The 43,169-nt window shown below is 59.8% G+C and carries 49 protein-coding genes, 5 tRNA genes and 1 pseudogene; 39 read left to right on the forward strand and 16 right to left on the reverse strand.

Translation table 11 applies throughout. The features are described from left to right. From BFP99_RS20245 to BFP99_RS20305, 13 genes are all read left to right on the forward strand, one after another. A partial coding sequence (locus tag BFP99_RS20245) for a FimV/HubP family polar landmark protein (RefSeq protein WP_305118799.1) occupies positions 1-1,388 on the forward strand: 1,388 nt, incomplete at its 5' end. A 140-nt stretch (positions 1,389-1,528) separates the two neighbouring features. Continuing rightward, positions 1,529-2,353, forward strand: a complete 825-nt coding sequence (truA, locus tag BFP99_RS20250) for a tRNA pseudouridine(38-40) synthase TruA (protein ID WP_027604074.1) — start codon at positions 1,529-1,531, stop codon at positions 2,351-2,353. A 64-nt stretch (positions 2,354-2,417) separates the two neighbouring features. Then, positions 2,418-3,050: a phosphoribosylanthranilate isomerase gene (locus tag BFP99_RS20255; protein WP_065927243.1), complete on the forward strand. Its 633-nt coding sequence runs from the start codon at positions 2,418-2,420 to the stop codon at positions 3,048-3,050. 243 nt (positions 3,051-3,293) lie between these two features. Next, on the forward strand, positions 3,294-4,214 hold the full coding sequence (gene accD / locus BFP99_RS20260; protein ID WP_027604076.1) for an acetyl-CoA carboxylase, carboxyltransferase subunit beta: 921 nt from the start codon (positions 3,294-3,296) through the stop codon (positions 4,212-4,214). Continuing rightward, a complete protein-coding gene (gene folC / locus BFP99_RS20265) occupies positions 4,211-5,518 on the forward strand; it encodes a bifunctional tetrahydrofolate synthase/dihydrofolate synthase (protein ID WP_065948010.1) in 1,308 nt (435 codons plus the stop codon). The genes accD and folC overlap by 4 nt, the downstream gene beginning before the upstream one ends. Then, positions 5,502-6,161, forward strand: a complete 660-nt coding sequence (locus tag BFP99_RS20270; protein ID WP_065927245.1) for an SPOR domain-containing protein — start codon at positions 5,502-5,504, stop codon at positions 6,159-6,161. Before folC ends, BFP99_RS20270 begins: the two co-directional genes overlap by 17 nt. Before the next feature lie 161 nt (positions 6,162-6,322). Further along, positions 6,323-6,880 (forward strand): CvpA family protein, encoded by a 558-nt coding sequence (locus BFP99_RS20275; protein WP_003192538.1) that lies wholly within the window; start codon positions 6,323-6,325, stop codon positions 6,878-6,880. A 41-nt stretch (positions 6,881-6,921) separates the two neighbouring features. After that, the gene (purF, locus tag BFP99_RS20280) at positions 6,922-8,427 is read left to right on the forward strand and encodes an amidophosphoribosyltransferase (RefSeq protein ID WP_027604079.1); all 1,506 of its coding nucleotides are present in this window, start codon (positions 6,922-6,924) and stop codon (positions 8,425-8,427) included. A 65-nt stretch (positions 8,428-8,492) separates the two neighbouring features. Next, the gene (locus BFP99_RS20285) at positions 8,493-9,704 is read left to right on the forward strand and encodes an O-succinylhomoserine sulfhydrylase (RefSeq protein ID WP_065927246.1); all 1,212 of its coding nucleotides are present in this window, start codon (positions 8,493-8,495) and stop codon (positions 9,702-9,704) included. Between the two features lie 11 nt (positions 9,705-9,715). Beyond that, on the forward strand, positions 9,716-10,480 hold the full coding sequence (locus tag BFP99_RS20290; protein WP_027604081.1) for an SDR family oxidoreductase: 765 nt from the start codon (positions 9,716-9,718) through the stop codon (positions 10,478-10,480). Between the two features lie 107 nt (positions 10,481-10,587). Further along, a tRNA-Val gene (locus BFP99_RS20295) sits at positions 10,588-10,663 on the forward strand. 55 nt (positions 10,664-10,718) lie between these two features. Further along, positions 10,719-10,795: transfer RNA gene (locus tag BFP99_RS20300), tRNA-Asp, on the forward strand. Positions 10,796-10,899: 104 nt separating this feature from the next. Next, positions 10,900-10,976, forward strand: a tRNA-Asp gene (locus tag BFP99_RS20305). Between the two features lie 157 nt (positions 10,977-11,133). On the opposite strand, the gene BFP99_RS20310 is transcribed toward BFP99_RS20305, so the two are convergent. Further along, on the reverse strand, positions 11,134-12,417 hold the full coding sequence (locus BFP99_RS20310) for an NAD(P)/FAD-dependent oxidoreductase (protein ID WP_065927247.1): 1,284 nt from the start codon (positions 12,415-12,417) through the stop codon (positions 11,134-11,136). 184 nt (positions 12,418-12,601) lie between these two features. Here BFP99_RS20310 and BFP99_RS20315 point away from each other — a divergent pair. Continuing rightward, positions 12,602-12,678: transfer RNA gene (locus tag BFP99_RS20315), tRNA-Val, on the forward strand. A 164-nt stretch (positions 12,679-12,842) separates the two neighbouring features. Further along, complete coding sequence (locus BFP99_RS20320; RefSeq protein WP_065948011.1) at positions 12,843-13,283, forward strand: hypothetical protein; 441 nt, start codon at positions 12,843-12,845, stop codon at positions 13,281-13,283. Positions 13,284-13,313: 30 nt separating this feature from the next. Here the strand turns inward: BFP99_RS20320 and BFP99_RS20325 are convergent, their stop codons facing one another. Then, positions 13,314-14,744, reverse strand: coding sequence for a DHA2 family efflux MFS transporter permease subunit (locus BFP99_RS20325; RefSeq protein ID WP_083221226.1), 1,431 nt, complete (start codon positions 14,742-14,744; stop codon positions 13,314-13,316). Positions 14,745-15,092: 348 nt separating this feature from the next. Between BFP99_RS20325 and BFP99_RS20330 the strand changes: the two genes are divergently transcribed. The 5 genes from BFP99_RS20330 (at position 15,093) to BFP99_RS20350 (ending at position 18,689) form a co-directional block, all read left to right on the forward strand. Further along, positions 15,093-15,809 carry a DUF969 domain-containing protein gene (locus BFP99_RS20330; RefSeq protein WP_065927249.1) on the forward strand — a complete coding sequence of 239 codons (717 nt, stop codon included), beginning with the start codon at positions 15,093-15,095 and terminating at the stop codon, positions 15,807-15,809. After that, positions 15,806-16,756 carry a DUF979 domain-containing protein gene (locus tag BFP99_RS20335; protein WP_065948012.1) on the forward strand — a complete coding sequence of 317 codons (951 nt, stop codon included), beginning with the start codon at positions 15,806-15,808 and terminating at the stop codon, positions 16,754-16,756. The genes BFP99_RS20330 and BFP99_RS20335 overlap by 4 nt, the downstream gene beginning before the upstream one ends. A 7-nt stretch (positions 16,757-16,763) precedes the next feature. After that, entirely contained in the window at positions 16,764-17,369 is a 606-nt protein-coding gene (pcp, locus tag BFP99_RS20340) for a pyroglutamyl-peptidase I (RefSeq protein ID WP_065927251.1), read from the forward strand. A 62-nt stretch (positions 17,370-17,431) separates the two neighbouring features. After that, positions 17,432-17,878, forward strand: a complete 447-nt coding sequence (locus BFP99_RS20345) for an anti-virulence regulator CigR family protein (RefSeq protein WP_065927252.1) — start codon at positions 17,432-17,434, stop codon at positions 17,876-17,878. Between the two features lie 133 nt (positions 17,879-18,011). Continuing rightward, positions 18,012-18,689 (forward strand): HAD-IA family hydrolase, encoded by a 678-nt coding sequence (locus BFP99_RS20350; protein WP_065948013.1) that lies wholly within the window; start codon positions 18,012-18,014, stop codon positions 18,687-18,689. Positions 18,690-18,708: 19 nt separating this feature from the next. On the opposite strand, the gene BFP99_RS20355 is transcribed toward BFP99_RS20350, so the two are convergent. The 3 genes from BFP99_RS20355 to csrA all read right to left on the reverse strand — a co-directional run bounded on the left by BFP99_RS20355 (position 18,709) and on the right by csrA (position 19,759). After that, on the reverse strand, positions 18,709-19,005 hold the full coding sequence (locus BFP99_RS20355; protein WP_027604093.1) for a hypothetical protein: 297 nt from the start codon (positions 19,003-19,005) through the stop codon (positions 18,709-18,711). A 101-nt stretch (positions 19,006-19,106) separates the two neighbouring features. After that, a complete protein-coding gene (locus tag BFP99_RS20360; RefSeq protein ID WP_027604094.1) occupies positions 19,107-19,352 on the reverse strand; it encodes a hypothetical protein in 246 nt (81 codons plus the stop codon). A 212-nt stretch (positions 19,353-19,564) separates the two neighbouring features. Further along, positions 19,565-19,759, reverse strand: a complete 195-nt coding sequence (gene csrA / locus BFP99_RS20365; RefSeq protein WP_027604095.1) for a carbon storage regulator CsrA — start codon at positions 19,757-19,759, stop codon at positions 19,565-19,567. A gap of 262 nt (positions 19,760-20,021) precedes the next feature. Between csrA and BFP99_RS20370 the strand changes: the two genes are divergently transcribed. Then, complete coding sequence (locus tag BFP99_RS20370; RefSeq protein WP_065927254.1) at positions 20,022-20,387, forward strand: penicillin-binding protein activator LpoB; 366 nt, start codon at positions 20,022-20,024, stop codon at positions 20,385-20,387. Between the two features lie 30 nt (positions 20,388-20,417). On the opposite strand, the gene BFP99_RS20375 is transcribed toward BFP99_RS20370, so the two are convergent. The 3 genes from BFP99_RS20375 to BFP99_RS20385 form a co-directional block, all read right to left on the reverse strand. Beyond that, complete coding sequence (locus BFP99_RS20375) at positions 20,418-21,107, reverse strand: endonuclease (protein WP_027604097.1); 690 nt, start codon at positions 21,105-21,107, stop codon at positions 20,418-20,420. A gap of 4 nt (positions 21,108-21,111) precedes the next feature. Further along, positions 21,112-21,363 (reverse strand): DUF1654 domain-containing protein, encoded by a 252-nt coding sequence (locus tag BFP99_RS20380; protein ID WP_174562738.1) that lies wholly within the window; start codon positions 21,361-21,363, stop codon positions 21,112-21,114. Between the two features lie 191 nt (positions 21,364-21,554). Next, on the reverse strand, positions 21,555-22,643 hold the full coding sequence (locus BFP99_RS20385; RefSeq protein WP_010209102.1) for an asparaginase: 1,089 nt from the start codon (positions 22,641-22,643) through the stop codon (positions 21,555-21,557). A gap of 555 nt (positions 22,644-23,198) precedes the next feature. Here BFP99_RS20385 and BFP99_RS20390 point away from each other — a divergent pair. The 7 genes from BFP99_RS20390 to BFP99_RS20420 are packed head-to-tail and all read left to right on the forward strand — an operon-like array spanning position 23,199 to position 30,166. Further along, positions 23,199-24,158, forward strand: coding sequence for a sugar ABC transporter substrate-binding protein (locus BFP99_RS20390; protein WP_027604099.1), 960 nt, complete (start codon positions 23,199-23,201; stop codon positions 24,156-24,158). Positions 24,159-24,215: 57 nt separating this feature from the next. Then, entirely contained in the window at positions 24,216-25,769 is a 1,554-nt protein-coding gene (locus BFP99_RS20395) for a sugar ABC transporter ATP-binding protein (RefSeq protein ID WP_065948014.1), read from the forward strand. Then, the gene (locus BFP99_RS20400; protein ID WP_065948015.1) at positions 25,766-26,743 is read left to right on the forward strand and encodes an ABC transporter permease; all 978 of its coding nucleotides are present in this window, start codon (positions 25,766-25,768) and stop codon (positions 26,741-26,743) included. The genes BFP99_RS20395 and BFP99_RS20400 overlap by 4 nt, the downstream gene beginning before the upstream one ends. A gap of 3 nt (positions 26,744-26,746) precedes the next feature. Next, a complete protein-coding gene (locus BFP99_RS20405; protein WP_065927258.1) occupies positions 26,747-27,769 on the forward strand; it encodes a LacI family DNA-binding transcriptional regulator in 1,023 nt (340 codons plus the stop codon). Between the two features lie 23 nt (positions 27,770-27,792). Next, the gene (gene rbsK, locus BFP99_RS20410; RefSeq protein ID WP_065927259.1) at positions 27,793-28,710 is read left to right on the forward strand and encodes a ribokinase; all 918 of its coding nucleotides are present in this window, start codon (positions 27,793-27,795) and stop codon (positions 28,708-28,710) included. Beyond that, positions 28,707-29,111: a D-ribose pyranase gene (rbsD, locus tag BFP99_RS20415; RefSeq protein ID WP_065927260.1), complete on the forward strand. Its 405-nt coding sequence runs from the start codon at positions 28,707-28,709 to the stop codon at positions 29,109-29,111. The genes rbsK and rbsD overlap by 4 nt, the downstream gene beginning before the upstream one ends. Before the next feature lie 26 nt (positions 29,112-29,137). Further along, on the forward strand, positions 29,138-30,166 hold the full coding sequence (locus tag BFP99_RS20420; protein ID WP_065948016.1) for a nucleoside hydrolase: 1,029 nt from the start codon (positions 29,138-29,140) through the stop codon (positions 30,164-30,166). A 26-nt stretch (positions 30,167-30,192) separates the two neighbouring features. On the opposite strand, the gene BFP99_RS20425 is transcribed toward BFP99_RS20420, so the two are convergent. Beyond that, on the reverse strand, positions 30,193-30,405 hold the full coding sequence (locus BFP99_RS20425; RefSeq protein ID WP_065948017.1) for a hypothetical protein: 213 nt from the start codon (positions 30,403-30,405) through the stop codon (positions 30,193-30,195). 154 nt (positions 30,406-30,559) lie between these two features. Between BFP99_RS20425 and BFP99_RS20430 the strand changes: the two genes are divergently transcribed. Both BFP99_RS20430 and BFP99_RS20435 read left to right on the forward strand, forming a co-directional pair. Beyond that, positions 30,560-30,865, forward strand: coding sequence for a hypothetical protein (locus BFP99_RS20430; RefSeq protein ID WP_065927262.1), 306 nt, complete (start codon positions 30,560-30,562; stop codon positions 30,863-30,865). Positions 30,866-31,007: 142 nt separating this feature from the next. Beyond that, positions 31,008-31,328 (forward strand): I78 family peptidase inhibitor, encoded by a 321-nt coding sequence (locus BFP99_RS20435; protein WP_027604108.1) that lies wholly within the window; start codon positions 31,008-31,010, stop codon positions 31,326-31,328. Between the two features lie 73 nt (positions 31,329-31,401). Here the strand turns inward: BFP99_RS20435 and BFP99_RS20440 are convergent, their stop codons facing one another. Together BFP99_RS20440 and BFP99_RS20445 are read right to left on the reverse strand one after the other, a co-directional pair. Further along, positions 31,402-31,614, reverse strand: a complete 213-nt coding sequence (locus BFP99_RS20440; protein ID WP_003234260.1) for a cold-shock protein — start codon at positions 31,612-31,614, stop codon at positions 31,402-31,404. 289 nt (positions 31,615-31,903) lie between these two features. Further along, entirely contained in the window at positions 31,904-32,218 is a 315-nt protein-coding gene (locus BFP99_RS20445; protein WP_027604109.1) for a hypothetical protein, read from the reverse strand. Positions 32,219-32,585: 367 nt separating this feature from the next. Here BFP99_RS20445 and thrS point away from each other — a divergent pair, with 367 nt between their 5' ends. The 9 genes from thrS (at position 32,586) to BFP99_RS20490 (ending at position 40,041) form a co-directional block, all read left to right on the forward strand. Beyond that, positions 32,586-34,508, forward strand: a complete 1,923-nt coding sequence (thrS, locus tag BFP99_RS20450) for a threonine--tRNA ligase (RefSeq protein WP_048719014.1) — start codon at positions 32,586-32,588, stop codon at positions 34,506-34,508. After that, complete coding sequence (infC, locus tag BFP99_RS20455; RefSeq protein ID WP_015884933.1) at positions 34,508-35,059, forward strand: translation initiation factor IF-3; 552 nt, start codon at positions 34,508-34,510, stop codon at positions 35,057-35,059. Before thrS ends, infC begins: the two co-directional genes overlap by 1 nt. 60 nt (positions 35,060-35,119) lie before the next feature. Beyond that, positions 35,120-35,314, forward strand: a complete 195-nt coding sequence (gene rpmI, locus BFP99_RS20460; protein WP_002553160.1) for a 50S ribosomal protein L35 — start codon at positions 35,120-35,122, stop codon at positions 35,312-35,314. Positions 35,315-35,343: 29 nt separating this feature from the next. After that, positions 35,344-35,700, forward strand: a complete 357-nt coding sequence (gene rplT, locus BFP99_RS20465; protein WP_003174975.1) for a 50S ribosomal protein L20 — start codon at positions 35,344-35,346, stop codon at positions 35,698-35,700. A 109-nt stretch (positions 35,701-35,809) separates the two neighbouring features. Then, a complete protein-coding gene (gene pheS, locus BFP99_RS20470; protein WP_065927263.1) occupies positions 35,810-36,826 on the forward strand; it encodes a phenylalanine--tRNA ligase subunit alpha in 1,017 nt (338 codons plus the stop codon). A gap of 26 nt (positions 36,827-36,852) precedes the next feature. Continuing rightward, positions 36,853-39,231, forward strand: coding sequence for a phenylalanine--tRNA ligase subunit beta (gene pheT / locus BFP99_RS20475; protein ID WP_065948018.1), 2,379 nt, complete (start codon positions 36,853-36,855; stop codon positions 39,229-39,231). A 3-nt stretch (positions 39,232-39,234) separates the two neighbouring features. Beyond that, a complete protein-coding gene (gene ihfA, locus BFP99_RS20480; protein WP_002553164.1) occupies positions 39,235-39,537 on the forward strand; it encodes an integration host factor subunit alpha in 303 nt (100 codons plus the stop codon). Then, positions 39,518-39,874: a MerR family transcriptional regulator gene (locus BFP99_RS20485; RefSeq protein WP_003174972.1), complete on the forward strand. Its 357-nt coding sequence runs from the start codon at positions 39,518-39,520 to the stop codon at positions 39,872-39,874. Before ihfA ends, BFP99_RS20485 begins: the two co-directional genes overlap by 20 nt. A gap of 90 nt (positions 39,875-39,964) precedes the next feature. After that, positions 39,965-40,041: transfer RNA gene (locus tag BFP99_RS20490), tRNA-Pro, on the forward strand. A 69-nt stretch (positions 40,042-40,110) separates the two neighbouring features. On the opposite strand, the gene BFP99_RS20495 is transcribed toward BFP99_RS20490, so the two are convergent. From BFP99_RS20495 to BFP99_RS33705, 5 genes and pseudogenes are all read right to left on the reverse strand, one after another. Then, a complete protein-coding gene (locus tag BFP99_RS20495; protein ID WP_256098191.1) occupies positions 40,111-41,292 on the reverse strand; it encodes a tyrosine-type recombinase/integrase in 1,182 nt (393 codons plus the stop codon). Continuing rightward, the gene (locus BFP99_RS33700; protein ID WP_256097776.1) at positions 41,178-41,579 is read right to left on the reverse strand and encodes a hypothetical protein; all 402 of its coding nucleotides are present in this window, start codon (positions 41,577-41,579) and stop codon (positions 41,178-41,180) included. Before BFP99_RS33700 ends, BFP99_RS20495 begins: the two co-directional genes overlap by 115 nt. 265 nt (positions 41,580-41,844) lie before the next feature. Next, a complete protein-coding gene (locus tag BFP99_RS20500) occupies positions 41,845-42,246 on the reverse strand; it encodes a hypothetical protein (protein WP_256097777.1) in 402 nt (133 codons plus the stop codon). Next, complete coding sequence (locus BFP99_RS20505; protein ID WP_065948020.1) at positions 42,243-42,476, reverse strand: hypothetical protein; 234 nt, start codon at positions 42,474-42,476, stop codon at positions 42,243-42,245. Before BFP99_RS20505 ends, BFP99_RS20500 begins: the two co-directional genes overlap by 4 nt. Positions 42,477-42,787: 311 nt before the next feature. Next, positions 42,788-43,169, reverse strand: a pseudogene (locus BFP99_RS33705) (reverse transcriptase); the annotation flags it as partial.

Below are 43,169 nucleotides of genomic sequence, written 5' to 3' on the forward strand. Positions count from 1 at the left end.
CGGCGCCGGCACCTGAGGCAGCTACGCCGGCCACGGCACCTGACACCACGGAAGGCAAGTTCAATGATCTGCTGACCAATCCGGTTGTCCTCGGTGTGATCGGCGGTGCGGCTGGCCTGGTGGTGTTGCTGCTCCTGCTGTTGTGGGCGCGCCATCGCAACGCCCGCCGTGAAGAGGAAAAGCACTTGCGCATGGCGCGGGCGCTGGCTGAAGAGCCGGAATTTACCTCAAGCATCGAACAGGACCTGCCGTCGGACAGTTTCGAAGGCCTCGAAGTGCCGCCGCCGAACGTCAAGCTGGCAGCCGCTCCGGCACCTGCTCCAGTGGTTGCGCCGGCGGTAGCGGTTCCGACGGTTGCCTCCGTGCTCGCGCCGCTGGCCGCTGCCGTGGCCCCGCAAAACGCCAACGATGCCCTGGCGCAAGCCCAGTCCCATATCGACCGTGGTCATCTGAACCAGGCCGCCGATGTGCTGGAGCAAGCGATCAAGCACGAGCCCAAGCGCAGCGACCTGCGGTTGAAGCTGATGGAAGTCTACGGCCTGCAAAGCGACAAGGACGGTTTCGTGACCCAGGAGCGTCAACTGGTGGCCAATGGTGAAAACCATGCCCAGGTCGAGCAGCTCAAGTCGCGCTTTCCTGCGATGGCGGTATTGGCGGCGGGCGTCAGTGCCGCGGTTGCCGCCGCGGCCCTTGACGCTCAGTACGTCAAGGACCTGCTGGAAGACAAGCCGGCTGCCCCGGCCGCCGAGCCCGATGCACTCGACACCGATTTCGACCTGAGCCTGGATGAGCTGGAGGCGGCTTCGCCAGCCAGCCTGGACGACGAGCAGACGTTTGCAGCGCTCCTGGAGCAGCAATCGGCGCCCAAGGCCGGCGAGGAAGACCTGTCGGACTTCGACCTGGACCTGCAACTCAATGACCCGGCGTCCGAGCAATCCGACGACGACTTCCTTTCCGGTCTTGAGGACCAGATGAAGGATGTGTCTGCCGTGGAGCCGCCGACGCTGACCCCATCGGCGCTGGATGACTTCGATTTGCCGGAGGATTTCGACCTGTCCCTGGCGGATGAGCCAGAAGCAGCCGCCAAGCCGGATGCCTTCGCTTCGGAGCTGGACGATGTCAACGCCGAGCTGGATCGCCTGTCCCAGAGCCTGGAAAGTCCGCCCATCGAACCTTCCTTTACCGCTGAGGACGCGGCGCTGGGCGATGATGAGCCGGAGTTCGATTTCCTGTCCGGTACGAATGAAGTCGCCACCAAGCTAGACCTCGCCCAGGCCTATATCGACATGGGGGATGCCGACGGCGCGCGGGACATTCTCTCTGAAGTGCTCACCGAAGGTGATGAGGCGCAGCGCGGCGAGGCCAAGGAAATGCTCGGCAAAATCTGAAGGTTGATGCAGGTGCGGTGTGGGAAGGTCAATCCCCAACAAAAGCGCACGCCACGCAGCTGGCGCATTTATAATGGCCGCCTTCGCGCAACTCATCAGGCTCTCAGTTCTTGGCAAATATAGATAACCCGGCCGCCGAAATGGCGGCCGCTGGCTTTTACCGCATCGCCCTCGGCGTGGAATACAAAGGCTCGCGCTATCGCGGCTGGCAGCGCCAGGCGTCAGGCGTGCTGACGGTGCAGGAAACCCTGGAGAAGGCGCTGTCGAAAGTGGCTGACTCCCCGGTGTCGTTGATGTGTGCCGGGCGTACCGATGCCGGTGTGCATGCCTGCGGCCAGGTGGTGCACTTCGATACCCAGGCCGAACGCACGATGAAGGCCTGGGTGATGGGCGCCAATATCAATTTGCCCCATGACGTCAGCGTCAGTTGGGCCAAGGTCATGCCTGCGCACTTTCATGCGCGCTTCAAGGCGATTGCCCGGCGTTATCGCTATGTGATCTACAACGACCAGATCCGTCCCGCGCACCTCAACGAAGAAATCACCTGGAACCACCGTCCGCTGGATGCCGAACGCATGGCCGAGGCTGCGCAGCATCTGGTAGGGGTGCATGATTTCAGTGCGTTTCGTGCCGGCCAGTGCCAGGCCAAGTCGCCGATCAAGGAAGTCCACCACCTGCGGGTGACTCGCCACGGCAAGATGATCGTGCTGGACATCCGCGCCGGCGCCTTCCTGCACCATATGGTGCGTAACATTGCGGGCGTATTGATGACCATCGGCACCGGCGAGCGCCCGGTGGAATGGGCCAGGGAAGTGCTGGAAAGCCGCATTCGCCGCACGGGCGGCGTCACGGCGCATCCGTTTGGCCTGTACCTGGTGGATGTGGAGTACCGCGACGAGTTCGAACTGCCGCAGCGCTTCATCGGGCCACACTTCCTCACAGGGTTCAGTGAACTTGGCGGCTGACGCCCGGAATAGCTTTTGTTACCATCCGGGACTTTATCGGTCCAACCCCTGAGGTTTCTACGACATGCCTGTCGTTCGCAGCAAGATTTGCGGGATTACCCGCATAGAAGACGCGCTGGCGGCAGTCGAGGCGGGGGCGGATGCCATTGGCCTGGTGTTTTATGCCAGAAGCCCGCGGGCGGTGAATGTGTTGCAGGCGCGGGCGATCATTGCGGCGCTGCCGCCGTTCGTGACCACCGTGGGCTTGTTCGTCAACGCCAGCCGCTGCGAACTCAACGAAACCCTGGATGCCGTGCAGCTGGATATGCTGCAATTTCACGGCGACGAAACCCCGGATGAATGTGAAAGCTACCAACGCCCGTATATCAAGGCGTTGCGGGTCAAGGCGGGTGACGATATAGCGAGGGCCTGCGCGGCCTATTCCGGCGCGCGTGGCGTTCTGCTGGACACGTATGTCGAAGGCGTACCCGGTGGTACCGGTGAAGCGTTCGATTGGTCGCTGATCCCCGAAGGATTGAGCAAGCCGATCATCCTGGCCGGGGGGCTCAACCCAGCGAATGTCGGTGCGGCGATTCAACAGGTCCGGCCGTATGCCGTGGATGTCAGCGGTGGGGTAGAGCAAGGCAAGGGCATCAAGGATCACGACAGGATTCGCGCATTCATGCACGCGGTGCGCAACAGCTGTGGCGGGATGTGACGGCTGGCAGTCTGCCGCCGTCCATAACTACCACTGTGTAAAACAGCCCGGCGCCGCCTGAGGGCGGCCCGGAAATGAAGTGGCAACCTGCGCAGGCAGGCTGTCTGGAAGGCTGAGGATGCAGGCTGGAAATGGCAGGTCGAACGTCTGACCCCGTCCAGCCTGCGTCATCGCCACATATGAATTTAGCTCAAGGGCATACGCGGGGCTGTGTTCAAGCCACCGGTACTGGAGAAAGAAAGCATGAGCAACTGGTTAGTAGACAAACTGATCCCTTCGATCATGCGTTCCGAGGTGAAGAAAAGCTCGGTTCCTGAAGGTCTGTGGCACAAGTGCCCATCCTGCGACGCGGTGCTGTACCGCCCCGAGCTGGAAAAGACCCTGGATGTTTGCCCCAAGTGCAACCACCACATGCGTATCGGCGCCCGCGCCCGCATCGATATCTTCCTCGACGCCGACGGCCGTAACGAGCTGGGCGCCGACCTGGAGCCGGTCGACCGTCTGAAGTTCCGCGACGGCAAGAAGTACAAGGACCGCCTGACCGCTGCGCAAAAGCAGACCGGTGAGAAGGACGCGCTGATTTCCGTCAGCGGCAAGCTGCTGGGCATGCCGGTGGTGGTGTCGGCGTTCGAGTTCTCCTTCATGGGCGGCTCCATGGGGGCCATCGTCGGCGAGCGCTTCGTGCGCGCGGCCAACTACGCCCTGGAAAACCGTTGCCCGATGATCTGCTTCGCCGCCTCCGGTGGTGCGCGGATGCAGGAAGCGTTGATCTCCCTGATGCAAATGGCCAAGACCTCTGCGGTGCTGGCGCGTCTGCGCGAAGAAGGCATTCCGTTCATCTCCGTGCTGACCGACCCGGTCTACGGCGGTGTTTCCGCCAGCCTGGCGATGCTGGGCGACGTGATTGTCGGTGAGCCAAAAGCCCTGATCGGCTTTGCCGGCCCGCGCGTGATCGAGCAGACCGTGCGCGAAAAACTGCCGGAAGGCTTCCAGCGCAGCGAGTTCCTGCTGGAGCACGGCGCAATCGACCTGATCATTCCGCGCGGTGAGCTGCGTCCACGCCTGGGTAGCCTGCTGGCGCAGATGATGGGCCTGCCGACACCTGTTTACGTCGCGCCTAAAGTCGAGCCGATCGTTGTGCCGCCGGTGCCTGCGAACCTATGACCCAACGTACCCTGGGCGAATGGCTCGCCTACCTCGAGCAGTTGCATCCGTCCGCCATCGACATGGGCCTGGAGCGCTCGCAACAGGTAGCGGCCCGCCTTGGGTTGGGCCGGCCGGCGCCGCGTGTGATCACGGTGACCGGTACCAACGGCAAGGGTTCTACCTGTGCCTTTGTTGCCGCGCTGCTGCAGGCCCAGGGGCTGAAAGTCGGCGTGTACAGCTCGCCGCACTTGCTGCGTTACAACGAGCGGGTGCAACTCAATGGCGTCGAAGCCAGCGATGAGCAACTCTGCGAAGCCTTCGCCGCACTCGATGCCGGGCGCGGTGAGATTTCCCTGACTTACTTCGAAATGGGCACCCTGGCGGCGTTCTGGCTGTTCGAGCGTGCGCAGCTGGATGTGGTCGTGTTGGAAGTGGGCCTGGGGGGGCGCCTGGACACCGTCAACGTGGTGGATGCCGACCTGGCGCTGGTCACCAGTATTGGCGTGGACCATGCCGACTACCTGGGGGATACCCGCGAGTCCGTGGCCTATGAGAAGGCCGGGATTTTCCGCCCGGGCAAGCCTGCGCTGTGCGGTGACCTGGATCCGCCGCAGCCCTTGCTGGACAAGGTGTGTGAGCTGGGCTGCCCATTCTTCCTGCGTGGCCGCGAATTCAATCTTGAAATCGGTGACCGGCACTGGCAGTGGCGCGGCCGGGATGCCCGTGGGCAGGCTGTGGAGCTGCGTGATCTGCCCTTGCTGAACCTGCCGATGGAGAACGCCGCACTCGCGCTGCAAGCCTATCTGTTGCTGGACCTGCCTTGGCAGGCTGAGCAGATTGCTGCGACGTTGCTGGCGACCCGCGTGGTCGGGCGCCTGGATCGCCGGGTGTTCGACTGGCACGGCAAGCGCCTGAACCTGTTGCTGGATGTGGGGCATAACCCCCATGCAGCGCAATACCTGGCCAAGCGCCTGGCACGCACGCCGCCGGTGGGGCGTCGCCTGGCTGTATTCGGTTTGCTCTCCGATAAGGACCTGGAGGGCGTAGTTGCGCCGTTGCTGGACAGCGTCCAGGCTTGGGCGGTAGCGCCGCTGGATACGCCCCGCAGCCGTCCGGCCCATGAGCTTGAGATCGCGTTACAGAACCTTGGTGCGCCCGTGGCGTCGTATGCAAGCGTGACTGCCGCCCTGGAGGCTCAGTGCGCGGTGGCGACGGCCGAGGACGAAATTCTGTTGTTCGGATCATTTTATTGTGTTGCCGAGGCGCTTGAGTGGTTGGCCCGGCGCTCCACGGAGGAAGCTGCAGATGGCATTACTGGATAGCGCATACAAGCAGCGAATGGTTGGAGCCCTGGTGCTGGTGGCATTGGCGGTGATTTTCCTGCCGATGCTGTTTTCCCGCCAGGACGAGCAGCGCCAGGTGGTCGTCGAGGCTCCGGCTGCGCCCCAGGCACCGGCAGTGCCCCAAGTGCAGGTGGAGCCGGTGGTGGTGCCTGAACCGCAGGCGTTGCCGGAAGAAGAACCGGTGCCGACCGATGATGAGGTGGCCGCGCAGCAGGCGCCGTCGATGCCGGTGCAGCCAAGCGTGCCGGTGGTCAAGCCGACACCTGCTCCGACGGTCGCCGCCAAGCCGGCGACACCTGCGCCTGCGCCCAAACCTGTAGCGCCACAGCCTGCTGCGCCGGGCAAGCCGGATGTGGGGCAGAGCCGTATCGACCCGAACGGCTTGCCGATCAGTTGGTCGATCCAGGTGGCCAGCCTGGGCAATCGTGAAGGCGCCGACGCCTTGCAGAAGAAGCTGCGTGCCCAGGGCTACAACGCCTACATCCGTAGCGCCGACGGCAAGAACCGGGTGTTTATCGGGCCGCTGATCGAGCGCGCCGAGGCCGACCGGCTGCGGGATTTGCTGGACCGTCAGCAGAACCTGAAAGGCTTCGTGACCCGCTTCCAGCCTGAGCGCGGCTGAGCCCGCATCGGTTTAAACCTGAAGTCCAATCAAATGTGGTGAGGTTGAAATGTGATCGGCCCGCCACAATCTATTGATTTGCAAAGCAGCCGCAATCACAGCTTACCGACAGCCCGACGCTCTGCTAAAATGCGCCGCCTTATCCGTCCGTAGGCTCAAACGTGCCATTTACCTGGGTTGACTGGGCGATCGTTGCAATCGTCGCCATCTCCGCTTTGATCAGTCTAAGCCGCGGCTTCGTAAAAGAAGCACTGTCGTTGCTGACTTGGATCATCGCAGGAGTCGTAGCCTGGATGTTCGGCGGTTCGTTGTCGGTCTACCTGGCCGGATACATCGAGACACCTTCGGCTCGCGTCATTGCGGGCTGCGCCATCATGTTCATCGCCACGCTGCTGGTGGGGGCAATGGTCAATTATCTTATTGGCGAGTTGATACGTGTCACCGGCCTCTCCGGGACCGATCGATTTCTCGGCATGGCCTTCGGTGCCGCGCGTGGTGCGTTGCTGGTGGTCGTGGCGGTCGGGCTGTTGAGCCTGGGGCCGGTACAGCAGGATTCGTGGTGGCAGGAGTCGGTACTCGTGCCAAAATTTCTATTGGTTGCAGATTGGTCCAAGAACCTCATATTGGGGTGGAGCAGTCAGTGGCTGGCCAGCGGAATCAGCGTACCCGCTGATCTTCCGTTCAAGGAACACCTCTTGCCGGCCAAAACGCCGCAGTAAGTTGTGTTCAGTCAAGATTCATTAAGTAGGGGTTGCGTCGCATGTGTGGCATCGTCGGTATCGTCGGTAAGTCGAACGTCAATCAGGCGCTGTATGACGCGCTAACCGTCCTCCAGCACCGCGGCCAGGACGCTGCCGGTATTGTGACCAGCCACGACGGCCGGTTATTCCTGCGCAAGGACAATGGCCTGGTACGTGACGTGTTCCATCAGCGTCACATGCAGCGCCTCGTCGGGCACATGGGCATTGGCCATGTGCGTTACCCGACCGCCGGTAGCTCGACGTCGGCCGAAGCTCAGCCGTTCTACGTCAACTCGCCTTACGGCATTACCCTGGCGCATAACGGTAACCTGACCAACGTTGAGCAACTGGCCAAGGAGATTTACGAATCTGACCTGCGCCACGTCAACACCAGCTCAGACTCGGAAGTGCTGCTCAACGTGTTCGCCCACGAGCTGGCCCAGCGCGGCAAGCTGCAGCCGACCGAAGAAGATGTGTTCGCCGCCGTGATCGACGTGCATAACCGTTGCGTCGGCGGTTATGCCGTCGTTGCGATGATCACCGGCTACGGCATCGTCGGCTTCCGTGACCCCCACGGTATTCGCCCGATCGTGTTCGGCCAGCGTCACACCGACGAAGGCGTCGAGTACATGATCGCGTCCGAAAGCGTGTCCCTGGACGTGCTGGGCTTCACCCTGATCCGCGACCTCGCGCCGGGCGAAGCGGTGTACATCACCGAAGACGGCAAACTGCACACCCGTCAGTGCGCTGTCGCGCCGAAACTCACCCCGTGCATCTTCGAACACGTCTACCTGGCGCGTCCGGATTCGATCATCGATGGCGTGTCGGTGTACAAGGCGCGCCTGCGCATGGGCGAGAAGCTGGCCGACAAGATCCTGCGCGAGCGTCCCGAGCACGACATCGACGTGGTGATCCCGATCCCGGACACCAGCCGTACTGCTGCGCTGGAATTGGCCAACCACCTGGGCGTCAAGTTCCGCGAAGGCTTCGTGAAGAACCGTTACATCGGTCGCACCTTCATCATGCCGGGCCAGGCGGCGCGCAAGAAGTCGGTGCGCCAGAAGCTCAACGCCATCGAACTGGAATTTCGCGGCAAGAACGTGATGCTGGTGGACGACTCCATCGTACGCGGCACCACCTGCAAGCAAATCATCCAGATGGCCCGTGAGGCCGGTGCGAAGAACGTGTACTTCTGTTCCGCAGCGCCTGCCGTGCGTTACCCGAACGTGTACGGTATCGACATGCCGAGCGCCCACGAACTGATCGCCCACAACCGCACGACCCAGGACGTGGCCGACCTGATCGGCGCCGATTGGCTGATCTACCAGGACCTGCCGGACCTGATCGAAGCGGTCGGCGGTGGCAAGATCAAGATCGAGCAGTTCGACTGCGCCGTGTTCGACGGCAAGTACGTGACCGGTGACGTCGACGAGGCCTACCTGAACAAGATCGAGCAGGCGCGTAACGACTCGTCGAAGATCAAGACCCAGGCGGTCAGCGCGATCATCGATCTGTACAACAACTGAGTAGACACCGGCCCTGAGGGGCCGGTTTTGTATCTTAAATAAAGAATTGAGTAAGGAGTCGCAGCATGAGTCAGGAATGGGATGCCGGTCGCTTGGACAGCGACCTCGATGGCGTAGCTTTCGATACCCTGGCTGTGCGCGCCGGCCAGCACCGTACCCCGGAAGGTGAGCACGGTGACCCGATGTTCTTCACCTCCAGCTACGTGTTCCGCACAGCGGCCGACGCCGCGGCGCGCTTTGCTGGCGAAGTGCCGGGTAACGTTTATTCCCGCTACACCAACCCGACTGTGCGCGCGTTCGAAGAGCGTATTGCGGCCCTGGAAGGCGCAGAGCAGGCGGTGGCAACGGCCACCGGCATGGCGGCGATCCTGGCGGTGGTGATGAGCCTGTGCAGTGCCGGCGACCACGTGCTGGTGTCGCGCAGCGTGTTCGGTTCGACCATCAGCCTGTTCGAGAAGTATTTCAAGCGCTTCGGTATCGAAGTGGACTACGTGCCCCTGGCGGATCTGTCCGGGTGGGGTGCGGCAATCAAGTCCAACACCAAGCTGCTGTTCGTCGAGTCGCCGTCCAATCCGTTGGCCGAGTTGGTGGATATCGCCGCGTTGTCCGAAGTGGCTCACGCCAAAGGCGCGATGCTGGTGGTCGACAACTGTTTCTGCACGCCTGCCTTGCAGCAGCCGCTGAAGCTGGGCGCAGACATTGTGGTGCACTCGGCCACCAAGTTTATCGATGGCCAGGGCCGTTGCATGGGCGGCGTGGTTGCCGGTCGCAGCGAGCAGATGAAGGAGGTGGTGGGCTTCCTGCGCACCGCCGGCCCGACCCTGAGCCCGTTCAACGCCTGGATCTTCCTCAAGGGCCTGGAAACCCTCAGCCTGCGCATGAAGGCCCATTGCGCCAACGCCCAGGCCCTGGCCGAGTGGCTGGAGCAGCAGGACGGTATCGAAAAAGTGCATTACGCCGGCCTCAAGAGCCACCCGCAGCACGCATTGGCCCAGCGCCAGCAACGTGGTTTCGGCGCCGTGGTAAGTTTCGAAGTGAAGGGCGGCAAAGAGGGCGCCTGGCGCTTTATCGATGCGACGCGCCTGATCTCCATCACGGCCAACCTGGGCGACAGCAAGACCACCATTACCCATCCGAGCACCACGTCCCACGGACGCCTGGCGCCGCAGGAGCGTGAGGCGGCCGGTATCCGGGACAGCCTGATCCGCATCGCGGTCGGCCTGGAAGATGTCACGGATCTGCAGGCTGACCTGGCTCGCGGGCTGGCTGCCTTGTGATCGAGTGGTCCCTGGAGGCCGCGGCGGCCAGTAATGGGCGCGTCGCCCTGGTGACGGGCGCGGCGCGGGGTATTGGTCTCGGGATTGCGGCGTGGCTGATCAGCGAAGGCTGGCAGGTGGTCTTGACCGACCTCGACCGCGAGCGCGGTTCCAAGGTGTCCAAGGTGCTGGGCGAAAACGCCTGGTTTATCACCATGGACGTGGCTGACGAGAAACAGGTGGCCCAGGGAGTCGCCGAAGTCCTGGGGCAATTCGGTCGCCTGGACGCGTTGGTCTGTAACGCTGCGGTGGCCGACCCGCACAACATCACCCTGGAAAGCCTTGACCTGGCTTACTGGAATCGCGTGCTGGCCGTTAACCTCAGTGGGCCGATGTTGCTGGCCAAGCACTGTGCGCCTTACCTGCGTGCCCACGGCGGCGCCATCGTCAACCTGGCGTCGACCCGGGCTCGTCAGTCGGAGCCGGATACCGAGGCTTATGCGGCGAGCAAGGGTGGCCTGTTGGCCCTTACTCACGCCTTGGCGATCAGCCTCGGGCCGGAAGTGCGGGTGAATGCGGTCAGTCCTGGCTGGATTGATGCCCGTGATCCAGCTGCGCGGCGTGCCGAGCCTTTGACCGATGCCGATCATGCCCAGCATCCGGCGGGCAGGGTGGGTACGGTAGAGGACGTGGCAGCGATGGTGGCGTGGTTGCTGTCGCGCCAGGCCGGGTTTGTCACCGGGCAAGAGTTTGTGGTGGACGGTGGCATGAGCAAGAAGATGATTTACAGCGAGTAGGACGGGTAGCCGTCTTGAAGCCATTTTGTCTTTTTCAGAAAAACTTCAAGCAGGCTATTGACTTAGGTCCGCTACCTGCGTAAATTTCGCGGCCTCAACGAAGCAAAGGGTGATTAGCTCAGCTGGGAGAGCATCTGCCTTACAAGCAGAGGGTCGGCGGTTCGATCCCGTCATCACCCACCACTTCTTGAGAGTTTTGCCTTCGGGCAGGACGCAACGTTAAAGGTTGCACCGACGCGCAGCGGTAGTTCAGTCGGTTAGAATACCGGCCTGTCACGCCGGGGGTCGCGGGTTCGAGTCCCGTCCGCTGCGCCATATTTTCCAGGTTCGATTTATCGGGCTTGAGGTTGAACAGCCAAGCTGATCAATCAGATGTTCAAAGACGGTTGAGGCGGTTTGCTCAGCCGGTCAAGCGATACGCAGCGGTAGTTCAGTCGGTTAGAATACCGGCCTGTCACGCCGGGGGTCGCGGGTTCGAGTCCCGTCCGCTGCGCCATATCTGCCTCAAGGACCGCTGAACGCCTTGAAGCACAAAGAAAGCCACTGGCTACTTTGATCCGATAGCAAAGACCCTGGTCGAAAGACCGGGGTTTTTTGTGTCTGCAATTTGGCAATTTTTTGCGGGAGCCGGCGAACCGGCCCCCATTGATTTGTCAGAAGCCCAGCTTATCCCGCAGCCCGTAGTACCAAGCTCCCAGTGCCGCAAACGGTGTGCGCAACAGTTGCCCGCCCGGGAATGGGTAGTGCGGCAGGTCGGCAAACGCATCGAAGCGCTCTGCCTGGCCTCTCAGCGCTTCCGCCAGCACCTTGCCCGCCAGGTGGGTGTACGTCACGCCATGGCCGCTGCAGCCTTGTGAGTAGTAGATGTTGTCGCCCAGGCGACCAACCTGCGGCAAGCGCGACAGGGTCAGCAGGAAGTTGCCGGTCCAGGCGTAGTCGATCTTCACATCCTTGAGTTGCGGGAAGGCCTTGAGCATCTTCGGGCGGATGATTGCTTCGATGTTCGCCGGGTCGCGCGCGCCATACACCACGCCGCCGCCGAAGATCAGGCGCTTGTCACTGGTGAGGCGATAGTAGTCGAGCAGGTAGTTGCAGTCCTCTACGCAGTAATCCTGCGGCAGGAGTGTCCTGGCCAGCTCATCCCCGAGTGGCGCCGTCGTGATCACCTGGGTGCCACAGGGCATCGACTTGGCCGCCAGCTCCGGCACCAGGTTGCCCAGGTAGGCATTGCCCGCGACGATGATGAACTTGGCCCTGACTTTACCTTCTGCCGTATGGACCACCGGGTTGGCGCCACGCTCGATGCGCACCGCCGCCGATTGTTCGTAGATCGTCCCGCCCAGGGACTCCACGGCGGCGGCTTCACCGAGTGCCAGGTTGAGTGGGTGGATATGGCCGCCACTCATGTCCAGCAGTCCGCCGACATAGTTGTCACAGGCCACGACCTCACGAATGCGGCGCTCGTCCAGCAACTCCAGCTGTGTATGGCCGTAGCGCTCCCACAAGCGCTTCTGCGACTCCAGATGGCCCATGTGCTTGCTGTTGAGTGCCGCGAACACGCCGCCGTCCTTCAGGTCGCACTGGATCTGGTATTTGGCCACACGCTCGCGAATGATCCTGCCACCCTCGAACGCCATCTGCCCCAGCAACTGCGCCTGTTGCGGGCCGACGCTGCGCTCGATCACATCAATGTCACGGCTGTAGCTGTTGACGATCTGCCCGCCATTGCGGCCTGACGCGCCAAAACCCACCTTGGCGGCTTCCAGTACCGTCACGCGAAAACCGTTCTCCAGCAGGAACAGCGCGCTGGACAGGCCAGTGTAGCCGGCACCGATCACGCACACATCGGTTTCGACGTCGCCTTGCAACATTGGGCGTGGCGGAACGGCATTTGCGGAAGCGGCGTAATACGACTGGGGGTAGGGGGTGTTCGCCATCCTGGAACCTCTGTTTTATATTTTTTACGAGTGCCCTGATCCTACCTGAGTTGAAAATTGCCTGCCAGCCACCCCAAAAAGTGCGGTGCGCCGGCTGCAAATAAATAATTCGCATATTCATAGGGTTAGCTGCAAAAAAGATGTTGACACCCCTCCGGAATTCCGTAGAATGCCGCCTCACAGCAGGCACGTAGCTCAGTTGGTTAGAGCACCACCTTGACATGGTGGGGGTCGTTGGTTCGAGTCCAATCGCGCCTACCAAACAAAATCCGCTCTGCTGGGCGGTCTAGAAGGGCTCACCGAAAGGTGGGCCCTTTTTTGTTCATGCGATTTATTACTACCCGAAAATCTTCCCACCCCCCGCCTAAAGTAATCGACACCCAGGCCGATAGAGATCGCAAATCTCTTACTCTCGGACACTTGGCATGCTTATCAACATCAGCACTACCGCCTCCGTAGCAAGCACTCCAAGCACTGTCAGCTCGACGGCTGCCGCGACCAAAGAAAGCACAAGCAGCGCAGGCGGCACGACCGTCAACATGCACGCTGATTCCAATGGTGCGGCAGGTGTAAGTGGCGGTGGCGGTGGCCAAGCCTCCTCGCTCTCGAAGGAGTCCGATACCGTCAAAGAGTTGAAGAAGCAGATCGAGCAGTTGCAAAAGCAGCTTCAAGCGCAGCAGCAAGCCTTGCAGAAAGCTCAGTCCAGCAACCAGAGTGCAGAAGCCAAAGCGGCGGCAGTAGCGGCGGCGCAGATGCAGATCGCCGGCACTGCGGCGGCGTTGCAGACAGTGACTTCCGCACTGTTGCAGGCAGTCACCGATGAGGGCAACAGCACGTCGGGTTCGATGGTTAGTACCACCGCCTGATACTGGCAACAGTGTGTTGAGTCGCAGCCTTCACTGTCGATTCAACACACTTTCTCCCGCTCCCACCGTCAAGCGATACACATCCACCAGCGCCCACGCTCCCAGCAGCGCCACGCCGACGAACGCCACGCGAAAATCCCCGACCTGTGCCTGCATCTCATGCCCCTGCAGGGTCATGGATGCTCGTAGCAGCAGCGCCGCCACCGTTACGCCCATCCCCATGGCCAGCTGGAATGACAGGCTGAACAGTGCCGAGGCCTCACTCATGCGCGGTTTGGGCACATCCGCGAAGCCGATCGAGTTGTAGCAGGTGAACTGCATCGAGCGGGACAACCCTCCCACAAATAACACGGCCGCGATCAGCACAAATGGGGTCTGCACCGTGAAAAGCGCGCAAGCGGCTATCGACACCACGCCGATTATCCCGTTCACCAGCAAGACCCGGCGAAACCCATAGCGGCGCATGATGGCCGTGGTGAACGGCTTCATCGCCAGATTGCCAGCGAATACCGCCAGCACCAGCAAGCCTGCGTCCACCGGGGACAAGCCAAAGGCGACTTGAAACAGCAGCGGCAGCAGGAACGGCAGGGCGCTGATGGCCAGGCGAAACAGCGAGCCGCCATAGATGCTCACACGAAATGTATCGATGGACAGGGTCTCGAGCGGCAATAACGGGTCGCTGGCATGGCGGCAATGGTGCACGGCCCACACTGCCAGCGCGATGCCTGCCGCGACCAGCACGGCGCCTGGAATAAGGCGTTCACCGGTCTGGTTACCCAGCCATTCCAGCCCGCCCAGCAGGGCCACACAGGCGCCTGCCAGCAGTACAAAACCCTTGGCATCGAACTGGCGCACGCTGGCTTCACGGTCTTCCGGTACAAGCCATAGTGCGGCGGCCAATGCCAGCGCACCCAGCGGCAGATTCACGTAGAAGATCCATGGCCACGATGCATGCGTCACGATCAAGCCGCCGACCAGCGGCCCCAGAATCGGCGCGACCAGGCCGGGCCAGGTAATGATCGCGATCATTTTCACCAAGTCTTTCTTATCCGTATTACGCAGCACGGCCAGGCGCCCCACGGGCACCATCAATGCGCCGCCGATGCCCTGCAGGACGCGGGCGAACACGAACATCTCGATACTTTGGCTGAGCCCGCAGAGCAGCGAAGCGAGGGTGAACAGGGTGATTGCGCCAGCGAATACCCGGCGCGCACCAAAGCGGTCGGCGACCCAGCTGGACAGCGGTATGAAGATCGCCACGGCGAGGATATAGGCAGTGATGCCGATGTTCATGTCGACCGGTGTCACGCCAAAGGCCGATGCCATGGTTGGCAGCGCGGTGGCGATAACCGTGGCGTCGAGGTTCTCCATGAAGAAGGTCACGGCGACCACCAGGGCGATCAGACTGGTTTGTAGGCTGAGGCGGTTTTGCGCGGCGGAATCTGGAGTGGCTGAGCTCACCGGTGCTGCCCTTTTTCAGTGAACGGTTTGATGAAGAAGGCCGACCAACTGCCTGATGCGCCGCGCACGATAAACGGGCGGCGTTAAGATGAGCGAATCCTTCATGGTTTGTCCACGTCTTGTTACTTGTGGACTACTCAATTACCCACAAAATTTATTGGTTTGCAGCAACAATTTTTCTTGTTGGACACCTCCCGCTCCCAGGCAGCACAGTTGCCGCCACTGACGCTCGCCCTGACGGGCCAACAATAAAAAACCGAGCCGACTGCACGCCACTTCCTGCTGTGAACCCTTTGTTCACATCCTGCTGTAATGGCGCCGCAGCGCGCACTTAAGGACCTCTCCGCCATGCAAACTGTTGTGAACTTATGGCCGTTGATCGGCGTACTTGTGATCGTGGTTGGCTTTGTTTTGCGTTTCAATCCGCTGTTGGTGGTCACCGCCGCAGCTATCGCCACCGGGCTCGCTGCCCACTTCCCGCTGGAGAAAATCCTCGCCACTATGGGGGATGGTTTCCTACAGACTCGCGCCCTGCAATTGATCCTGTTGTTGCCCCTCGCCGTCATCGGTTTGCTGGAGCGCCACGGCTTGCGCCTGCACGCGCAGAACTGGATTGCGCGGTTTGAGCGCGCCACGGTCGGACGCCTGCTGATCATCTATCTGTTTGTACGCGAATCCACTGCAGCCATGGGCTTGACCAGCCTCGGCGGGCACCCGCAGATGGTGCGCCCGCTACTGGCCCCGATGGCCGAAGGCGCGGCGGAAAAGCGCTACGGCAAACTGCCGGACAAACTGCGTCACAAGGTGTTGGCCATGTGCGCCGCCACCGATAACGTCGGCCTGTTTTTTGGTGAGGACATCTTCGTCGCCTTTGGTGCGATTGCGTTGATGCATACCTTCCTGCTCGGTTCGGGGATTGATGTGGAGCCGCTGCACATTGCGGTGTGGGGTATTCCTACGGCGATTTGCGCCTTTATCATTCACGCGCTCCGACTTCATCGGTTTGACCGAAGACTGACCCGCGAGATGACGACCGCCGCGACCCCTGTGGAGGCCGCGCTATGATCATCTCTATCCAATACCTGTACTGGCTCGCCGGGGTCCTGCTGCTGATCACCGCCGGCATGATCCTGTTGGATCGAACCCATCCCAAGCGCTGGTCCAGCGCACTGTTCTGGCTGCTGTTCGCCATCCCGTTCCTGGTGGGGGAGCGCCTGCCCTCGGTGGTGGTCGGTGCGGGAGTGGTGGTGATGGCGCTGATCGCCGGCCTGGGCGGCGTCGGCCGTGGCACCCATGCTGAGTTGCATGACAAGGCTTCGCGCGCCAGTGCCGGCCGCCTCGGGCACAAGCTGTTTATCCCGGCGCTGGCGATCCCCCTGACCACCGTGATCGGTTCGGTCTTGCTCAAGCACACCCAGATTGGCGGGGTACCGCTGCTGGATCCGAAAAACACCACCTTCGTGTCCCTCGGCATCGGCTGCCTGATCGCCCTCGGCCTGGCGTGCTGGCTGACCCGTGATACCCCGGTGCAAGCCTTGCGCGAATCCCGGCGACTCACCGAGGCCCTGGGCTGGGCCATGGTGCTGCCGCAGATGCTGGCGATGCTTGGCCTGCTGTTCAATGAAGCCGGTGTCGGCACGGCTGTCGCCCATGTCACCACCACCTACATCAACCTGGATTTCAAGTTGGTGGCGGTCATGGTGTACGTGTTGGGCATGGCGCTGTTTACGGTGATCATGGGCAATGGCTTCGCGGCGTTCCCGGTGATGACCGGGGGCGTCGGCGTGCCGGTGCTGGTGGGTATCTACGGCGGTAACCCGGCGGTGATGGCCGCCATCGGTATGTTCTCCGGCTACTGCGGTACGCTGATGACGCCGATGGCGGCCAACTTCAATATCGTGCCGGCGGCGTTGCTGGAGTTGCCGGACAAGAACGCGGTGATCAAGGCGCAACTGCCGACCGCGTTGATGATGCTGGTGGTCAATATTGTCCTGCTTTATGTGTTGATGTGAGGCGACGATGCGAACTGTATTGCTGACGGGGTTCGAGCCCTTTGATCAAGACCTGGTGAATCCTTCCTGGGAAGCGGTGCGCCAGTTGGATGGCGTGCAACTCGACGATGATGTGCGCATTGTTGCGCGCCGATTGCCCTGTGCGTTTGCCACGGCGGGTGAATGCCTGCTCCAACTGATCAGTGAACTGCGTCCGGCGATGGTCATCGCCACTGGGTTGGCCCCCGGGCGCAGCGAAATATCCATCGAGCGGGTGGCGATCAACGTCAACGATGCACGCATCCCCGATAATCTGGGGGAGCAACCCATCGACACGGCGGTGGTGGTCGGCGGCCCGGCGGCGTACTTTTCGACGCTGCCGATCAAGGCCATGGCCAGGGCGGTGCGCGAGGCAGGGATTGCGGTGTCGGTATCGCAGACGGCGGGCACATTCGTGTGCAACCAGGTGTTCTACCGCTTGCAGCACGAACTCGCGGGCACCGGTGTACGCAGTGGTTTTATCCACGTGCCGAACCAGCTGGGAGCGGGCCTGGTCGATGGGCTGCGCACCGCGGTGTCGACGGCGTGGAATACCCCGGTGGATGTGCTGGAAGTGGGCGGTCAGGTGAGTTGACGTCCCACGGGTGCGATAACCTCGACTACAGTTCAGCTACATTCCTGTGTTGGATAATCGCCATGATCAAGTGCCCGAAATTCGTGTCTGTTGCGCTTTCGCTTGTGTTGTTTGCCGCTGGCGGTATGGCCCTGGCTGATCCAGGCAATGGCAAGGGGCAAGGCAACGATAAAGGCAATGGTCACGGCGGACAGGGGCATGACAAGCCCAAGGGCAAGGGTGCAGCAGGCAGTCGCGGCCCCAGTGTAGACCGTGGCAGCGTGCTGAATGTGTTGGGCGGTTATCGCGACTACTGGAGCCCGGGGCCCGCCTTGCCGCCTGGCATCCAGAAGAACCTGGCCCGCGGCAAGCCGCTGCCGCCGGGCATTGCCAAGAAACTGGACGGGCGTTTGTTGGGCCGCTTGCCCCATTACGATGGGTACGAGTGGCAGCAGGCGGGCACCGACTTGATACTGGTGGCCATCGCGACGGGCATCATCTACGAAGTCCTCAATGGCGCCCTCGATTGAGCTGGCGGTGTCGCCCGCATGGCGCTCGACGCCGCCGTGTTATTGCCGGCGTCGTTGGCGTTTACAAGCCGCCAGGTGATCCGTAGATTGCATTGCGTCGATTATTCGTTTCAGCTCACGAGGAAACCCCGCAGTGTCCATCCGAGGTTCAGCCGTATTTACCCGCCCTTACCGCGCCTTTCTGTTCGATATGGATGGGACTCTGCTCAATTCGATTGCCGCCGCCGAGCGGGTATGGAGCATCTGGGCTGAACGCCATGGGCTGGAGGTGGCGACGTTCCTGGCCACGATCCATGGCGCCCGGGCGATCGACACCATCACGCGCCAGGCCTTGCCCGGCGTCGACCCGGAGGTTGAAGCGCAGTGGATTACCGAGGCTGAAATCAATGATGTGCAAGGTGTCGTTGCGATTGCCGGTGCCGTCGAGTTTCTGAACCGCTTGCCCGGCGATCAGTGGGCGCTGGTCACCTCTGCACCCAGGGAACTGGCGTTGCGTCGACTGCAAGCGGCAGGTATTACACCGCCAGCGGTGCTGGTCACGGCTGAAGACGTGGCTATCGGCAAGCCGAACCCTGCCTGTTATGTGCTCGGTGCGCAGCGCCTGGGGGTGTCGACGCAGGATTGCCTGGTGTTTGAGGATGCGACGGTGGGGATCCGTGCAGGGGAGGCGGCTGGCGCGGATGTGATGGTCGTGACCTCGACGCACCTCAAGCCCATGGCGACGGAGCATCCTTCGATCGATGGGTATGAACAGCTGCAGGTGCAACGCAGCGCTGATGGCTTGCTGTACTTGGCGCGCGCGACGGGCTGACGCAGCAAGGCCGAGCCGGCTACCGGACTCGGCCTGTTTCGCGGGTGGCTGGATCAGGCGACGCCTGCATTCGATCACTGCGCATGCCTTGGCGTGACAGCACCATCTCCCTGAGAATCTCGTTGGCGAGCCGGGCAATCGCTTCGGCACCGCGATAATGCGCGCGCACGATTCCGGTGATCGCGAAGTGGTCGGTCTCCGGACCGCTGAGCACGGCCGAGAGGGTGCCGTCGGCGTGCAGAGTACAGGTGACCGTGTAGCTGGGCAGGCGGGCTGCCAATTCAGATTCGATTTGGGTTTTAGTGAGCGTGTCCATCTGTACCGGCACCTTCTACTGACTGTGCAAACACACCCAAGGATAGGTCCTGCTGCGAGGCTGTAAATACCAGCGATCTGAAAGCGAATCGGGGGTGGGCGTCAGCGTACGGTTTTGCGCACGATGCGTTGGCACAACTTGCGCTGCACGGCCATCTGGATGGGCTTGAGGCAGAACATGAACAGGTAGCCACACAGCAGGAGTACCAGGTCCAGCCGCGAACGGGGCGCTTCGGCGCCCTCTATTTCAAGCTTCAGGCCATATTCCAAGCCGACAAAGACCAGCCCCGTCAGTAGGGCGATCATCCAGGATCTGGAGAAAAATGGCTGGGCATTGCCTGGCAGCATCGACGTGCTCCTAAGTGCACACGGATGGCGGGACATCAGTCAGAGGATTCGGTTGCAAAGGGTGTAATAAGTTCCAGGCGTGAAGATAGTTTCATCTTGATGCATGGATGGGCATGCGGCAAAAAGCGCTTCGCGCAACAGAGACAAAAGCAGACCAAAGAGGTTTTCGCCAGCCGTTACAGTGAACGAAAGGGCTGGCTACTGAGGGCGCTTCAAGGCGTCTGGTTTTTGTCCGGAGCGGACAGACCGGCCTGGATGCGCTGGTAAATCTCCTCGCGATGCACGGCAACATCCTTGGGTGCGTTGATGCCGATTCGTACTTGCTGGCCGCTGACGCCCAGGATGGTGATCGTAATGTCATCACCGATGTTTATGCTTTCACCGACTTTGCGGGTGAGTATAAGCATGGACTTCTCCTTGATTACTTTTAAGGACACATGTTCAGACAGGGCAGGTGTCGTATGTGTGTAGCTTACTGCTAAGCGCGTCCCTGTGACTGCCTCTTTTAGGACGCATAGAGGCGACATTAATTCCCATGGCGGCATCATACAGGTCTGGGATACATCATTCGCATTGTTTAAGCCAACGTTTATGACGGCCAGAATAGACAGTGAATGATAAAGTCGCCTCTTTATCCGTTGAAGGAGCAGGGCAGTGCGTAAAGTAGCGATGGCAATTGCGGTGTTGGCATTGGCCGGTTGCGGTGAAGGCAAAAGCGTCGATGCCCCCAAGGCCAAGCCTGCCGTAACCGAAAGCCAGCCACAAACCGGCGCGATTGCTGCCCAGGAATGGGACCTGCGAGTAGGCCCGCCGGACCACAAGCTGCAGGCAATCACCGACCTGACCGCCTGGTTGCTCGAACACGGGTTCAGTTTTTACATCGTGAAGGTCGACGGCAAGGACGAAGTGCTGCTGGGGCCATTTGCAACCAGGGCCGAGGCCGAGGCCAAGCAGACGCTGCTCAACGAGAAGATGGCGCGGGCCAAGAAAACCGACACGGTGTCCGAGATCATCGAGCACAAGGCCGCGCAGTAACCGCTGATTGGGCGGCATTGCCGCCCCTGTTCAACCGCAGGCTTTCAGGTTAACCGGGCCGACAAACTCATTGCCGCGCCCCATCACGCACGCCACCGTTTGGTTCCGCTGGCGCTCCCAGGCTTGTACCGGATAGGTCTTGTTCCAGGCTTCGTACAACTGGCGATCCTGTTTCGACAGGCGCAAGCCGTACTGCTTGCTCATGTAGAAATACGTGCGTGCGATCATCCCGCGAATGGACGGGCGCGGCATGACCTTCTTGGCCTTGAAATCCACCTGGGTCAGGCACGAACCGTACTGCCCGCTTTGCACCGGCAGCCAGCCAAAACTGAAGTTACTTCGATCTCCATTGACCTCGCCGATGCTCGGCACCAGGTTGTGCAGATCCGCTTCGGCACGCTTGAATACGTCGTCATGGCGGGTGCAGTTCTTGCGTCCACCGTCCTGCCAGCACTGGCGCTGATGTCCGATCTGCCAGGCCGGAACAATGTGCTCCCACTCGATGCGCGCAGCACGGTTGGCGTTTTTGCGTGGGATGTAGCCGCAGGCTTTCAGGTCAACGCGGTTGCCGGTGTATTTGCAGCCGCAATAGAACTCGGTGGATTGTGGCGCGTACAGCTTCCAGGCGACCTTTTTGGCTTCGCTGAAGGTTCGGGGCGCCTGGGCATGGGCAGTGACAGCAAAAAGCAGGCAGCACACTGCAATAAAACGGGCACTCATTGAATCAATCTTCCTTCGGCACAACCCAGAAAATCTGCACGCCGCCGTCATCCCGATAGGCGAGGGTGACGTTGTCGTTCTCCGCGATTTCCTCCAGCAAGCGCTGCCACTCGTCTTCTGGCTCGTCCGGCAAGCGGAAGATCAAGGCTGCCTTGGCTTTTTGGGCGTTGGTGGAGTTGATGATCTTTTGCACACGAATGGCCAGGCGTTCGTAGGCATCAGGTGGGGTTAGGGCTGCGGAAGAGGACTTTGCCACGGAGTGTTCCTTAATAAGCTGTACGTGCATACAGTATTTAACTGTAGGCAATTTCGCAACTGCTTAAAATTCAATAAGTTCGTCTGACGGCAATTTAGGCGAGTTGATGTAAGGCGGGGAGGTGTTGGTTGCGGGATTTACGCAGGAGGTAGAGGCGGGTAAACCCGCCCCTACAGAGATGTCAGCAGGAATCAATATTCCCAGAACATCCGTTGCAGTTCTTTGCTGTCCTGGGTCTTGGTCAGGGCGACCATTGCCAGAATCCGCGCTTTCTGCGGGTTCAGGTCGAGGGCGGCGACCCAGTCGTATTTGTCGTCCGGCTGTTCGGCATTACGCAGCACCATGCCCCCGGCATTTACGTGGGAAGAACGGATGATTTGCACACCTTGTTTGCGCAATTCCACCAGCGCAGGAACCACTTTGGACGACACCGAACCATTGCCGGTGCCGGCGTGGATGATGGCTTTGGCGCCAGCCTGGGCCAGTGCCTTGTAGGCGGTGTCGCTCACGTTGCCGTAGCCGTAGGCGATTTCAACATCGGGCAGGCTCTTGATGTTCTTGATGTCGAACTCCGAGTCCATGGTGTGACGCTTGGCCGGCAGGCGGAACCAGTAGGACTTGCCTTCAACGACCATGCCCAGCGGGCCCCATGGGCTCTTGAAGGCTTCGGTCTTGATATTGATCATCTTGCTGACGTCGCGACCCGATTGGATCTCGTCGTTCATGGTCACCAGTACGCCTTTGCCGCGTGCATCCTTGCTGCCGGCCACGGCGACGGCGTTGTACAGGTTGAGCATGCCGTCGGCCGACATGGCGGTGCCTGGGCGCATGGAGCCGACCACCACGATAGGCTTGTCGGTTTTTTCCACCAGGTTCAAGAAGTAGGCGGTCTCTTCCAGGGTGTCGGTACCGTGGGTGATCACGATGCCGTCCACGTCCTTGCTGTCGGCCAGTTCGGCGACGCGGCGACCCAGTTGCAGCAGGTTCTCGTTGTTGATGCTTTCGGACGCAATTTGCATCACTTGCTCGCCACGCACATTGGCGATCTGGCTAAGCTCAGGAACACCGGCGATCAATTGCTCGATACCGACTTTGGCAGCCTGGTACGTCGCACTGTTGGCGGCGCTGGCGCCGGCGCCGGCAATGGTGCCGCCGGTGGCGAGGATCACCACGTTGGACAGTTTGGTCTTGGATTCAACCTCCTTTGCCTGGGCGGCAACGGGGAATAGCAGCAGAAGGGCCAACGCCCCCGGAACAAAGTTCTTCAATGCAGATTTCATTATTTTTCTCTCTGGTTTTTGATGAGTGCTGTAGCAGGTTCATCTAGAACACCTGGGCATTGCTGAATGCCTCCAGGCGCTGTGTAGGAGCAGGATCTGTACCATGCCGAATATATTCGAGCATATAAATTAACTTGTTGATATATATAAATTTTTAGTGATTGAGCGATGAGGTTTTGCTTGCTGGATGTCCGGCTTTCCGAACAACCTGAGGTGTGGCGTTCGGTTGTCCGAAAGTTATGACGAAAGAATCCTGAGTGCCGCGCCAAAACCTGTCGTTTCAGAGAACGACCGAACGTGGCAGATGTTTAAGAGCGGCCTTCGCAGGACGGGAGAGCCGGGGCTGGAGGTCTTGCATGAAAGGCCATGTTCTACCGTTGACAAATCTCGACAAGGTTCTCATAGTTTGGCTAACGCAAACGTTTGCGAGATGTTTCATGAGACCCTTGATTAGAGTCTCCTGTCAGCTCGTATCAGCCACCCGGGTGGGAGGGCCGCCGAAGCACACTTCGGTGCACGCGTTGCTCACAATAATCATAAGATCGGAGTGAACCCATGAAGCTGCCATTCGCTGGACGTCTTCTTGCTGTCGCTGTGCTTGCTGCCGCATCCGCCGCCTTACCTTTCTCCCCTGCATTCGCTGATGACGCTGCCGCCAAACCCAAGGTCGGCCTGGTGATGAAATCCCTCGCCAACGAATTTTTCGTGACCATGCAGGACGGTGCCAAGGCGTATCAGAAAGACCACGCCGCCGATTTCGACATGATCACCAACGGCATCAAGGACGAAACCGATACCAGCGCGCAAATCGGTATCGTCAAGCAGATGATCCTGGCCAAGGTCAATGCCATCGTTATCGCGCCTGCTGACTCCAAGGCACTGGTAAAAGTGCTGGAGGATGCCTCTAAAGCCGGGATCAAGATCGTCAACATCGATAACCGCCTGGACCCGGACGTGCTGAAAAGCAAAAACCTCGATATTCCCTTCGTCGGCCCCGACAACCGCAAAGGCGCCAAACTGGTGGGCGACTACCTGGCCAAGCAACTGGCTGCCGGCGACAAGGTCGGCATTATCGAAGGCGTACCGACCACCACCAACGCCCAGCAGCGCACCGCGGGCTTCAAGGATGCGATGGACGCTGCCGGTATGAAGATCGTTTCCACCCAATCCGGCAACTGGGAAATTGACCAGGGCCAGAAAGTGGCCTCGGCCATGCTGAGCGAACACCCGGACCTCAAGGCGCTGCTGGCCGGTAACGACAACATGGCCCTGGGCGCAGTCTCCGCCGTACGTGCTGCAGGCAAGGCCGGTAAGGTGCTGGTGGTGGGTTACGACAACATCGACGCCATCAAGCCGATGCTGCAGGACGGTCGTGTGCTGGCGACCGCCGACCAGGCGGCTGCGCAGCAAGCGGTGTTCGGTATCCAGAACGCCCTCAAGCTGGTCAAGGGTGAGAAAGTCGATGCCAAGGATGGCATGATCGAAACCCCGGTCGAACTCGTCCTCAAGAAGTAATCCTGGCAGCACCCAACAGCGTCCGCCCGTCCTGGGCGGACGCCTGGAGATTTTCCTATGTCATCTTCCGCTCCGAACGCTGTCCTCTCGGTCAGCGGTATCGGTAAGACCTATGCCCAACCGGTTCTGGCCGACATTACCCTCACGCTTAACCGTGGTGAAGTACTGGCGCTGACCGGTGAAAACGGCGCGGGCAAGAGTACCTTGTCGAAGATCGTCGGCGGGCTGGTCACCCCGACCACCGGGCACATGCAATTCCAGGGGCAGGATTACCGTCCGGCCAGCCGTACCCAGGCTGAAGCGTTGGGCGTGCGCATGGTCATGCAGGAACTCAATCTGCTGCCGACGCTGACCGTGGCCGAAAACCTGTTTCTGGATAACCTGCCCAGCCACTGTGGCTGGATCAGCCGCAAGCAATTGCGCAAAGCCGCGATCGAGGCCATGGCCCAGGTCGGCCTGGACGCCATCGACCCGGACACCCTGGTCGGCAGCCTCGGCATCGGCCATCAACAGATGGTCGAGATCGCCCGCAACCTGATCGGCGACTGCCATGTGCTGATCCTCGACGAGCCCACCGCGATGCTCACGGCCCGCGAAGTCGAGATGCTGTTTGAGCAAATCACCCGCCTGCAGGCCCGGGGCGTGGCGATCATTTATATTTCGCACCGGCTCGAAGAACTGGCCCGTGTCGCCCAGCGCATTGCGGTATTGCGCGACGGCAAGCTGGTCTGCGTCGAGCCGATGGCCAATTACAACAGCGAACAACTGGTCACCTTGATGGTGGGCCGGGAGCTGGGAGAACACATCGACCTGGGGCCGCGCAACATCGGCGGCCCAGCCCTGACCGTGAAGGGCCTGACCCGCTCGGACAAAGTCCGCGACGTATCCTTTGAAGTGCGTGCCGGTGAGATATATGGCATCTCCGGCCTGATCGGCGCCGGTCGTACAGAGTTACTGCGGCTTATCTTCGGTGCCGACCTGGCCGACAGCGGCACTGTGGCATTGGGTTCGCCGGCCCAGGTGGTGAATATTCGCTCGCCGGTGGATGCCGTGGGTCATGGCATTGCCCTGATCACCGAGGACCGCAAGGGCGAAGGGCTGCTGCTGACCCAGTCGATCAGTGCGAATATCGCACTGGGCAACATGCCGGAAATTTCCGCTGGCGGCCTGGTCAATAGCCGCGATGAAACTGCCTTGGCCAAGCGCCAGATCGATGCCATGCGGATCCGCAGTTCCAGCCCGGCGCAATTGGTGTCCGAACTGTCCGGTGGCAACCAGCAGAAAGTGGTGATCGGCCGCTGGCTGGAGCGCGACTGCTCGGTGATGTTGTTCGACGAGCCCACCCGTGGCATTGATGTCGGTGCCAAGTTCGATATTTATGCCTTGCTGGGTGAATTGACTCGCCAGGGCAAGGCGCTGGTGGTGGTGTCCAGCGACCTGCGTGAACTCATGCTGATCTGCGACCGCATCGGCGTGCTGTCCGCCGGGCGCTTGATGGAGACCTTCGAGCGCGACAGCTGGACCCAGGACGAATTGCTCGCCGCCGCCTTTGCCGGCTATCAGAAACGTGATGCGCTGCTCAACGACGCAGTGCTTAGGGATACCCCATGAAACTAACAACTTCCCCCGGTAAAACCGGCGGCAACTTCTACGGCCTGGGCACCTACCTGGGGCTGGCCGGTGCATTGCTGGTGATGATCGCGCTGTTTTCGGTGCTCAGTGATCACTTCCTGTCCTATGACACGTTCAGCACCCTGGCCAACCAGATTCCTGACCTGATGGTGCTGGCGGTGGGCATGACCTTCATCCTGATCATCGGCGGTATCGACCTGTCGGTGGGCTCGGTATTGGCGTTGGCGGCATCGGCGGTCAGCGTGGCGATTCTCGGGTGGGGCTGGAGTGTCTTGCCGGCTGCCTTGCTCGGCATGGGCTGCGCCGCGTTGGCCGGCACTATTACCGGCTCGATCACGGTGGCCTGGCGCATTCCATCGTTTATCGTGTCCCTCGGCGTGTTGGAAATGGCCCGTGGCGTCGCGTACCAGATGACCGGCTCGCGCACGGCCTATATCGGCGATTCGTTTGCCTGGCTGTCCAACCCGGTCGCCTTCGGCATTTCGCCGTCGTTTATCATCGCTTTGCTGGTGATCATTGCCGCCCAGCTGGTATTGACCCGCACCGTATTCGGTCGTTACCTGATCGGTATCGGCACCAACGAAGAAGCCGTACGCCTGGCCGGGATCAATCCCAAGCCGTACAAGATTCTGGTGTTCAGTCTTATGGGCCTGCTGGCCGGTGTGGCGGCGCTGTTCCAGATTTCGCGCCTGGAAGCGGCAGACCCGAATGCCGGTGCCGGCCTCGAGCTGCAAGTGATCGCCGCAGTGGTGATCGGCGGCACCAGCCTGATGGGCGGGCGTGGTTCGGTGATCAGTACCTTCTTCGGTGTGTTGATTATTTCGGTATTGGCCGCCGGCCTGGCGCAGATCGGTGCCACGGAGCCCACCAAGCGCATCATCACCGGTGCCGTGATCGTGATCGCCGTGGTTCTGGATACTTATCGCAGCCGTCGTGCCAGTCGGCGAGGCTGAACCATGGCAACGATCAAGGATGTGGCCGCGATTGCAGGTATTTCCTACACCACCGTGTCCCATGTGGTGAACAAGACGCGCCCGGTGAGCGAGCCGGTACGGATCAAGGTTGAAGCGGCGATCAAACAGCTCGACTACGTGCCCAGTGCCGTCGCGCGTTCGCTCAAGGCCAAGACCACGGCCACCATCGGATTGCTGGTGCCCAACAGCCTCAACCCGTATTTTGCCGAGCTGGCCCGGGGCATCGAGGATTATTGTGAGCGTAACGGCTACTGCGTGATTCTCTGCAACTCCGACGACAACGCGGAAAAACAACGCAGCTATTTGCGGGTTTTGCTGGAGAAGCGCGTCGATGGCTTGATCGTGACTTCGGTAGGCGGTGATGACAGCGGCCTCGCCGCAGGCTTGAGCGCCGTGCGCACGCCCATGGTGATTGTCGACCGGGCTCTGGATGGCATCGATGTCGACCTGGTACGCATCGACCACGAGGAGGGCGCCTACCTGGCGACCCGGCACTTGCTTGAGCTGGGGCATCGGGACATCGCCTGCATCGGCGGCCCGGCCCACACCCGCGTCGCGCAAATGCGCCTGGCGGGTTACCAGCGTGCGCTCCATGAAGCCGGTGTGGCGGTGGTGGCCGATCGCATCCAGGAAAGCGACTTCACCAGCACCGGCGGTTATGCTGCTGCCGTGCAATTGCTGGCGCAGAACCCGCCCAGCGCGATTTTTGCCAGCAACGACATGATCGGCTTCGGCGTGTTGCGCGCGGCGGCGGAGCGCAATATCCGCGTGCCCGGTGAACTGTCGGTGATCGGTTTCGATGACATTCAAATGGGCCGCTACGTGTACCCGGCGCTGACCACGGTCGGGCAGTCGATCCTGCAACTGGGCGAGACCGCGGCCGAACTTTTACTGCGACGAATTGCAACCCCCCAACTGCCGATCGATCAACGCATCGTGACGCCGAGCATCGTGTTGCGTGAATCGACGGCGCCCGTCGCCGGTGTGTTCGCCCAATACCGCTGAACCGAATTGATGAGTACTGATGTATGCCAGCAAAAGTAGTGGTAATAGGCAGCTTGAACATGGACCTGGTCACCCGCGCGAGTCGGCTGCCCCGTGCCGGTGAGACCCTGGTCGGCCAGACGTTTTCCACGGTGCCTGGCGGCAAGGGCGCCAACCAGGCCGTGGCCTCGGCGCGACTGGGTGCGGATGTGGCAATGATCGGCTGTGTCGGTAGCGATGCCTATGGCACTGAACTGCGTGGCGCCTTGCTGGTGGAAGGTATCGATTGCCAGGCGGTGAGCACCGTGGACGGTTCCAGTGGCGTGGCCTTGATTGTGGTGGACGACAGCAGCCAGAACGCGATTGTGATCGTTGCCGGCAGCAACGGCGAGCTGACACCCGCCTCACTGCAGGCGTCCGATGCGGTGCTGCAGGCTGCCGATGTGATTATCTGCCAGCTGGAAGTGCCGATGGATACCGTGGGCTACACCCTCAAGCGCGGTCGTGAACTGGGCAAGACCGTGATCCTCAACCCGGCGCCGGCCAGCGGCCCGTTGCCCGCCGACTGGTACGCCTCGGTCGACTACCTGATTCCCAACGAAAGCGAAGCCAGCGCACTGAGCGGCGTGACAGTCGACTCCCTCGACAGTGCCAAGGTCGCGGCGACACGGTTGATCCAGGCGGGAGCTGGCAAAGTCATTATTACCCTGGGTGCCCAAGGTGCGTTGTTTGCCGATGGCCAGGGCTTTGAGCACCTGGTGGCGCCCAAGGTCAAGGCGGTGGATACCACCGCTGCCGGCGATACCTTTGTCGGTGGTTTTGCCGCAGCACTGGCCAGTGGCAAAAGTGAAGCCGAGGCCATCCGTTTCGGCCAGGTCGCGGCAGCCTTGTCAGTCACCCGTGCTGGTGCGCAACCCTCCATTCCTACGCTGCATGACGTTCAAGGTTTTGTGCTTTTATGAAAAAGACGCCTCTGCTCAATATCGCCTTGTCGCGGTTGATCGCATCCCTGGGCCATGGTGACATCCTGGTGATCGGCGACGCCGGCCTGCCAGTGCCGCCCGGGGTCGAGTTGATCGACCTGGCGCTGACCCAGGGCATTCCCGACTTCATCAGCACCTTGCGTATCGTGCTCAGTGAAATGCAGGTGGAAAGCCACGTGCTGGCGGAAGAAATCCTGCTCAAGCAGCCACCCGCGCTGACGGAGCTGAACGCTTTGGCTGAACAGGCCGCCCTCGGCGAGCGACGTCTGCTCAGCCATGAACAATTCAAGCAACTGAGCCGTAGCGCGCGCGCTGTCGTGCGTACCGGCGAGTGCCAGCCTTACTGCAATATCGCGCTGGTCTCCGGCGTAACCTTCTAGAGTTTCCCAACGACAAGGAGTGTTTTATGCAACGTGGTCTGCCAACCCTGAAAAACCTGTTTCGGAGTGTCCTGCTTTTGTCCGCACTCACTGCTGCCAGCGCCCAAGCGGCGGAAAAAATCGACTTGATCATCGACACCGACCCAGGTGCCGACGACGTGGTGGCCTTGCTCTTCGCCATGGCTTCCCCGGAGGAATTGAACATTCGTGCACTGACCACCGTCGCCGGCAACGTGCGCCTGGACAAGACCTCGCGTAACGCGCGCCTGGCCCGCGAGTGGGCCGGGCGTGAAGAAATCCCGGTGTACGCCGGCGCACCCAAGCCGCTGTTGCGCACACCGATCTATGCCGAGAACATCCATGGCAAAGAAGGTATTTCCGGCGTCACCGTCCATGAGCCTAAAAAGGGCCTGGCCGAAGGCAGCGCCGTTGATTACCTGATCAAGACCCTGCGTGCGGCCAAGCCTCACAGCATCACCATTGCCATGCTCGGTCCGCAGACCAACCTGGCGCTGGCCTTGACCCAGGACCCGGAAATCACCCAAGGCATCAAGGAAGTGGTAGTGATGGGGGGCGCGCACTTCAACGGCGGCAATATCACCCCGGTTGCCGAGTTCAACCTGTTCGCCGATCCGATTGCAGCCGAGATTGTGCTCAAGAGTGGCGTCAAGCTGACCTACCTGCCGCTGGACGTGACCCACAAGGTGCTGACCAGCGAGGTGCGCCTGAAGAAGATCGCCGACATCAACAACAACGCGAGCAAGGTCGTCGGCGATATTCTCAATGAATACGTCAAGGGCGATATGGAACACTACGGCATCCCGGGCGGCCCGGTACATGATGCCACTGTCATCGCCTATCTGCTCAAGCCGTCCTTGTTCACAGGGCGTCAGGCCAATATGGTGGTGGACAGCCGCGAAGGCCCGACCTTCGGCCAGACCATCGTTGATTGGTACGACGGCCTGAAGCAGACAAAAAATGTGTTCTGGGTTGAGAACGGCGACGCCCAGGGCTTCTTCGATCTGCTCACCGAGCGCCTGGCACGCTTGAAGTAACCCGGTCGACGTTCGCCAGCCGGTTCTTATTCGCGCTGGGGGTCTGGTGCCCCCATGTGATCGGCCGGGTATTTTTCGAATACCTGGCCGATGAACGCCTGTGCCGCCTGGGTGCCGAGTTCCTTGACCAGCAGGTCGATACCGATGATTGCCAGTTCCTCCGGGCTTCCTGGGCTGTAGGAACTTTGTCCTTGGGGCCATTTGGCTTTGATGTCGGCTTGGAGCGTTACGGTGGTCATGGAAGTCTCACGGATTGAAATGCTGGGCAATGCGCTGGAACGCGGCTCTAACCGGCGCAGTTAATCATTTTGCGCGGGGTTTGGCACTGCTACTTAGGCATGAAGCAGGTGCTGTGCGACACTGTCCTCCTGTTTAATTGCCGGGGGACCCCGCGTGCAGATCGATTTGAATAACCCCGAGAACCTGACACTGGCCGCCGTGCGTCAACTGATCGCCAGTGCCAGTGATGACGAGCATACCCAGTTGCGTGTAACCAGGGCCGGAATTGCCTACATATCTTCTGGGGTGGTGGGAGGCACTGACATCGATGGCCTGCTGTTCCGCCTGGAGACCTGGGCCAAGGGTTCCGGTTATGTCGGCAATGTCGCGGCCAGCGACGAGGTCTGGGTTACACAGATTTTCAATGCGCTGAAGCAGAACTGGCCGAAGCCGCCGTTTGATTACATCGACGTCTACTGATTGCGCTCATATTTGGTCACGATTGATCGGGCGAATGCCTGCTGATAGTCGGGCAGACTTACCTATCGGCGGTTTACGTTTTGAAACCTATCAGCCAGACCGCTGTCGCACGATCTCTGTTCATTTTTCAATAGGAGGCTTCATGCCTTGGAAGCTCGCATCATTCGGTACTTTGTTGGCAGCACTCGCGTTGGCGGGTTGCAGCACCCCGGGTGCCTCTGAGCCAGCCAAAGACGCCGCCGTGACCGATGCCGGTCATAGCCGCTGTGAGTCGAAGGCCGCCGAATTCAGCATTGGCCAGAAAGCCTCGCCGCAGTTGCTGGAGCAGGCCCGTACCCGTGCTGGCGCACAGAACGCGCGGATCCTCAAGCCCAACGATATGATCACGCTGGAATACCGCTCCGACCGCCTGAACCTGAACACCGATGACAACCTGGTGATCACACGCGTTAATTGCGGCTGATCGTTTCCAGGCTTTTGCAACGCCCATAAAAAACCCCGTCACATGGACGGGGTTTTTTTAGCTCAGCGGAGAATTACTCGCCGCGAACCTGTGCAGCTTGCATACCCTTTTGGCCTTTCTCAGCCACGAAGGAAACGGTTTGGCCTTCTTTCAGGCTTTTGAAACCGTCGCTTTCGATAGCTTTGAAGTGTACGAACAGGTCGTCACCGCCACCTTGAGGAGTGATGAAGCCGAAGCCTTTTTCATCGTTGAACCATTTAACGGTGCCGGTTTGGCGATTAGACATGGTGTATCTCCAAGAAACATATATTTTCAGTAGTGCTGTGCTGCTCAGGCCAACTGGGCACACTGGGCTATCATAGTCGAAATGTTCGGCTTGGGAGCCCCCCCAAGGCATTGTTTGCTAATCAATAGCGTTGCGTTTGCTACTTGTGTCGGCTGAAAGCCCCGATCTACGGGGCTTCGGCGCGAAATATCAGCTGGTAAAAAAAGCCGTAAAAGCTGCGTAATTTGTGCGAAATGGCAGTTTTCAGGCTGTTTTCCTGCCAAAACGGCCGTCTGATCAAGGCCCGATCTTACTTTTTCTTCACGACTTTGCAGGACGAAATAGCCGCGACTGCCTTGTTTTTAAGCTCCGGGCTGGCGTTCTGGTTAGTCATGAGCTCTTTGATTTCCGCAGTGCTCAATTCGGCGTTGATCTTGTCGGCGCCACATTCGCAGTGGGCCTTGGCAGTCTTGACGTCTACGTTCTGGCTGGCGGCCGCGCTGCAGTCGCTGACGAAACTGTCACGGGCACCGGCTGGCCAATTGGATGGAGCGGCAGCCTGCGCGCCGAGGGAAAGGAGGCTCAGGGTAGCGGCGAAAGCGAGGGTCGAGGTAAAACGCATCATGGGATGCTCCTTTGATTCGAGGACGAACGGCGATTCTCAGTGGGTTTGAGGTGTGGCGTACAGCTCAAGTTCACTTTTGCAGCTATAAAGGCTGGAATTTGTCTTTGCAGCGGATACTGCCGGCGCGATGACCGTTCATCTGTGCTAGCATCTTCGGCCTGGCTAATTCCGGGCGCGCCATTTGCCGCCTTGCCATGTTTCTTTTCAGCTCACTCCAGTCACTGTGGTTCGATTATCGGTTGGCCGAAAGGCTCCTGCCGCTGTAAGGCAGGCGTTCATCACTGAACGGCCTGGTGTTGGATCTTGTACTGGCTCATCCCAACCCACGTGACCTTTGGTAGGGGTCACCACTAGGAGAGGAGGCGCCATGCCAACTATTACTCTTCCCGACGGCAGTCAACGCTCATTCGATCATTCGGTTTCCGTAGCCGAGGTCGCCGCATCCATTGGTGCTGGCCTGGCCAAGGCCACCGTGGCCGGCAAGGTCGATGGCAAGCTGGTTGACGCCAGCGACCTGATCACCTCCGATGCCAGCCTGCAAATCATCACGCCCAAGGATCAAGAGGGGCTGGAGATCATTCGCCACTCCTGCGCGCACTTGATTGGCCATGCGGTCAAGCAGCTGTATCCGACTGCGAAGATGGTGATCGGCCCGGTCATCGACGAAGGCTTTTATTACGATATCGCCTACGAGCGTCCTTTCACCCCGGACGATCTGGCCGCTATCGAACAGCGCATGCACGCCCTGATCGAAAAAGATTACGACGTCATCAAGAAAGTCACTCCGCGCGCCGAAGTGATCGACGTGTTCACTGCGCGTGGCGAAGACTACAAGCTGCGCCTGGTGGAAGACATGCCGGACGAGCAGGCCATGGGCCTGTACTACCACGAAGAATACGTCGATATGTGCCGTGGTCCCCACGTGCCGAACACGCGCTTCCTCAAGTCCTTCAAGCTGACCAAGCTGTCCGGTGCCTACTGGCGCGGCGACGCGAAGAACGAGCAACTGCAACGCATCTACGGCACTGCCTGGGCTGACAAGAAGCAGCTGGCCGCCTATATCCAGCGCATTGAGGAGGCCGAAAAACGCGACCACCGCAAGATCGGCAAGCGCCTGAACCTGTTCCACCTCCAGGAAGAAGCGCCGGGCATGGTGTTCTGGCACCCGAACGGCTGGACCCTGTACCAGGTGCTCGAGCAGTACATGCGCAAGGTTCAGCGCGACAACGGTTACCTGGAGATCAAGACCCCACAGGTCGTTGATCGCAGCCTGTGGGAGAAATCCGGGCACTGGGCCAACTACGCCGACAATATGTTCACCACCCAGTCGGAAAACCGCGACTACGCCATCAAGCCGATGAACTGCCCATGCCACGTGCAGGTGTTCAATCAAGGCCTGAAGAGCTATCGCGAGTTGCCGATGCGCCTGGCCGAGTTCGGTGCCTGCCACCGTAACGAGCCATCGGGTGCGTTGCACGGCATCATGCGGGTACGCGGCTTCACCCAGGACGACGCCCACATCTTCTGTACCGAAGAGCAGATGCAGGCCGAATCCGCCGCGTTCATCAAGCTGACCATGGACGTTTATCGTGATTTCGGCTTTACCGAAGTCGAGATGAAGCTGTCCACTCGTCCGGAAAAACGCGTCGGTTCCGACGAACTGTGGGATCGCGCCGAAGCGGCCCTGGCCGCAGCGCTAGACAGTGCGGGCCTTGCGTACGATCTGCAGCCGGGTGAGGGGGCCTTCTACGGGCCGAAGATCGAGTTCTCGTTGAAAGATTGCCTTGGCCGTGTCTGGCAATGTGGTACCTTGCAGCTCGATTTTAACCTGCCGATCCGTTTGGGAGCCGAATACGTCTCCGAAGATAACAGTCGTAAACACCCGGTTATGCTGCACCGGGCGATCCTCGGCTCGTTCGAACGGTTCGTCGGTATCCTGATCGAGCACTACGAGGGTGCGTTCCCTGCGTGGCTGGCTCCGACTCAGGCAGTGATCATGAATATCACTGATAAACAGGCGGATTTTGCTGCTGAAGTTGAAAAAACTCTCAACGAAAGCGGATTTCGTGCCAAGTCCGACTTGAGAAATGAAAAGATCGGCTTTAAAATCCGCGAGCATACTTTGCTCAAGGTTCCCTATCTTTTGGTTATCGGAGATCGGGAAGTCGAGATGCAGACTGTCGCTGTGCGTACTCGTGAAGGTGCTGACCTGGGCTCGATGCCCGTCGCCCAGTTCGCTGAGTTCCTCGCGCAAGCGGTTTCCCGGCGTGGTCGCCCAGATTCGGAGTAATTATTATTAAGCGTGAAATGAGACAAGATAAACGAGCTGCACCGAAAGCCCCGATCAACGAGAATATCTCGGCACGCGAGGTTCGGTTAATTGGCGCTGACGGCGAGCAGATTGGCATCGTCTCGATTGATGAAGCGCTTCGTATTGCAGAAGAGTCCAAGTTGGACCTGGTGGAAATCTCCGCCGATGCAATCCCACCCGTTTGCCGGGTGATGGACTACGGCAAGTCGATCTTCGAAAAGAAGAAGCAGGTTGCCGCGGCGAAGAAGAACCAGAAGCAGATTCAAGTAAAAGAAATCAAGTTTCGTCCAGGGACGGAGGAAGGGGATTACCAGGTAAAACTGCGCAACCTGGTACGTTTCCTGAGTGATGGGGACAGGGCCAAGGTATCCTTGCGATTCCGCGGCCGTGAGATGGCCCACCAGGAGCTGGGGATGGAACTCCTCAAGCGGGTTGAAGCTGACCTGCTCGAGTACGGTTCGGTCGAACAGCATCCTAAGATGGAAGGACGCCAGCTGATCATGGTCATCGCCCCGAAAAAGAAGAAGTAATCAACAGGGCACGGCAGGCCTTCTGATTATGTTTATCAACTGAATGCGGAGTATCCGAACATGCCAAAGATGAAGACTAAAAGTGGTGCTGCTAAGCGGTTTCTGAAAACTGCTAACGGTATCAAGCACAAGCACGCTTTCAAGAGCCACATCCTGACCAAAATGTCGACCAAGCGTAAGCGTCAACTGCGCGGTAGCAGCTTGCTGCATCCGTCTGACGTGGCAAAAGTCGAGCGCATGCTGCGCCTTCGTTAATTTTGGATCAAGAATAGAGGAAGTAACTCATGGCTCGTGTAAAGCGTGGCGTCATTGCCCGTAAACGTCACAAAAAAATTCTGAAACTCGCTAAAGGCTACTACGGCGCGCGTTCACGCGTATTCCGTGTTGCCAAGCAAGCGGTAATCAAGGCAGGCCAATACGCCTACCGCGACCGTCGTCAGAAAAAACGTCAGTTCCGCGCTCTGTGGATCGCTCGTATCAACGCTGGTGCACGTGTTAACGGTCTGTCTTACAGCCGTTTCATCGCTGGCCTGAAAAAAGCGTCCATCGAAATCGACCGTAAGGTTCTGGCTGAACTGGCCGTGAACGAAAAAGCGGTGTTTGCTGCGATTGTCGAGAAAGCTAAAGCCACCTTGGCTTAAGTACCCCCGACAGTCACCCTGGGCTGCGCCTGTAGCCCAAGGTGGTAAACGTCATAAATAGGGGAAGAGCCTTCAAGCTCTTCCCCTATTTTGTATCTGGAGTCTGTACATGGAAAACCTGGACGCGCTCGTCGCTCAAGCTCTTGAGGCTGTGCAAAGCGCTGAAGATATCAATGCCCTGGAGCAAATCCGGGTTCACTACCTTGGCAAAAAGGGTGAATTGACTCAGGTGATGAAGACCCTGGGAAATTTGCCGGCTGAAGAGCGCCCGCAATTCGGCGCGCTGATCAACGTTGCCAAGGAGCGTGTCACAGAGGTGCTCAATGCGCGCAAGGCGACCATGGAGGAGGCCGATCTCGCAGCCAAACTCGCCGCCGAGTCCATTGATGTAACCCTGCCTGGTCGTGGCCAGGCCTCGGGCGGTCTGCATCCGATCACCCGGACTCTGGAACGTATCGAGCAGTTCTTCACCCATATCGGCTACGGCATTGCCGAAGGCCCTGAGGTCGAAGACGACTATCACAACTTCGAGGCGCTCAACATCCCAGGCCATCACCCGGCCCGGTCGATGCACGACACCTTCTATTTCAATGCAAACATGCTGTTGCGCACCCATACCTCCCCGGTACAGGTCCGCACCATGGAAGCGAACAAGCCGCCGATCCGCATTGTCTGCCCAGGCCGTGTGTACCGCAGCGACTCCGATATCACCCACTCGCCGATGTTCCACCAGGTCGAAGGCCTGCTGGTTGATCGCGACATCAACTTCGCCGACCTCAAGGGCACCATCGAAGAGTTCCTGCGAGTGTTCTTCGAGAAAGAGCTGGCGGTGCGTTTCCGTCCATCATTCTTCCCGTTCACCGAGCCATCCGCAGAAGTCGACATGGAATGCGTGATGTGCAGCGGTAAAGGCTGCCGCGTCTGCAAGCAGACTGGCTGGCTGGAAGTGATGGGCTGCGGCATGGTTCACCCCAATGTGCTGCGCATGTCCGGGATCGATCCGGAAGAGTTTTCGGGCTTTGCCTTCGGCATGGGCGTTGAGCGTCTGGCCATGCTGCGTTACGGCGTGAACGACTTGCGTCTGTTCTTCGACAACGACTTGCGGTTCCTCGCGCAATTTCGCTAGTCGTAACGAATCTTTAGGAGAGCAGGATGAAATTCAGTGAACAATGGCTGCGCGGCTGGGTAAGCCCGCAGGTAGATCGCGATGCGTTGGTTGCGCGTCTGTCGATGGCCGGTCTTGAGGTCGATAGCGTTACGCCGGCCGCCGGTGTTTTCAGTGGCGTAGTCGTGGGTGAGGTGCTGAGCACCGAGCAACACCCCGATGCCGACAAATTGCGTGTGTGCCAGGTCAGCAATGGCACGGAAACCTTCCAGGTCGTGTGCGGAGCGCCTAACGTGCGCCCCGGCCTGAAGATCCCGTTCGCCATGATCGGCGCCGAACTGCCGGGCGACTTCAAGATCAAGAAAGCCAAGCTACGCGGTGTCGAGTCCAACGGCATGCTGTGCTCCCAGGCGGAGTTGCAAGTAGGCGAGGGCAATGATGGCCTGATGGAGCTGCCGGCCGATGCACCTGTGGGCCAAGACATTCGTGTCTACCTGGAGCTGGAAGACGCCAGTATCGAGGTCGACCTGACCCCGAACCGTGGCGACTGCCTGTCCCTGGCCGGCCTGGCACGTGAAGTGGGCGCGTTGTACAACGCGCCAGTCACTCGTCCAGTGGTTGCCGCAGTGGCTGCGGTCCACGATGAAGTGCGTCCGATCGAAGTACTGGCACCAAACGCCTGCCCACGTTACCTGGGGCGCGTGATCCGCAACGTTGACCTGTCCAAGCCAACCCCGTTGTGGATGGTTGAGCGTCTGCGCCGCGCCGACGTGCGTAGCATCGACGCTGCCGTCGACATCACCAACTACGTGATGCTTGAGCTGGGCCAGCCGCTGCACGCTTTCGATCTCGCCGAAATCAATGGCGGCATCCGTGTGCGCATGGCCGAAGAAGGCGAGAAGCTTGTATTGCTCGACGGCCAGGAAGTCAGCCTGCGCGCCGACACCCTGGTGATCGCTGACCATTCCCGCGCCCTGGCGATTGCCGGTGTGATGGGGGGCGAGCACAGCGGTGTGTCCGCGACCACGCGCGATGTATTCCTTGAAAGCGCGTTCTTCGACCAGATTGCCATCGCTGGCAAGGCCCGCTCCTACGGCCTGCACACCGATGCCTCACATCGCTATGAGCGCGGGGTGGACTGGAAGCTCGCCCGTGAAGCCATGGAGCGCGCCACTGGCCTGCTGCTGGAAATCACCGGTGGCGAAGCCGGCCCGATCACTGAGACTGTCAGTGAACAGTATCTGCCGTCCGTTGCGCCGATCACCCTGCGCGCCAAAAGTGTCGAGCAAATGCTTGGCCTGGTCATCGCTCCGGCTGAAATCGAGCAATTGTTGTCGGCCCTCGGGTTGAACATTTCTGCGGGTGGGGAAGGGCAGTGGCATGTTGACGTGCCAAGCCATCGCTTCGATATCAGCCTGGAAGTCGATCTGATCGAAGAGTTGGCTCGCCTGTACGGTTACAACCGCCTGCCGGTTCGTTACCCGCAAGCGCGCCTGGCACCGCAACCCAAGGCAGAAGCGCGTGCGCACCTGCCTGAGCTGCGCCGTCTGCTGGTTGCCCGTGGCTATCAGGAAGCGGTGACCTACAGCTTCATCGACCCGAAGCAGTTCGAACTGTTCAACCCGGGCGTCGAGCCGCTGCTGCTGGCCAATCCGATCTCCAACGACATGGCCGCCATGCGTTCATCCCTGTGGCCGGGCCTGGTGAAAGCCCTTTCCCATAACCTGAACCGTCAGCAAGACCGCGTGCGCATGTTCGAAAGCGGCCTGCGGTTTGTCGGGCAACTCGACGGCCTGAAGCAAGAGCCAATGCTGGCCGGCGTTGTTTGCGGCAGTCGCTTGCCGGAAGGCTGGGCGCAAGGCCGGGATGCCGTGGACTTCTTCGACGTTAAAGCGGACGTGGAAGCGGTACTGGGCTTTGCCGGTGCACTGGACGACTTCACATTTGTGCCAGGCAACCACCCGGCGTTGCACCCTGGTCAGACTGCGCGTATCGAGCGCGAAGGTCGTCTGGTGGGCTTCATCGGGGCCATCCACCCGGAACTGTCGAAAACCCTTGGGCTCGACCGCCCGGTCTTCGTCTTCGAGCTGGTCCTGGCCGAAGTGGCCTCGGGCAAGATGCCTAAATTCAGCGAGTTGTCGCGCTTCCCTGAAGTGCGTCGCGACCTGGCCCTGATCGCCGATCGTGAAGTCGCCGCTACTGCCGTTCTGGATGTAATCCGTGAAAATGCAGGGGAATGGCTGACAGACCTCAGGCTATTTGACGTCTATCAGGGTAAAGGCATTGATCCGCATAGAAAAAGCCTTGCAGTTGGCTTGACCTGGCAGCATCCATCGCGCACTCTTAATGACGATGAGGTGAATACCACGACACAAAATATCCTCACCTCGCTCGAACAAAGGTTAAACGCCACGTTAAGGAAGTGACGTATGGGGGCTTTGACGAAAGCTGAGATGGCGGAACGTCTGTACGAAGAGTTGGGTCTGAACAAGCGCGAGGCCAAGGAATTGGTCGAGCTGTTTTTTGAAGAGATCAGACACGCTCTGGAAGACAACGAACAGGTCAAATTGTCCGGTTTCGGCAATTTTGATCTGCGGGACAAACGCCAGCGGCCTGGCCGCAATCCAAAAACGGGAGAAGAAATCCCGATCACGGCTCGCCGTGTGGTCACCTTTCGTCCAGGGCAGAAGTTGAAGGCCCGAGTTGAGGCTTATGCTGGAACCAAGTCATAACGACGAGCTACCCGTCATCCCAGGCAAACGCTACTTCACCATTGGTGAAGTCAGCGAGCTCTGTGCGGTAAAACCGCACGTGCTGCGCTATTGGGAGCAGGAGTTTCCTCAACTCAACCCCGTCAAACGCACTGGGAACCGTCGGTATTATCAGCGCCAGGATGTGCTGATGATCCGACAGATCCGTGCGTTGCTGTATGACCAGGGGTTCACCATCAGCGGCGCGCGCCAGCGTATGTCCGGTGATGAAGCCAAAGACGACACCACCCAGTACAAGCAACTGATCCGCCAGATGATCTCCGAACTGGAAGATGTGCTGGTGGTTTTGAAGAAGTGATACAGGCTTTTAAAATACTTCCACATTTCAAAAGCTTGCGGTATATTCCTGATCGCTTCGTTGCGAAGCTAACCCAGTAACACGCCTAGTCGGGGCGTAGCGCAGTCCGGTAGCGCACTAGCATGGGGTGCTAGGGGTCGAGTGTTCGAATCACTCCGTCCCGACCATATTTTTCAGTGACTTAGCCGAACTCTAGCCAGTTCGGCTTTTTTACGTGTAGGGACTTTTGCGGGGGCTCATCCCGTTTTTCTCCTCAAGATGGTCAGCGCTGGCCCGCGAGAGTCGGTTGCCGACACTTTGTTTGCAGCCTCAATCAGGTACTGCAATTCCGCTGTAGAATAGTGGCTCGTAATGCTGCCGTTCCTATGTCCAAGCAATGCCTTCCGATCTTCCTCTGTCACGCCTGCTGCACGTAGCCTTCTGCCAAAGGTGTGCTTCAAGTCGTGAACCCTGAATGACCTGAATCCGGGATGCGCCGGCGACTGGTGGGCTTTCTCCCACTTGTCCGCCGCACGCTTCCTGGCTTTCCTCCAGGCCGTATCGTTCATCCGTTCAATCGGCGTTGGCCCGAACTGATCCGGTTGCCCGTATGGGAACACCAGGTCTTTATGCAGGCCTCGCTGCTTATCGATGATGTTCATGGCCACCCTGTTCAGGATCACCAAGCGTTCATCGCCGTTTTTCACCCCTGCTTTGTCACTTCGCCCGCCGAATCCGGCAGGTATCAGAAACACGCTGGTGTTCAGTTCCGGCACCCGTATCTCCCAATCCCACCGCAATTTGCAAACTTCCTGCTCCCGGCACCCGGTGTTTACCTTGTAAAGGGCCATCCTCAACAAGTGGTCGGGTAGCTCGGGAAACAGTATTGCCTGCTCTTCCCAGGACATCGGGTAGGGTTTCCGGGCTGACCTCTTTTCCTCAAGCATCGATATCATCGGCACGCTCTCCAGCCACGGCCGCTTTTCAGCATCGCGCCACTTGCGGTGGCACAGGTTCAAGATCCTGACGACTCGCTGTAGGGCGATATTGACCGTCCTGTTCGATACGCCTGGCTTGACCTTTCCTTTGTCGGTCTTGCTCGGCCGCTGCCGGTCACGAATGAACGTAGCCAGGCTCCCATCATCGATGTGCGTTATCGGCAGATCGCCGATGTATGGGTCGAGCTGTTCGATGTGGGAAGCAGAAAGGCCGATTGATGCCTGGTCTTTGAACTCGACCAGGAACCGGGTGGCAGCCTCGCGCCAGGTTCGCACCTGGCGCACGCCGTAAATCTTTTCCTGCCGCAACTTTTCCAGCCGATGAATCAAATACTGCTCGGCTTCTTCCCTCTCGCTTGCTCCAGTGCTTTCTTGAAGTCGGCTACCTCTGACGACTTTGTCGATGTGCCAAATCCCGTTCCTCTGGTAGAGGCCCGACATTGTTTTTCGCGCCATTGTTTTTCTCCTTGGCGCCCACTGCGGGGCGGATTGTTGTCCTGATCGGTCTGCTTTTCAATTGCCATGCGTTCGATGTAGGCGTCTGCCCACTGGTCCAGCTCATGACGGTCGAAGGCAACGCCCTGTTTTCCAATGGGGAATTCGCGGACGTGGGGCCGGACGGTGTTCTTGAATTCTTCCCGGCACATGCCGAGGTAGGCGGGTGCAGCCGACGCCCGGATGAAGCGCGGCGCGGGTGCTGCGGCCTGTGCCGCGTTTGTTCTGGACATGGGAATGCCTCGCCACGCCGTTGCCGGGTGGATTGATTGGGTAATTTCGGGATGGAGTACGGATGTACTCCTATCGGGATTTGGTGTTCAGTCGACGCCGTTGTCGAAGCCGTCGTAGGCGCTGGTCTTACAGGTGCAGGGCAGGCGGCCTTGGTTGCAGTTGCACATTCGGATCTGCCCAGGTGGTAGGGATGGGTCAGGCACCACTTTGAGTCCTGCAAATTCCGCCACTGCTGCCGGCGCCGACTCACGATTGAGCGCGGCCTCAATCTTCAACCGTTCGCCAACACCTCGCTAACCGCTGCAGGCGCTCAGTCGATTCGTGCAAGTGCCAGACAGGTACGCCGCGAAGCTCCTCTGGCCACTGCCGAACAAGGTCGTCGTTGGCCTCTTCGTCGCCGTCGATGACGTCCGGAATGAGTGCCCAAGTGAAACCGGGGTGTCGATGCCAGTCTTCTACCCATCGCGTGTAGCCCTCGACATCAACCTGCCCACCCTTTTTCCATACCGTGAACGCGCCGTTATCGAAAACAAACGATTTGCACACATCGGCGACGATCCCAAGATCGTCCTTGCGCGGGAACGGCACCAGCGCGTGCCGGCCGGCCAGGAACTTTGCTGCATCCTCTCGCTTACCGCCGACAGGCGTGCCGTGGTAATGGATCATCCTGTTTCGATCTCGACGCCCTGGTGGGTAGCAATGATGGTTTGGTCGCCGCCCAGGGATTCCGCAAGACGATCGGCGATCTGTTCATGCCAGCCTTTTTTAATCAGCGCTGTGGCCGCCCGGATATGCTCGACATGGATCATCGACAAGGATTTCAACTCAAGGCGATAAACAATGGTTTCGCCGTCAGACGGGCATACCGCGGCGAACGTGTGTCGATACGTATTCATAGAGGATCCTCGCCGGCTGGCGTGATTCGTTTAAGTGGGTGATATGCTTTGCTGCTTATCAAACAAGGAGGTGGTAATGCCCGGTAAAAAGCTTGAAGCGTTCCGCGAGTGGTTCACGCCGCGTAAGAGGCTATGGACAGGGGTAGGCCTGTTTGCAACAGCCATCGTCGTACCAATAGTCAGTCCCGGAATGACCGCCGCTTGGCTCATAGGGCCTGCGACTGTATTTTTCTTGGGTAGCTTTATTCCCGATACGAACAAAAAGCGTTAGGGCGAAGGCGGCTGGCGTGATTCGTTGATATGGGTTGGGGTTACTTCTTCTGGTAGGTCTTGGTTAGCGCGGCGTTGACGCTGTTGCCGCGCTTCAGCACGACTCGTGCAAGGGCTGCCCGGTCTGCGTGGCTGTGGCTTGCCTGGCTGAGAAGGCCGAAGTAGCTGTTGGCTGTCTCGCGCAGATCCTTGGCCGGCGCCGCGGCGGTGCGCTTCAGTGCCTGGGCCAAGGATCGCTTGCGGGTGGTTCGTCGCCAGGGCTTGATGACGTGACCAACGAAGTCGACGCCGCGGTCTACCGGTTGAAGGATCGTTTTGGTCGGGTTGAGCTTGGCGCCGAGCCTGGGCAGGAACGCTTCGACCTGGGCCAGCCATTGGTTGAGCTGTTGCGGCGACTCATGCAGGAACACGAAGTCATCGACA

Origin of the sequence: Pseudomonas sp. 1 R 17 (genome assembly GCF_900067035.1) — a bacterium.
Lineage (GTDB): Bacteria > Pseudomonadota > Gammaproteobacteria > Pseudomonadales > Pseudomonadaceae > Aquipseudomonas > Aquipseudomonas marginalis.

Coding starts and splice junctions, on each gene's coding strand:
- truA (WP_027604074.1), top strand. CDS start 1,529: ATGGCGGCCGCTGGCTTTTACCGCATCGCCCTCGGCGTGGAATACAAA.
- BFP99_RS20255 (WP_065927243.1), top strand. CDS start 2,418: ATGCCTGTCGTTCGCAGCAAGATTTGCGGGATTACCCGCATAGAAGAC.
- accD (WP_027604076.1), top strand. CDS start 3,294: ATGAGCAACTGGTTAGTAGACAAACTGATCCCTTCGATCATGCGTTCC.
- folC (WP_065948010.1), top strand. CDS start 4,211: ATGACCCAACGTACCCTGGGCGAATGGCTCGCCTACCTCGAGCAGTTG.
- BFP99_RS20270 (WP_065927245.1), top strand. CDS start 5,502: ATGGCATTACTGGATAGCGCATACAAGCAGCGAATGGTTGGAGCCCTG.
- purF (WP_027604079.1), top strand. CDS start 6,922: ATGTGTGGCATCGTCGGTATCGTCGGTAAGTCGAACGTCAATCAGGCG.
- BFP99_RS20285 (WP_065927246.1), top strand. CDS start 8,493: ATGAGTCAGGAATGGGATGCCGGTCGCTTGGACAGCGACCTCGATGGC.
- BFP99_RS20310 (WP_065927247.1), bottom strand. CDS start 12,417: ATGGCGAACACCCCCTACCCCCAGTCGTATTACGCCGCTTCCGCAAAT.
- BFP99_RS20320 (WP_065948011.1), top strand. CDS start 12,843: ATGCTTATCAACATCAGCACTACCGCCTCCGTAGCAAGCACTCCAAGC.
- BFP99_RS20330 (WP_065927249.1), top strand. CDS start 15,093: ATGCAAACTGTTGTGAACTTATGGCCGTTGATCGGCGTACTTGTGATC.
- BFP99_RS20335 (WP_065948012.1), top strand. CDS start 15,806: ATGATCATCTCTATCCAATACCTGTACTGGCTCGCCGGGGTCCTGCTG.
- pcp (WP_065927251.1), top strand. CDS start 16,764: ATGCGAACTGTATTGCTGACGGGGTTCGAGCCCTTTGATCAAGACCTG.
- BFP99_RS20345 (WP_065927252.1), top strand. CDS start 17,432: ATGATCAAGTGCCCGAAATTCGTGTCTGTTGCGCTTTCGCTTGTGTTG.
- BFP99_RS20355 (WP_027604093.1), bottom strand. CDS start 19,005: ATGGACACGCTCACTAAAACCCAAATCGAATCTGAATTGGCAGCCCGC.
- BFP99_RS20360 (WP_027604094.1), bottom strand. CDS start 19,352: ATGCTGCCAGGCAATGCCCAGCCATTTTTCTCCAGATCCTGGATGATC.
- csrA (WP_027604095.1), bottom strand. CDS start 19,759: ATGCTTATACTCACCCGCAAAGTCGGTGAAAGCATAAACATCGGTGAT.
- BFP99_RS20370 (WP_065927254.1), top strand. CDS start 20,022: ATGGCAATTGCGGTGTTGGCATTGGCCGGTTGCGGTGAAGGCAAAAGC.
- BFP99_RS20375 (WP_027604097.1), bottom strand. CDS start 21,107: ATGAGTGCCCGTTTTATTGCAGTGTGCTGCCTGCTTTTTGCTGTCACT.
- BFP99_RS20385 (WP_010209102.1), bottom strand. CDS start 22,643: ATGAAATCTGCATTGAAGAACTTTGTTCCGGGGGCGTTGGCCCTTCTG.
- BFP99_RS20390 (WP_027604099.1), top strand. CDS start 23,199: ATGAAGCTGCCATTCGCTGGACGTCTTCTTGCTGTCGCTGTGCTTGCT.
- BFP99_RS20395 (WP_065948014.1), top strand. CDS start 24,216: ATGTCATCTTCCGCTCCGAACGCTGTCCTCTCGGTCAGCGGTATCGGT.
- BFP99_RS20400 (WP_065948015.1), top strand. CDS start 25,766: ATGAAACTAACAACTTCCCCCGGTAAAACCGGCGGCAACTTCTACGGC.
- BFP99_RS20405 (WP_065927258.1), top strand. CDS start 26,747: ATGGCAACGATCAAGGATGTGGCCGCGATTGCAGGTATTTCCTACACC.
- rbsK (WP_065927259.1), top strand. CDS start 27,793: ATGCCAGCAAAAGTAGTGGTAATAGGCAGCTTGAACATGGACCTGGTC.
- rbsD (WP_065927260.1), top strand. CDS start 28,707: ATGAAAAAGACGCCTCTGCTCAATATCGCCTTGTCGCGGTTGATCGCA.
- BFP99_RS20420 (WP_065948016.1), top strand. CDS start 29,138: ATGCAACGTGGTCTGCCAACCCTGAAAAACCTGTTTCGGAGTGTCCTG.
- BFP99_RS20425 (WP_065948017.1), bottom strand. CDS start 30,405: ATGACCACCGTAACGCTCCAAGCCGACATCAAAGCCAAATGGCCCCAA.
- BFP99_RS20435 (WP_027604108.1), top strand. CDS start 31,008: ATGCCTTGGAAGCTCGCATCATTCGGTACTTTGTTGGCAGCACTCGCG.
- BFP99_RS20440 (WP_003234260.1), bottom strand. CDS start 31,614: ATGTCTAATCGCCAAACCGGCACCGTTAAATGGTTCAACGATGAAAAA.
- BFP99_RS20445 (WP_027604109.1), bottom strand. CDS start 32,218: ATGATGCGTTTTACCTCGACCCTCGCTTTCGCCGCTACCCTGAGCCTC.
- thrS (WP_048719014.1), top strand. CDS start 32,586: ATGCCAACTATTACTCTTCCCGACGGCAGTCAACGCTCATTCGATCAT.
- rpmI (WP_002553160.1), top strand. CDS start 35,120: ATGCCAAAGATGAAGACTAAAAGTGGTGCTGCTAAGCGGTTTCTGAAA.
- rplT (WP_003174975.1), top strand. CDS start 35,344: ATGGCTCGTGTAAAGCGTGGCGTCATTGCCCGTAAACGTCACAAAAAA.
- pheS (WP_065927263.1), top strand. CDS start 35,810: ATGGAAAACCTGGACGCGCTCGTCGCTCAAGCTCTTGAGGCTGTGCAA.
- pheT (WP_065948018.1), top strand. CDS start 36,853: ATGAAATTCAGTGAACAATGGCTGCGCGGCTGGGTAAGCCCGCAGGTA.
- ihfA (WP_002553164.1), top strand. CDS start 39,235: ATGGGGGCTTTGACGAAAGCTGAGATGGCGGAACGTCTGTACGAAGAG.
- BFP99_RS20485 (WP_003174972.1), top strand. CDS start 39,518: ATGCTGGAACCAAGTCATAACGACGAGCTACCCGTCATCCCAGGCAAA.
- BFP99_RS20495 (WP_256098191.1), bottom strand. CDS start 41,292: ATGTCGGGCCTCTACCAGAGGAACGGGATTTGGCACATCGACAAAGTC.
- BFP99_RS33700 (WP_256097776.1), bottom strand. CDS start 41,579: ATGTCCAGAACAAACGCGGCACAGGCCGCAGCACCCGCGCCGCGCTTC.
- BFP99_RS20500 (WP_256097777.1), bottom strand. CDS start 42,246: ATGATCCATTACCACGGCACGCCTGTCGGCGGTAAGCGAGAGGATGCA.
- BFP99_RS20505 (WP_065948020.1), bottom strand. CDS start 42,476: ATGAATACGTATCGACACACGTTCGCCGCGGTATGCCCGTCTGACGGC.